The sequence below is a fragment of the Geminicoccus harenae genome (genome assembly GCF_019800005.1).
Lineage (GTDB): Bacteria > Pseudomonadota > Alphaproteobacteria > Geminicoccales > Geminicoccaceae > Geminicoccus > Geminicoccus harenae.
Genome location: NZ_JABGCL010000019.1, coordinates 56,114 through 111,116 on the forward strand (window position 1 = coordinate 56,114; position 55,003 = coordinate 111,116).

Below are 55,003 nucleotides of genomic sequence, written 5' to 3' on the forward strand. Positions count from 1 at the left end.
GATGGCCGTCCTCATCGGGCGATCTCCACGCGCTTGAGCGCCGCCATCACGAGTATCGTCAGGATCACGATGATCACGAAGGCCATGGCGGCGGTGTAGCTGGTCTCGAACTGCTGGAAGCCCTGGACATAGGCGTAGATCGAGATGGTCTCGGTCCGGGTGCCGGGGCCGCCCTTGGTGAGCGCCCAGATCACGTCGAAGATCCGGAACAGGTCGAGGCCGCGGATCAGCAGGGCGATCACGATCACCGGCCGGATCACCGGCAGGGTGATCGACCAGAGCGTGCGCCAGAAGCCGGCCCCGTCGATCCGCGCAGCCTCACCGAGCGAGGGGTCGACATTGGTCAACGAGGCGAACAGCAGCAGGAACATGAACGGCGTCCACTGCCAGACCTCGGCGATCAGGATCGCCGCGTAGACGAAGTTCGGGTCGTTCAGCCAGAGGATCGTCACGGGCTCGCCGGCCACCCAGGAGATCACCTGGTTGATCGGCCCGAACCGGTTGTCGAACAGGAGGCGCCAGGCAGCACCGGCCACGATCGGCGAGATCACCGTGGGCAGCACCAGCAGCGCCACGAAGACCGGCCGGCCGGGCAGTTCCTCCAGGAACAGCAGCGCCAGCGCCAGGCCCAGGATCAGTTCCAGCGGCAATGCCACCGCGGTGAACAGGAGGGTGTGGCCCAGCGCCTCCCAGAACCGCGTGTCGGACATCAGGCGCTGGTAGTTCAGCAGCCCCTGGAAGCTCGTGTCCTCGTCGATCAGCGAGATGTTCTGGACGCTGACCAGCAGGGTCCAGATCAGCGGGAACAGGCCGATGAACAGGATGATCGCCACGGCCGGTGCGATCATCGCGTAGCCGAACCGGCGGTCGTGGCGGTGGACGTTTTGCTGGGTCATCGAAGCTCCGCGAGCCGGCGGTCACGGCTGAAGGCGAGAAAGCCTGTGGCGATCGCCAGGAGTGCTGCCAAGCTGAGGAACACCGCGGTCCAGACGGGCGGTGCTGCGCTGGCGGCGACCTGGCCGGTCAGCGCCTGCAGCAGGGCCGCCCCGGCAAAGCAGGCGCCGTTCAGCAGCGTCAGGCCGCGCCCCATCTCCTCTGGCGCGAAGAACCGGCGCCCCTGGGCCATCACCATGTTGAAGACGCTGCCAAAGCAGCCGACCAGCACCAGGGCGATGGTGGCCACCAGCAGGCTGCCCGTGACCACCAGGGCGACCAGGGCGACCAGGGTGATGCAGGATCCCACCAGCACCGGCAGCTTGCGCCGGTCGGTCCGGCGCTCGATCGAGGCATAGAGCAGCGGGCCGATGATCATGCCGATCGACATGAGCAGCAGCACGTTGCCGCGCTCGATCGCATCCAGGCCGAACATGTCGGCCAGATAGGGCCCGCCCCACAGGCCGCGCACCGTGACCATCACGCCGTAGCCGATCAGGGCCATCGGCATGAGCGGCCAGAGCTCGCGCTTGCGGGCGACCTTGAACGTGCCGATCAATGCCCGCAGCGGATGCTCGCCCGAGGCCGGTGCCGGGCTGCCGTCGCGCGTGTCCTGGACGAACAGCCAGACGAGCAGGGCGGACAGGCCCACGATCGCGGCCACCGCCACCAGCGCCAGACGCCAGCCGATCAGACCCGCCAGCCAGGCCAAAGGTGCGGTACCCATCAGGTTGCCGAGGCTGCCAAGTGCCAGGACCAGCGAGGCCAGGCTGGCGAAGCGAGCCGGATCGTACCAGCGGGTCAGGAGCACCAGCGTGCCCATATAGACCGGCGCGCAGCCGATCCCGATCACCACCTGGGCGACGATGCCGACCTCGAGATTGGGTGCCATCGCGAGCAGCAAAGCACCCAGGGCCGCCACCAGCACCATCGGCGCCACCAGCTTGCGGATGCCGTACTTGTCGAGCGCGATGCCGACCGGGATCTGCATCACGGCGAACGCGATGAACCAGACGCTGGACAGAAAGCCCAGGTCCTGGGTGGTGAGGTCCAGGTCGCGCGACAGCTCCGGCGCGATGACGGCCAGCGAGGTGCGGAAGAACTGGCTGAGGATATAGGCCAGCGTCAGCGCCGCCAGACTGGCCAAAGGCTGCGTCATGAAAGATCCGGGAATGCAGCGAGGAACGGCAAGATGCCGCCCGGCCGGCAGGCCGGGGCGGCATCCCTATCCGTTCAGGCCTTCGGCGGGTAGGCGTTGGGCTTGGACGCCCAGTCGGCATAGGCCGCCTTCTGCTTGTCGACGCCGACCCGCTCGGTGGTCGCGTCCCATTGCGCCGCGACGTCGTCCAGGATCGCCTGCGGGTCCTCGCCCGACCAGAGCCGGGAGATGCCCTGGCGGATCGCCTCCTCGTAGCGGTCGGTCTGCAGGATCGACAGGTCGAGGATGCCGGTGTTGGCTGCCTCCTGCAGGGCCGCCAGGTACTGCGGCGCTTCCGGCCAGCGGCTCTTGTATTCCTCGCTGGTGAAGTGGCCCTCGCGGAACGGGTCGCGCAGGGCAAAGGGGAGCTGGACGCGCTGGATCGAGATGTCCCGCGAGTTCAGCCACTGGATGAACAGATAGGCCGCATCCTTGTTGGCCGAGGAGGCCGAGATCGACAGCGCGAAGCCTGACGCCAGCTCCGGATGGCCGCCCGGGCTCACGGCATAGCCGACCTTGCCGGCGACCGTGCTCTTGGGCACCCAGTTCAGCGCCGCCTCGTCCGTGCCATAGCCCGCGGCCCAGCGCCCGTAAGGTGGCCAGGACAGGGTCATCGCCGTGTCGCCCTGCAGGAAGGCGGCCAGGTTCTCGACGAAACCGAAATTCTCGATGCCGGGCGGCATCCACTTGTTCTCGGCGACCCAATCGGAGAACACCTTGACGCCGGCCGGGGAGTTCACCTGGGCCTTCATCGTCTCCGCATCGAAGAAGATGCCGCCCTCGTTGCGGAACCGCTCCTGGAACATGAACTGGCCCTGGGCGGGGTCGCGGATGAACGCGGCGCCATAGGGCTTGCCGCCGGTCACCTCGGTGATCAGCGCGCCGACCTCGTCGAACTCCTTCCAGGTCTTGGGCGGCACCGGCAGGTCGTAGCCGTGCTTCGCCTTGAACGCCTCCTGGATCTTCGGGTCGCCCAGCACGTCGGTGCGGTAGTACATGATGAAGACATCGCCGTCGTCCGGCAGGCCGTAGATCTTGCCGTCCACGGTCATCTGGTTGTCCCGGTAGACCGGGGCGATGTCCTGCAGCTCGTCGCGATAGCCGTACTTGTCGACATATTCGTCGAGCTGTTCCAGCGCACCGGCGCGCACTAGGTCGGGCATCCAGGCCGGGATCACGTTCAGCGCGTCATAGGCGCCCGTACCGGCCCGGTGCTCCTGCAGGATCTTGGTGAACATCTCCGAGGTCGGGACCTCGACGACCTTCACCTTGATCCCGGTCTCCTTCTCCCAGAGCGGCCCGCTGAAGTTCAGCGGGTCGAGCGCCTGCAGGCCGGCTTCCCAGACGATCGAGATCTCGGTGCCGGCATATTGCTTGGCGGCCTCGACCGCCTTCTTCGCCGCGGATTCGGCGGCAAGCGACGGCCGCGCCAGGGCGGCGAGCGCGCCGGCCATGGTGGTGGCTTCGAGGAAACGACGACGTTGCATCATCTTGTTCTGCCTCCCTGAAAATCACGCGGCCTGCCCGGCCGCCTCTTATGTCAAGCCGACCGCGCCTTGGCCTTCGCGAGCTTCTCCTTGAAGCGTGGGTCCTCCAGTACCTCCCGGTTGACCACGCCCTTGGGGTTCTGGCCGTTCAGGATCGCGAGCGCGCCGGCCACGTCGCCGGCGCCATTGCCGGCGAAGCACTGGTCGGTCCAGCACAGGGCGTGCGGCGAGACGATCACGTTGTCGAGCTGGAGGATCGGCTCGTCGGCCGGCACCGGCTCGACCTCGAACACGTCCAGCCCGGCCCCGGCAATGGTGCCGTCCACCAGCGCCTGGTAGAGCGCCTTCTGGTCGACCGTGGGGCCGCGCGAGGTGTTGATCAGATAGGCGCTGGGCTTCATCAGCTTGAGCGCCCGTTCATTGACGATGTGGTGGGTCGCCTCCGACAGCGGCACCGACACCGATACGAAGTCCGAGCGCTGAAACAGCTCGTCGAAGCCCACCAGCTCCACGCCCAGCTCGGCCGCAAGCTTCGGGTCGGCATAGGGGTCGTGGGCGATGAGCTTCATCTCGAAGGGCTTGAGCAGCCGGATCGCCTCGGCCCCGATATTGCCGATGCCGAGCTGGCCGAAGGTCCGCCCGACGATGCCCATGCCCATGTGCTCGGAGCGGTCGTTCCAGCGCCCCTCGCGGGTCATCTTGTCCTTGATCAGGAGCTTTTGCGACAGCGCCAGGACGAAGGTGACGATCGACACCGCGACCGGCCGGCGGATGCCGTCCGGGGTGATCACCAGGGCGATGCCGTTCTCCGTGCAGGCCGGCACGTCGACGCTGTCATAGCCCACGCCGAACCGGCAGACGGCGGCCAGCCTGCCGTCCTTCGGCACGCTGGCAGCGGTGAACTTCGGCACCAGCAGGATCAGGACGTCATAGCCCGCCAGCCCCTCGGCCGGCATCACCCCGTCCACGGGATCGACATAGCCGATCTCGATCCGCGGGTCGGAGATCAGCGGCGACAGGTCGAAGGAGGGGTAGGTGGGCGAGCCGTCCGCCTTCCGGAAGTCGGAAGAAAGCGCCACCCTGAACTTGTCGGCCATGTTCACTCAACCCTTCTCGGCGTTCTTCTTCTGGGGCTGCTCCGGCACAGGCGCCGCAACGCAGCCCTCGCGCAGTCCGTCGATACCGCTCTTGACTGCCGCCTGATAGGTCCAGACGTCGCCAGCATAGCACAGGAAGTCGAAGCCCTTGCCGTAATACTCGATTCCGGTCGCCACGTCCGGCACCAGCCGGCCGAGCCGCTTGCCGTGCCGCCGGCAGGCCTGGGCGACCGTGTCGATTGCATCCAGGAAGGTGCGGCTCTGGAACTGGCCGGGCTCGCCCAGCGAGCAGGACAGGTCGAAATGGCCGACCCACAGGCAGTCGATCCCGGGCATGGCGGCGAGCGCGTCGGCGTTGTCGACGCCTTCCTTGGTCTCGATCTGGGCGAACACCGCCGAGCGCCGGTTCTGGGCCGCCAGCTTGGCCAGCACGTCGCCGCCGCGATAGGCGTCATGGGCGATGCCGAGCGCCACGCCGCGCTTGCCTTCCGGCACGTATTTCACTGCGTCGATGATGCCCTGCGCCTCCTCGGGCGTGGACACCATCGGCAGCATGATGCCCTCGGCGCCCATGTCCATGGCGCGCGCGATGTGCTGGTACTCGCGCGACGGCACCCGGATGATCGCAGGTAGGCGGGCCGCCTCTAGGTAGCGAACCGCCGACTTCACCGTCTCGAAGCCGAAGCCGGAATGCTCGCAGTCGAACAGGACGAAGTCGCAGCCGGCATTCTTCAGGATATGGCCGATCCCGGGCGTCGCGAACTCGACGACGAAATGGCCGAACTTCGGCCCACTGTCCTCGCACATCTCGCGCATGGTGGCATGGCTCATCGCGGGGCTCCCTGGCTCGGCTTGCAGTGCTCGTTCAGTTCCAGCAGCCGAACCGTCGAGCTTTCGACCAGATCGGCGGAGCGCTCCTTGAAGGTCAGGAAATGCGGCGTCTCCAGGTGGCGGTCGAACGCCGCCTGGTCGTCATAGATCTCGTAGAGCAGCAATTCGGTAGGATCCTCGGGCGAAGTGACCACATCGAAACGGCGGCAGCCGGGCTCGTCGGTGACCGAGGCCCGGGCATTGGCGGTGACGAGCGCACGAAACTCGTCGACCGCGGCCGGTTTCAGGCGAAACTCGACCATCACCACCAACCCGTCGCTCATCGTTTCCTTCCTGCCTTGTTCCAGTAGAGGCCCGCCACCTCGGTCAGATGGTCGGCCATCGCCTGCGCCGCCTCGTCCGGCTCGTGCGCCGCCACTGCCCTGAAGATCCGCTCGTGCGCGGCGAACGCCACCTGGAACGCCTTCGGGCTGGTGAGCGTCACCCGGCGCTGCTCGGTGAGCCAGCCGACCAGGGCCTCGTGCAGTGCGGTGAAGATCGGGTTGTTCGGGATCTCGGCGAGGCGCAGGTGGAACAGCACGTCGGTGCGGGCGAACTCGACCGGATCGCCCAGCACCGCACGGTTGGCCTCCAGGGCCGCCTCCAGCGTGGCGATCTGTTCCGGCGTGGCGCGCAGCGCCGCCTGCCGGGTGACGCCCGTCTCGAACAGCCAGCGCGCCTCCTGGAAGTGCCGGACATTTTCGGGCCGGGCCAGCATCCGCCGGACCGGCAGGGTCATCTGCGAGACCACGTCCGCGGCACTGGGCGAGGCCACCCGCGCGCGCTCGCCGTTGCGCCGCTCGATCAGCCCGCGCTGCTGCAAGGACAACAGCGCCTCGCGCACGGCCGGGCGGCCCACGCCATAGCGGCCCATGAGCTCGCGCTCGGACGGCAGGCTGTCGCCCGGCCCCAGTGCCCCCGCATTGATGGTCGCCTCGATCCTGGCCGCCACTTCCTCGTGCAGCCGCCGGGTCCTGATCGGCGCATGATCCGCCCGTGATTCGACGGGCGCGATCTCGGTGGCCCGAGCGCTTGCCACTGTTCGCCTCCCTGGTGGCCCCGCCCGGGCGAGGCCATTTGCCTGCCATCCGGGCGCTGCCCCGGCATGGCGGTGTTCCGTTGGTATGAATGTGAACCTGTCATACCATTGCCGTCAACCGGTGCTGCGCGCCCCACCAGGACCGGTGGGGCACTGTCAGCCGCGTCGTGTGCAGTGGCTTGTGCCGCCCACGTTCTCGAGAATCGCCTGGTTGTCCCCGACCCGCAGGATCATGGCACCGGCCTTGTACTTGGCGCCCCGCTCGGAGAAGACGCTGTGCAACTCGCGCGTCCCGCCGGCATGTTCGACCGTCGCCGATTCCAGACCCGCGAAGGTCACCTGCAGCTCGCTGCCGTCATCGCAGGCATAGGAGAGCGTGGTCCCGCTCGGCGGAACGTGGCGGTCCGGGCCCTCGATCCGGCCCTGGCAGCCGGCCAGGAGGGCGGCCGCCAGGAGGAGGCCAGCGACCGGTGCTGTCGCGGCCTCCCGCCCGATCAAGGGACCTGCGCCCCGGTGACGGTGACGTGCACCGCATAGAGCGAGGTCGTGCCGCAGATATAGAGCCGGTTGCGCTTGAACCCGCCGAAGCAGACGTTCGCCACCACCTCGGGCACCAGGATCTTGCCGAGCAGTTGCCCGTCCGGCGCGAAGCAATGCACGCCATCGCCCGCCGAGCTCCACACCCGGCCATCCGTGTCCAGGCGGAACCCGTCGAACAGGCCGGCATCGCACTCGGCGAACACCCGGCTGTTCTTCAGCTTGTTGTCCTCGGTCACGTCGAAGGCGCGGATGTGCTTCGGCCCGTCCGGGTCGTGCGAGGCGCCGGTATCCGCGATGTAGAGGATCTTCTCGTCCGGCGAGAAGGCGATCCCGTTGGGCTTGAGGAAATCATCGGCCACCACGGTCAGGCTGCCGTCCTTCGGGTTGAAGCGGAACACGTAGCAGCCGCCATATTCCGGCTCGGCCTTCCAGCCTTCCAGGTCGGACAGGATCCCGTAGGAGGGGTCGGTGAACCAGATGGTGCCGTCCGACTTCACCACCGCGTCGTTGGGCGAGTTCAGCTTCTTGCCGTTGTAGCTGTCGGCGATCACGGTGATCCGCCCGTCCAGCTCGGTGCGCGACACCCTGCGGCCCCCATGCTCGCAGGAGATCAGCCGGCCCTCGCGGTCGCGGGTATGGCCGTTGGTGTTGTTGCAGGGCTGGCGATAGACCGAGACCGTGCCGTCCAGGCCGGTGAAGTCCGGGACGAACCGCATGATCCGGTCGTTCGGGATGTCGGAGAACAGCAGGAAGTTGCCGTCGCGGAAGAACACTGGGCCTTCCGCCCAGGCCGAACCCGTCCAGAGCTTCCTCAGCCGCGCATTGCTGTTGGTCAGATGCGCGAAGCTCCTGTCCAGCACGAGATATTCGCTCACGATGATCGGCCTCCCTGTTGTCCGCGGCCGGATCGTAGAACGTTTTCTCTGGCGTTGGAATCGCCTGCCTGGGGTCGCGTGGTGCGGGCCGGCCGCAGGATCACCCATGCCGCGGCACCTGGATGATGCGGCCGGCCCGGAACCGTCAGGCGTTGCTTTCGCTGATCGCCTTCTGCAGGGCCGCCTCCTGCTCGTTGGTGAGCGAGGTCTGCAGCACGTGGCCATGGAAGCCCTCGGCGCGCAGGCGCTCCAGCACCTTGTCGGCGGTCACCTTGCGGATCTGCAGGAACAGGGCCGAGCTGTTGGGCTTGATCGCACTGCCGACCCTCCTGATGAAGTCGTCGTCGATGCCGTAGTCGGACAGGCGGCCGGCCAGGGCACCGGTGCCCGCGCCGACCCCGGCGCCGATCACCATGCCCGCCAGCGGGTTCAGGAACAGCAGGCCCACCAGCGCGCCCCACAGGGCACCGGACGAGCCGCCGCTCAGGGCGCCGACCTTGGTGAGCGGCACCATCTGCTTGAGCTGGAGTTCGCCCTCCGGCGGCCGGACGACCACGCAGGCATCCGTCAGCTCGATCAGCTGCTCCTTCGTCATGGCGGTGAGCGCGTGCAGCACCTTGTCGGCAGTATCGGGCTCGTCGAACGCGACGCAGATCAGGTCGGACATGAGCGGATCCTCCTCCTTACGGCAATGCGGCGGCACTCGTTCCACCGCCTGCCATAAGTCGTCCCCGATACATCGGCATGACAGCGGCCGCGATGAAAAACAGCGGGGCCGCGGGGAATGTGCAGCGGCCGGACCGACCGGCCGCTACTGGCTCAGTCCGGGATCGCCAGCGTGCGGCCGTCGAAGCTGATCCGGGCATCCTCGGCCGGCGTCAGGCTGATCGGCGGCAGGTTCTCGAGCTCGATCGGCGGCACGCTGCCCTCGGCATCACGCCCGCGGGGCAGGGTGCGCACCACCTGGCTGGGCGGCAGGGCGTCACCCTCCGTCAGGTGCGCGTACATCAGATCCATGGCCTGCACGAAGTAATGGTGGAGCGGGATGAACCGCTCGTCATAGCCGGGCAGGGCGTTGAACGCGTCCAGGTGCTGGGCGTGCGTGACCTCCACATAGCTGATTCGCGACCGCCTGCCGTCCTGCAGGCGGCTCAGCGCATAATAGGGCCGGGAGCTGTGGTTGGGTGCGATCAGCGCGTCGGCCCGGCCATGGACCAGGATGGTGGGCGTGCCGCGCAGGCGGGCGCTGGCGAGGATCTGGTCGATCCCGTCCGCCAGTCGATGGCGGCGATAGCGATCGGACCCCGCCCAGAGGGCCATGGTCGGCCGCCCGACGATCAGCGAGCGCAGGCACAGATGGCCGTCCAGGTTCTGGTCCTGTCGGCCGGTCGAGCGCGACGCGGAGACCAGGTCGCGCACCGCACCGTCCGGCGCGTCGTTGTTGACCACGGCCACGCCCGCGGTGGGCGGGATGCCGTTGGCAGTGGCGAACAGCGTCGCGGCCGCGCTCTCCGGCAGCGGGACTACCCGGTCCAGGGTGGGGCTGGCTGGATCAGTGCCCACGGCGGCGAACGAGAAGCCACACAGATTCTCCAGCACCGACGCGCGCGCATAGGCGTTGGCATAAGTGACCGCCACGGCCTGGCCGACGTAGCTGGCCCAGTAGCCGGGTGCCACCGCGTTTTGCTCCGGCAGGATGCCGTAGCCATTGATGATGCGCTGCGCTTCCTCGGCCTGCTCGACGAGGCCGGTGGCGCGCAACAGGCCGCGGGCACGCAGGGAGTTGCAGCGATTCTCGCCCAGCGCCGGCGGCGTGAGGTTGAGCGGGGCCGTCTGGTTGGCCGGGGCCAGGATGGCGCAGCCCTGATAGAGGTCGACCAGGGTCAGGTAGTCGTAGAGCGGCCGGCTGTGCTGGCGCAGCTTGCTGCCGTCGCCCTGCTGGATGGCGAAGCGGCGGTCCTGGATCGGGTTGACGTTCGGCTCGCTCACCACGACCCCGTCGATCAGGCCCGGCCGCGCGAGCTCCGCTGCCCGCAAGGAGGCGGCACCGCCATTGGACACGCTGGAGGCGATCACCAGCGTGTTGTCCTGGTCGAGCAGCGGGGCATCCCCGGCAGCACGCGCCGCCGCCAGCTCCCGGTTCAGGGCGTAGAAGGCGAAGTCCAGCGACTGGAGGACATGATGTCCCCAGCGCGCCTCGGGGTTGGTCTGCGAGTGGGCGTGCTTCCAGGCGAAGTGGTCGGGATAGCGGGTGTCGAACCGCTGGCGCTGGCGCTCGCTGATCGGGGCGGTGAAGGTCGACCGGTTCCCGGCCTCGTCGGCGTCCACCCGTTGGCCACGCAGGAGCCCCACCTCGTCGCGGGCCAGATCGTGCGCACCGGTGCCGGTGCCCTTGTCGGTATAGGCCACTGCGCAATTGCGCTTCAGCCCCCACTCGCCGGCCGTGCCGATGGCGCCATAGACCCCGCGCGAGCCGGAGGAGGGTGCCGTGACGATGCAGGCCGCCCGCGGGTCGAAGCCCTGCGGGATCTGCACCATCAGCGTGACCTTGTCGCCATGGCGGTCCGCCGTGAGCGTCAGATACTCCACGCCATAGATCCGGCCGGCAGCGTCCGCCGCCGTCGGCGCCACCAGCGGACCGTACAGCCGGCCATACCCGCCGCCCGGGCTGGTATCGACCAGGGCACGGTAATTGTTGAAGATGGCGGCGGTGCGCAGCGATTCGGGATCGGCCGGATCGACCGGCACCGGCGTGGGATCGGCCAGGCGCGCAGCGCCGAGCCCGCCGGTCAGCAGATCATTGCCGCCGGACTCCAGGTAGCGCGACACCACCACCTCGCCCCAGCCTTGCCGGGGCGGCTGGCGGTCCCGCTCACCTGCGACCGCGCCCCCGCCAGCCAGCGCGATCAGTGCCGCTGCCAGCCATCCATCCATGCTCCGCACGCCGCGTCTCCCTTCGCCACCCGAGGCCGCTGGTCCGGGCGGCCGGCAGCCGCCACGATCCGATGATCCGGCAGTGCATACGACGAAGCGCAGAAGTTGCGAAGCTTCTCCGGGAAGCGGCCGGTCAGCCGGCCAGTTGCTGCACCTGTCCAGTGGCAGCACTGCGATAGGCGGCATCGACCAGGCGGAGGGTTCTCAGGTTGTCCCGCCCGGAGGTCTGCGGCTCGGCACCGCTCCTCAGGCACTCGACCCAATGCCGCTGGATCGCCTGCACGCCTTCCTGGATGTTGTGCCAGGGCCGCTCGGCCCAGGGGAGCAGGGCCGGCGACACGTCCAGCTCGCGCGTCCCATCCGGGCCATGCACGGTCAGCCGGTAGCCCTCGACCAGCCGCAGGCTGCCCCGATCGCCGTCCACCTCGACCAGGGTCTGCGGGAACGGCTCGACCGGCAGCCTGGTGGCATAGGAGCAGTCGACCACGCTGGTGGCATTCCCGTGCCCCAGCAGCATGGTGGCCACGTCCTCGCCCTTGATCCTCGGGTTCACCCGCTGGGTCCGGCAGGCGATGCTGCTGGCCTCGCCCATCACGAAGCGGGCGATGTCCAGGATGTGGATGCCCAGGTCCTCGATGATGAAGCGCTCGCCCTCGGCGAGATAGGGCTGGCCGCCATAGACGTCGAAGCCGGAGCGGAAGGCGAAGCGGCCGAAGAAGGGCTGGCCGATGGCACCCTCGTCGATCACCCGGCGCACGGCCTGGATCGGGGTCTGCCAGCGGAAGTTCTCGTGCACCATCAAGGGCACGCCGGCCTTCGCACAGGCCGCCACCATGGCCTCGGCATCGCTGAGTTCGATCGCGAACGGCTTTTGGCAGATCACCGCCCGGCCATGGGCGGCGGCCAGTTCCACCAGCGGCCGGTGCGTGGGTGCGGTGGTCGCGATGTCGACGAAGTCCAGCGCTTCGTCCGCCAGCATCTTCGCGGCAGCGGTATAGCGCCGGCCGATGCCGAACCGCTCGCCGGTCGCTTCCAGGCGGCCGGCATCCCGGTCGCAGATCGCGACGATCTCGACCCCGTCCAGGTCCTGCCAGGCATGAAGCTGGTTCTGGGCGAAGAACCCGCAGCCGATCAGTCCACCCTTGAGCATCTTACCCCCTCGGCGGTTGTTCACCGTCGATCGTCGTCTGCCAGAACGAGCCGATGCCCGCCATGACCAGGCTGCCCGGGAGGATGCCGATCACGGAGGCGCCCACGAATCCGCGCCTCGAGCCCGGCCGCGTGCCGGCATGAATTCGTCGCGGGTGCTCAGGTGATCCGGCGGATGCTCGCCATGATCTCGTCGGGCTCGAACACCCGCTTCCAGTCGTCCTTCATCAGCACGGGCTTGCCGAACTCGATCGCCTTGTTGCAGGCGTCCGAGAACACGCCCTCGACCTCCTTAAAGATCACCGAGCCCAGCACGTTCATGTGGCCGAGCAGGAAGTCGCGCGCCGCCTCGGCGGGCACGCCGCGGGCGATCGCCTCTTCCATCGCCTCGCGCATCACGACCAGCAGCGTGGCGCAGACCGTCTCGGACAGGCCCGGCTCCAGGATCGCCATCTGCTCGACGGTCACCCGGTGCGAGCGCATCACCGGCTTCCAGATGGTCTTCGCCACCGCCTCGCCGACCGCGTAATGCTCCTCGGGCCCTTGCATCAGGGCATTGACGATGTGCTGCTTGGCGGCGACCCCGCCGAAATGATCCTTCTTCGCCGCCGGGTCTGTCTCGTCGTTGAAGATCGGCGGGTGGCAGGGATGGGTCACGAAGTAGGTGATGTCGTCGCGCTTGGGCAGGTGGCCGGCATGGGGTGCCGCGGCATCCAGGATCACCACGATCGTGCCGGGTGCGAGCTTGTCGACGATGCCGCCCGCGACCTTGCCGATCAGCGTGTCGGGTACCGCCAGAATCACGACCTCGGCACCCTCCAGCGCCTCGTCCGCGCCCACGGGCGCCACGCCCAGCTCGTCCTTCAGCCGCGCCTTGCCGGCCTCGCTCACCTCGACATGGCGGACCTCGTAGGCCGAGCCCACGAGGTTCTTGCCGAGGCGCATCCCCATCTTACCGCCAGCACCGAACAGCGCGATCACCGTCATCCCGACCAACCTCCCAGCCTGCCGTCATCCGAGCGGGCGGAAGCTATGGTATAATGAGATGACCAGTCAACTGGCGTGACGTGTTGCCTGGCCGCTCGGGCAGGAGCGGTCACCGCGGCGGCCAAGCTACATCCGCCGGAAAATCGCCGGGGATGCCGACGGCGGCGCTCTTTGCAAGGCGAACCAGTCCCGGCATCGTCGAAGCTGGAGCGAGCCCGGCTCGTCCCGCGGGCAGCCTGCGGGTCAGGGTCATGCATGGGTCACCCGCTCTCCGTCACGACCCTCGGGGATACTCCCATGGCAAATGATCCGGACGCCGCCGGCGTCCGCTATGTCGAGGTCGATGTAACCTATTTCGAGAAGCGGACGCTGCGGCGCTATGCCGGCGTCTGGTCGCTCTGGGCGCTGGGCGTAGGCGCCGTGATCTCCGGTCACTATTCCGGCTGGAATCTCGGCCTGTCGATCGGCGGCTGGGGCGGCATGCTGATCGCCACCCTGCTGATCATGGTGATGTATCTGGGCCTGACCTACTCGATCGCCGAGATGAGCCCGGCCCTGCCGCACACGGGCGGCGCCTATTCCTTCGCCCGCACGGCCCTCGGCCCCTGGGGCGGCTTCCTCACCGGCCTGTCCGAGAACGTCGAGTACGTGCTCACGCCGGCCGTGATCGTGTTCTTCATCAGCTCCTACATGACCGGCATCTTCGAGACGCCCACCGCTATGCAGCCGCTATGGTGGATCGCCTTCTATGTCCTGTTCCTGGGCCTCAACATCGTGGGCGTGGAACTGTCGTTCCGGGTCACGCTGATCGTCACCCTGGCAGCATTGGCCGTCCTGGTGGTGTTCTGGATCAGCGCCTTACCCCACATCGACTTCGACCGTTGGGCGCTCAACATCGGTGCTGACGGCAGCGAACTGCCCGAAGGCGGCGGCCCGTTCCTGCCGCATGGCATCACCGGGGCACTCGCCGCCATGCCGTTCGCGGTGTGGCTGTTCCTGGCGATCGAGCAGTTACCGCTGGCCGCGGAGGAGAGCCACGACCCGAAGCGCGACATGCCCAAGGGCATCCTGGCCGGCATCTTCACCCTGATCGTGTCGGCCTTTATGATCCTGTGGCTGAACCCCTCGGTGGCAGGCGTCGGCTCGTTCCACCTGGGCACGTCCGGCGAGCCGCTCCTGGACGGGTTCCGCGCCATCTTCGGCAGCGACATCGCCAAGATCCTGGCGCTGGTCGCGGTGATTGGCCTGATCGCGAGCTTCCACACCATCATCTTCGCCGAGGGCCGGCAGATCTATTCCCTGTCGCGGGCCGGCTACTTCCCGCGCGCCCTCTCGATCACCCACGGCACCCGCAAGACGCCGTATGTCGCGATGATCACCGGCTCCATCGTGGCGCTGATCGTCATGATGTGCGTCTGGTTCGGGGTCGGCGAGGAACGCGGCAGTGCGATCATCGGCGGCACGCTGCTCAACATGGCGGTGTTCGGCGCCATGTTCTCCTATGTCATGCAGGCCCTGGCCTTCATCTACCTGCGGCGCAACCTGCCGGACATCGAGCGGCCGTTCCGCAGCCCGCTGGGCGTGCCCGGTGCTTGGCTCACCGTCGTGATCGCGCTGGTCACCGTGTTCTTCCAGCTTTCCGACCCGGTCTACCGGGTGGGCGTGCTGGGCGTGGCGGTCTGGTTCGTGATCGGCATCCTCTACTTCCACTTCTATGCCCGCAACCGGATGGTCCTCTCGCCGGAGGAGAAGTTCGCGATGAGCCACCGCACGCGCAGGTGAACCGGCCGGGCCAGCACGGCCGGGCCCGGCCCCTTGCATCACTCGCCCGGCCGCCGGACAAGGATGCCGCACTTCAGGAGGTGGAGATGGCGGATCCGATCGAGCAGGCGGCAGCGCAGGTGGCGCAGGCGCGCCGGGCCAGGCAGGTGCTCACCAGCCTGCCCGGCATCGCCCCGGACGACATCGATGCCGGCTACCGGGTCATGCGCGCGGCCAATACGCTGCTGGCGGCAGACCTGGGGCCGGTGGTGGGCTTCAAGATCGGTGCCACCAGCGCGCATATGCGTGACTATCTGGGCGTGGCCGAGCCGGTGTTCGGCGAGATCTTCGCCCGCAGCGTGCAGTTCCTGAACGGGCAGGTGCCGTTCTCGGCCTACCGGCGCCTCGGCATCGAGACCGAGATCGCGGTGGCGCTCAAGGACGAGCTGCGCGCGGACCGGACCCATGACCGGGATTCCGTGGCGGTTGCGGTCGAGACGGTGCATGCGGCGGTCGAGCTGGTCGAGGATCGCTACGACGACTTCCGCACGATCGGCCCGGCGACGCTCGCCGCCGACAATTTCTTCGGCGCCGGCCTGGCGCTGGGCCGCTCCCGGCCGCTTGGTTCCGTGGCGGCGCTCGACCGGCTGAGTGCCGTCACGCTGCTGGAGGGCCAGGAGGTCGGGCGCGGCACCAGCGACGCGCTGCTGGGCCATCCGCTCGACGCGCTGGCCTGGTTCGCCAACTGCCGGGCGAGGCTCGGTCTGCCGGTGCCGGCGGGCAGCGTGGTGACGCTGGGCTCGATCACGCCGGTGGTCTGGCTCGAGCGGCCGCAGCTCGCCAGCATCGAGATCGAGACGCTGGGCAAGGTGAATGTCCTGGTCGAGGCCGGCTGACCGGGCGGGTCGACGGCCGGTCGATCTTGCCACGCTACTCGGGCAAAGCCGCCGGAATGCTTCCCGTTGTCATGATTCGCCATTACCCCGATAGTCGTCCGCGGTTCCGAAATGGGGAGGCTGTTGCCCTTATGACCACCAAGATCAGACGCCGTGGCGTCGTGGCCGGTGCCGGGTTCGCGACCGCAGGTATGGCGGCCGCAGCGTCGCTCCTGCCCAAGCCGGCGATTGCCCAGGACGCGCCAGAGATCAAGTGGCGGCTGACCTCGAGCTTCCCCAAATCGCTCGACACGATCTATGGCGCCGCGGAAGTATTCTCCGAGGCGGTCTCGGCCGCGACCAACGGCAAGTTCCAGATCCAGGTATTCGCGGCGGGCGAGATCGTGCCCGGCTTGCAGGCGGCCGACGCGGTGACCAACGACACCGTCGAGATGTGCCACTCCTGCTCCTACTATTATTTCGGCAAGGACCCGACCTTCGCGTTTGGCACCGCCGTGCCGTTCGGCCTGAACGGCCGCCAGCAGAATGCCTGGATGTACGATGCCGGCGGCATCGACCTGATGAACGAGTTCTACGCGAACTATAACTTCATCGGCCTGCCGGGCGGCAATACTGGCTGCCAGATGGGCGGCTGGTTCAGCAAGGAAGTGAAGACGGTCGACGACCTGAACGGCCTGAAGATGCGCATCGCCGGCATCGCCGGCCAGGTGATGTCGAAGTTGGGCGTGGTGCCGCAGCAGATCGCCGGCGGCGACATCTATCCTGCGCTGGAGAAGGGCACGATCGACGCCGCCGAGTGGGTCGGCCCGTATGACGACGAGAAGCTGGGCTTCTATAAGGTCGCGAAATACTATTACTATCCCGGCTGGTGGGAAGGCGGCGCCATGCTGCACTTCTTCATCAACCAGGCGAAGTGGAACGAGCTGCCGCCCGTCTATCAGGAAGTGGTGCGCAGTGCCGCCGCCTATGTCAACGTCGTGACCCAGGCGCGCTACGACGCGCGCAACCCGCGTGCGCTGAAGGCGCTGGTGGCGAACGGCGCGCAGCTGCGCCCCTTCAGCCAGGAGATCATGCAGGCCTGCTTCAAGGCCTCGCAGGAGGTCTATGCCGAGATCAGCGAAACGAACCCGGCGTTCAAGAAGGTCCATGACCACATGATGGCCTTCAAGAGCGACGAGTATCTCTGGTTCCAGGTGGCCGAATACTCGTTCGACACCTTCTCGATCCGGGCGCGCTCGCAGAAGAGCTGAGCGCCGGTCGGTCGTAGGACGGGCCCGGGTGGATCCGCCACCCGGGCCCGTTCGTGTTTGATGGGCCGGTGTCGGGCGCTCAGGGCTGGGCCGGCTGCAGCTCCGCAGGCGGGGCCAGTTCCGCAGGTGGTGCCAGATCGGCCGGCGGGGCCAGGTCCAAAGGCGGCCCGTCCAGCCCTTCCGGCGCCCCGAAGTCGAACCCGTCGGGCGGGGCGATGTCGATCTCCGGGATGTCGAGCTGCTGGATCGATTCCGGATCCACCCCGGTGCCGGCCCCCTGGTAGTGCATCACCATGCCCGGGAACAGGATCACCAGCGCTACCATCAGGAGCTGGACGCCCACGAACGGCACCGAGCCCCAGTAGATCTGGCCGGTGGTGACCGGCTCCATCCGCCGGCCGGTGATCTTGTCGAGATAGGCGTTCTTCGGCGCCACCGAGCGCAGGAAGAACAGGGCGAAGCCGAACGGCGGGTGCATGAAGCTGGTCTGCATGTTCACGGCGAGGATCACGCCGAACCAGATCAGATCGATGCCCAGCCGGTCCGCCGCCGGTCCCAGCAGCGGCACGATGATGAAGGCCAGCTCGAAGAAGTCGAGGAAGAAGGCCAGCAGGAACACCATGATGTTCACGACGATCAGGAAGCCGACCTCGCCGCCCGGCAGCGAGACCAGCAGCTCCTCGACCCATTTGTGGCCATCCACGCCGTAGAAGGTCAGCGAGAACACCCGGGCGCCGACCAGGATGAACAGGACGAAGGCCGACAGCTTGGCAGTGGAATCGAGCGCCTGGCGGAGCAGGCCCAAGCTCAGGCGGCCCTTGAACAGGGCCAGGATCAGGGCACCCGATGCCCCCATCGCACCACCTTCGGTGGGCGTGGCGATGCCCATGAAGATCGTGCCCAGCACCAGGAACACCAGGGCCAGCGGCGGGATCAGCACGAACACGACTTGGCTGGCCAGGCGCGAGAGCAGGCTCAGCCCCAGGAACTGATTGAGCAGGGCCACGAGATAGGCGAACAGCACGCCCGCGGCGATGCCGACGATCTCCGCACCCTGCTCGACATGCGGTGCGACCAGGATGTCGGCCAGATAGCCTAGGACGGCCGAGATCACCACCAGCACCAGGAGCGAGCGGGTGCCACGGCTGCCGTCCGATTCCTTGATGGTCATCGCCTCGTCGGGCAGGGCCGGTGTTGCGCTGGGCCAGAGCAGCGAGACCACGAGCACGTAGCCGGCATAGAGCAGCGACAGCACGAGGCCCGGGATCATTGCACCGGTATACATGTCGCCCACCGACCGGCCGAGCTGGTCGGCCATGACGATCAGGACGAGGGACGGCGGGATGATCTGGGCGAGCGTGCCGGAGGCCGCGATCACGCCGGTGGCGACCCGCCGGTCATAGCCATAGCGCAGCATGATCGGCAGCGAGATCAGGCCCATGGAGATCACGGATGCGGCGACCACGCCGGTGGTGGCGGCGAGCAGGGCGCCCACGAAGATCACCGCATAGGCCAGGCCGCCACGGATCTTGCCGAACAGCTGGCCGATTGTGTCGAGCAGGTCCTCGGCCATGCCGGAGCGCTCGAGGATCAGGCCCATGAAGGTGAAGAACGGGATCGCCAGCAGCGTGTCGTTGTAGATGATCCCGTAGACCCGTTCGGGCATCGCCTGGAGGAAATTGGTCGGGAACAGGCCGAGCTCGATGCCGATCAGCGCGAACAGGAGCCCGTTGGCCGCGAGCGCGAAGGCCACCGGGTAGCCCAGCAGCAGGAAGACCACCAGGGAGCCGAACATGATCGGCGCCATGTTGTGGATCAGGAAATCCATGGTTCAGCCCGTTCAGGTCGCTGGCGGTCAGATGATCTCTTGGCCGAGGGAGCCCTCGGGCCCCTCGTCGTGACGCTCATGCGGATCGGGAATGCGCCCCCGCATCACGGCCACGCGCTTGATGATCTCCGAGATGCCCTGCAGGAACAGGAGGAAGAAGCCGACCGGCACCAGCAGCTTGGCCGGCCATTGCGGCAGGCCGCCGGCGTTGAACGACTGCTCGTTGCCGAGATAGGAGCGCAAGAAGAACGGCCAGCCGTCGAGCATCATCAGGATGGTGAACGGCAGGAGGAACAGGCCGTGGCCGATCAGCTCGATCCAGTTGCGCACGGCCTTCGGGAAGCGGCTGTTCACGATGTCGATGCGGATATGCTCGTTCGCCAGCAGGGTGTAGCCGGCGGCCAGCATGAACACGCAGCCGAACAGCTGCCACTGCATCTCTAGCCACATGTTCGAGCTGACGTCGAAGGCCTTGCGGATGATCGCGTTGACCGTGGAGATCACGACCGCGACCAGGATCAGCCACATCACCGTCCGGCCGACCGCCGTGTTCAGCCGGTCGATCGCACGGCTGATCGCGAGCAGGGTGTCCAAGCCGATGCCTCCCCCCGAACGTCTGGCCCGGCCGCTCACCCCTGATTGTACCGAGGCGATGACGGCAGCGCGGCGCGAGATTGGCGGGGCGGGCTGCCGTCATCAAGCCCGCAGGACGACCTCGCGCAACGTGACCTGCGCTGCGTGATGCTCACCTTGCAGCGGCACGCCGGGCCGGCCGCTGCGGGGCCGGTTCAGTCGAAGCGCCAGGGGGTGAGGAGCGGGCGCCCGGCATAGTGGGCGTCCAGATTGTCGACCACCAATTGGGCCATGGCGTCGCGGGTTTCCTCGGTGGCCGAGCCGATATGCGGCGTCAGCACCACGTTGGGCAGGTCGAGCAGCGGGGCCGGCACGTTGGGCTCGTCCGCGAACACGTCGAGACCGGCCCCGGCGATCCGGCCCTCCACCAGGGCCTCGACCAGCGCCGGCTCGTCGATCACCGAGCCGCGGCTGATGTTGACCAAGAAGCTGGATGGCCGCAGCGCCGCCAGCACCTCCTTCGACACCAAGCCGCGCGTGGCAGGACCACCCGGGCAGGCCACCACCAGCAGGTCGACCTCACGGGCCATCGCCACCAGGTCCGGGTGCCGCGGCCAGGACACGTCCTTCTGGTCATGCCGGCCATGCCACACGACGGTGAGCCCATGGGCCTCGGCGCGCCTGGCAATCGCCTTGCCGATTCGGCCGAGCCCGATGATGCCCGCGGTCTTGCCGGCCAGCCGGGTCGCGAGCGGCAGCGGGCCGCTCTGCCAGGAGCCTGCCCGCACGAAGCGGTCGGCGGCGACAATCCGGCGCATGGTCGCGATCGCCAGCCCCATCGCCAGGTCGGCTACGTCGTCGGTCAGCACGTCCGGGGTGTTGCTGACCGGGATGCCGCGCTGCTTGCAGTAGGCGAGGTCGATCCCGTCCACGCCCACCCCGAAGCAGGAGATCATCTCGAGCCTGGGCAGGCGGTCCATCAGCTCTGCCGAGCAGCCGAGCTCGCCCGACGTGACGACCGCGGTGATCCTTGGGGCCACCTCGGTCAGCAGCGCCTCGCGATCATCGGCCAGGTCCAGTCGGTGCGCGGTGTAGCGCTCCTCGATCTGGGCGGTCTGGCGCGGCAGGAGCCCGCGCAGCATCAGGATCTCGGGCTTCAACGGAATATCCTCGTCTGGCTGTCGCGCCGAGAACCTAGCCGCAGTGCGCGCGCGGCAGAAGCCCTGCGCGCGGCAGGTTGCCGCTGGCCTGCCGCTGCGGACAATGGCAGGGGTGGGGAGCCCTTCGTCGTGGCGTAGGATGGGAATGAGCGAGCGGGACGAGACGGTCGAGGTGCTGGCCTTCCTGGAAGGGGGTGGGCTGGGTGAGCCGGTCCAGCGGGTCGATACTCATGGCGCCCACATATTCCTCGGCCGCGAGCTGGCCTGGAAGATGAAGCGGCCGGTGCGGTTCAGCTTCATGGACTTCTCCACCCTGGAACGCCGCCAGGCGGTGATCGGGCGCGAGCTGGAGCTGAACCGGCGCACGGCACCGGGGATCTATCGGCGCGTGCTGCCGGTGATGCGCCGGGACGACGGCCGCCTCGCGCTGGGTGGGGCAGGGCAGCCGGTCGAGTGGCTGCTGGAGATGGCGCGCTTCCCGCCGGACGCGCAGCTCGACCGGATGGCCGAGGCGGGCAGGCTCACGCCGGAGATCGTGGAGCGCCTGGCGCGCCGGGTCGCGGCCTTCCACGACGAGGCAGCGGTGGTGCGCGATGGCGGTGGCCATGCGGCCCTGGCCGAGGTCGTGGCCGGCAACAGCGCGGACCTGCGGGGCCTGCCCGAGGGCACCGTGGAGCCGGCGCAGATCGACCGGCTGGACCGGCTGAGCCAGGTGGCGCTCGAGCAGCACCGCCAACTGCTCGACCGGCGCCGCGACGAGGGTCGGGTCCGCCACTGCCATGGCGACCTCCATCTCGGCAACGTGGTGCTGCTGGAGGGCGAGCCCACGCCGTTCGACTGCCTGGAGTTCGATCCGGGCCTTGCGACGATCGACGTGATCTACGACCTGGCCTTCCTGGTCATGGACCTGCTGCACCGCGGCCTTCGCCCCCACGCGCAGCGGGCACTGCAGGGCTGGCTGGAGATCAGCGAGGACGACGAGGCGATGGCCCTCCTGCCGCTCTGCCTCGCGACCCGGGCGGCGGTACGCGCCAAGGTATCGGGGCTGCAGGGCGAGGCGGACGAGGCGCGGCACTATCTCGACCTGGCGGTCGCGATGTTCGACACGACCGCACCCTTACTCGTTGCGCTGGGCGGGGTCAGCGGCACGGGCAAGACCACGGTGGCGCGCGGGCTGGCACCGGATCTGGGCCGGCCGCCCGGGGCAGTGATCCTGCGCTCCGACGTGATCCGTAAGCGCCTGTTCGGGGTGGCGCCGGAAGAGAAGCTCGGCGCCGAGGCCTACCAGCCGGAGGTCAGCCAGCGCGTGTTCCGTCGCATGGCCGAGCGGGCCGCACGGCTGCTCAGCAGCGGGCAGGCGGTGATCGCGGACGGCGTGTTCGGCGACGCGTGGCAGCGGGAACTGATGGAGGCGGCAGCGGACGGGAAAGGTGCCGCGTTCGCTGGCCTGTGGCTGGAGGCACCCGAGGCGGTACTGGCCGACCGGATCGCGCAGCGCCGCAACGACGCATCGGACGCCACCGCAGCCGTGCTCCGCGACCAGCTGCGCGCCATCGACCGGACCCAGATCACTTGGACAGGGGTCGATGCCAGTGGGGATCCGCGGGCGACGCTGGCCGCCGCCCGCGGATCGCTCAGAACCGGCGGATGAAGTTGTCGGCGTAGGACTTCGGCCGGACGATCCGCTCCTGCGGCTCGTCGACCAGGGCGTTCAGCCCATGGCGCTCGGCATAGGCGAGTGCCGCCTCCTTGGTCGGGAACTTCAGCGTGATCTGCTGCTCGGTGTCGTCCGAGCCGATCCAGCCGATCAGCCGGTCCGGCTCCTTGCGCGAGCGCGGTTCCATCTCCAGCAGCCAGTAGCGGGTCTTGGCGCGGCCGGATTGGACGGCGGTCTTGGCGGGCTGATAGATGCGGGCGTCGGGCATGGCGATCTTTGCGAAATGGCCGTGGCTGCGATTAATCCGCGGCCACCGGGGAAGGCAAGGCCGAAGCGGCCGGGCGGGCGGCCCGGAGTGCTGGCCGGCGCAGGGCCAAAGCCTGCAAGCCGATCAGGGCGGTCACGCCCAGGATCCGGCGCTCGGCCAGGCCGGCCATGGCCGCCTCGAAGCTCATGACATGGGTGAGGATGTCCTCGCCCTCATGGGCCAGGCCGAACACCGCACCCTGCTCGGGCAGCGTCGCCAAGCCCAGGAAGACATGGACCCGCTCGGTCGTGCAGCCGGGCGAAGACAAGAACTCGGCGACCTCTTCCAGGTGGTCCAGGACCAGGCCGGCCTCCTCCAGCGATTCGCGCCGTGCAGTCTCCTCGGCACCGTCCGCCCCGTCGATCATCCCAGCGATCGCTTCCAGCACCCAGGGGCCTTCCGGCGACTCGATGGCGCCGGCGCGGAACTGCTCGACCAGGAGCACGCGATCGGTCGCGGGATCATAGGGCAGCACCGCCACGGCGGCACGCTGCCGCCAGAGCTCGCGCGCGCACTCGACCTCGCCACCGGAAAAGCGCTCGTGGCGGATGCGCAGGTGCTCGGCGCGAAAAAAGCCGCGCCATACCTCCTGCCGCTCCAGCACCTCGAAGTGGCGCGGACGCCCTGGCCTCATTCAGCCTCCGCCGCGCGGCTGGCGCGCGGCACGGCGATCCGCATGAAGGCGGGCGTGGCATCGCCGAAGCCCAGGACCGGCGTCTCCCGCGACTCGCCACGGGAGCGCTCGTTCGACCCCGGCTCGCGGGCGGGTGCCGCCTTGGCGGGCCGAGCGGCCACCACCGGTTCAGGCTGCGGCGCATCCGCCACCGCCGCCGCACCGCCGGCGTCGACGCCGTTGGCCTCGACCTCGTCGGGCTCGGGCTGGCGGAGCGGGGCACGGCGTGGCTCGGCGGCCTTGCGGCGCCCGGCAGGCTTGACGCGCTCGCCGCCGTCCTCGGCCTCCTTGGCGCGCTTGGCAGGAGCAGCGGGCTTGGCACGGCTACGCTTGGGCTCTTCCGGCTCCAGCGGCGCATCGAAGCCGGCGATGCCCTCCACGTCGAGTGCCGGGATCTCGCGGCCGACCAGGCCCGTGATCGCCGCCAGGTACTTCAGTTCCTCGGAGGTGACGAAGGTGAAGGCACGGCCCTTGCGGCCGGCCCGGCCGGTGCGGCCGATCCGGTGCACATAGTCGTCCGGGTGGGTCGGCACGTCGAAATTGATGACGACCGGCATGTCGGAGATGTCGAGGCCGCGTGCCGCCACATCGGTCGCGACCAGATAGTCGACATCGCCGCGCTTGAACGCATCCAGGGTCGCCTGGCGCTGCGCCTGGTCGAGATCGCCATGGATGTCGCTGGCGTTCAGCTTGCGGCGCTTGAGAGTGCGGTTCAGCTCCGAGACCGACTTCTTGCGGTTGGAGAAGATGATCGCCTTGTCGATGTCCTGGGAGCGGATCAGCTTCACCAGCCCGTCGACCTTGTCGCGCGGCGAGGTCATCACCACCACGTCGTCGATGTTCTGCGCGGTGGTGGCCGGGCGGGCGACCTCGATCACGGCCGGCTCGTGCATGAACCGGTCGGCCAGGCTGCGCACCTCCTTGGGCATCGTCGCCGAGAACAGGAGGGTCTGCTGGCGGGCCGGCAGCAGCGAGATGATCCGCTCGACGTCCGGGATGAAGCCCATGTCGAGCATCCGGTCGGCCTCGTCGATCACCATGATGTTGATGCCGCCGAGCAGGATCCGGCCGCGCTCGAACCAGTCGAGCATGCGGCCGGGGGTAGCGATCAGGACGTCGACGCCCTTTTCCAGCTGCTTTTCCTGGTCGCCCATGCCCACGCCGCCGATCAGCAGGACGTGGGAGAGCTTCAGGTACTTGCCGTAGGTCTCGAAGTTCTTGGCCGTCTGGGCCGCCAGCTCGCGGGTGGGCGAGAGGATCAGCGAGCGGGGCATGCGCGCACGCGCCCGGCCGGATGCCAGCTTCTCGATCATCGGCAAGGTGAAGGACGCGGTCTTGCCGGTACCGGTCTGGGCGATCCCCAGGACGTCGCGCCCGGACAGCACCACCGGAATGGCGGCGGCCTGGATCGGGGTGGGGGTCGTGTAGCCGGATTCTTCGATCGAGCGGAGGATCTCTTCCCGGAGCCCCAATGCTGCGAAGGCGGGACTCGAAGGGGCGGTTTCGGTCAAGGTGGCAGGGCCGATCAGACGGTTGAATCTGCCCGAGTACTTAAGTGGTCGGCTGAAAAAGTCAATGACGGCGCCCGGTCGGAACGCCCCGATCCCGCTGGAATCCGGCTCCGGATCGCTGCAGGAATGAGCAGGCGCCTGTGCGGGAGTTGACCGATGACGAAGATCATCCTTGTGCCTGGGCTGTTGTGCAGCCCGCGACTTTGGCAGTTCCAAGTCGATGCCCTCGGCGGGGAGCACGAGGTACGCGTGTTCGACCATCGGCGCGACGACGACTATGCGGCCATGGCCGAGCGGCTGCTGGACGAGGTGCCGGGCAGCTTCGCCCTGGTCGGTCTGTCGATGGGTGGCTACCTCGCCCAGGAAGTGGTCGCGCGCGCGCCCGACCGCGTGGAGCGGCTGGCGCTCACCTGCACCCGGGCCGAGCCGGACACGGAGGAGACGCGCCGCCGGCGCATGGAGCAGGCGGCCGAGGCGGCGGCCGGGCGGTTCGAGGCGATCGCGGCGGAACTGGGCCAGGGCTGGCTCGCGGAGCGCAACCGCATGCCGGCGAACCTGGCCCTGTTGGCCGAGATGGCGCGCCATACCGGGGCCGAAGCGTTCGGCCGCCAGCAGAGGGCGATCGCCGGCCGGCGGGACATGCGCCCGCTGCTGGGGCAGATAAGCTGCCCGACCCTGGTGCTGTGCGGGTCGGAGGACCGGCTGACCGTGCCGGAAGGCCACATCGCCATGGCCCGGGCGATCCCGGACGCGGATCTCGTCATCCTGGGCGGCTGCGGCCACCTCGCCCCGCTGGAGCGGCCGGACGCGGTGACCGATGCGCTTCGGAGCTGGCTCAGGCGCTAGACGTCCAGCTCGGCCACGCTGGTCGCATTTTCCTGGATGAAGGCCAGGCGCAGCTCGGGCTTGCGGCCCATCAACTGCTCGACGAGCTGCCCGGTCGTCCGCCCGGCCACGTCCTCCAGGCCCACCCGGATCATCCGCCGCTTGGCCGGATCCATGGTGGTTTCCTTGAGCTGGCTGGGATTCATCTCGCCCAAGCCCTTGAAGCGGCCGATCTCGACGTTCTTCTTGTTCTTGAAGACGGTCGCGAGGATCCGGTCCTTGTCCTTGTCGTCGCGGGCATAGGCGATCGTGCTGCCGTGCGAGAGCCGGTAGAGGGGCGGCTGGGCCAGGTAGAGATGGCCGGTCTCGATGAGCTTGCTCATCTCTCGATAAAAGAAGGTCATGAGCAAAGCCGCGATATGCGCGCCGTCGACATCGGCATCGGTCATGATGACGACCTTGTCGTAGCGCAGGTCGTCGGAGCGGAACTGCTTGCCCGAGCCGCAGCCCAGCGCCGTGACCAGATCGACCAGCTCCTTGTTCTGGGCGAGCTTGTCGGCCGTGGCCGAGGCGACGTTCAGGATCTTGCCGCGCAGCGGCAGGATCGCCTGGGTGTCGCGGTTGCGCGCCTGCTTGGCCGAGCCGCCGGCACTGTCGCCTTCCACCAGGAAGATCTCGGTGCCGTCCCGGCCTTCCCGGGAGCAGTCGGCGAGCTTGCCCGGCAGGCGCAGCCGGCGGGTCTCGCTCTTGCGCTGGACGTCCTTCTGCTTCTTGCGGGCCAGGCGCTCGTCGGCACGCTCGCAGACATGGTCGAGCAGCCGGCTGGCGGCGGCCGGGTGCGAGGCCAGCCAGGTCTCGAACCGATCCTTGAGGCGGTTCTCGATCGGCCGGGTGATCTGGGCGGAGACCAGCCGCTCCTTGGTCTGGCCCTGGAACTGCGGCTGCGGGATGAAGGCGGACAGCATCATGACTGCACTGCCCTGCACGTCCTCGGCGATCAGGCTGGCCGCGCGCTTGCCGGCCCCGATCCGGTCGGCATGGGCCTTGATGCCCTTGAGCAGCGCCCCGCGCAGGCCCTGCTCATGCGTGCCGCCCAAGGGCGTCGGGATCGTGTTGCAGTAGAAGCCCTCGTAGCCTTCCTCGTCCAGCGGCCAGGCCACTGCCCACTCGATCCGGCCGCTGGCTTCCGGCAGGTCGGCCTCGCCGGAGAACGCGTCGTCGACCACGCGCTCGCGGCCTTCCAGCTGCGCCTCCAGGAAGTCGGCCAGGCCATTGGGGAAGTGGAAGGTCTCGCTGGCCGGCACCTTGCCGCGCTCGGCCAGCTCCGCCGTGCACGACCAGCGGATCTCCACGCCCTTGAACAGGTAGGCCTTGCTGCGCGCCATCCGGTGCAGGATCGCCGCGGAGAAGGCGGCGTCCTCGCCGAAGATCTCCGTATCCGGGGCGAAGGTGATCGTGGTGCCGCGCCGGTTGGGCGCGTTGCCGCCATTCTCCACGCCACTTTGCGCCGCGCCGCGGGAATAGACCTGCCGGTACAGCTTGCGGTCGCGGGCGACCTCCACGACCAGCTCGGACGAGAGCGCGTTGACCACGGAGACGCCGACGCCGTGCAGCCCGCCCGAGGTCTGGTACGCCTTGCTCGAGAACTTCCCGCCCGAATGGAGCGTGGTCAGGATCACTTCCAGCGCCGACTTGTCCGGGAACTTGGGGTGCGGGTCGATCGGGATGCCGCGGCCATTGTCACGGACGGTGACGCGGGTGGTGCTCTCCAGGATCAGCTCGATCCGGTCGGCATGGCCGGCCACCGCCTCGTCCATGGCGTTGTCCAGGACCTCGGCCACCAGGTGATGCAGCGCCCGCTCGTCGGTGCCGCCGATATACATGCCGGGCCGGCGGCGCACCGGCTCCAGGCCTTCCAGTACCTCGATGTCGTGCGCGGTATAGTCGCCGCGCGGATCGCTGCTCTTCGTCTCGAACAGATCGCTCATGCTCGTTTCCGACCGGCCAGAACGGGCCGATCCATCTGGGGTAGAATGGGCCGCGGCGCGGATCCCGTGCGCAAGAAGCGTACCAGCCGGGGCGACGTCAAGCCGGGCGGATCAGTTCGACCAGTATAGCCGCAGTTCGGCCGGGTGCGGCACGGCGGCGACCTCGTCGGCCTGGGCACGCTTGAGCGTCAGATAGCTGTCGACCATGCGCGTGCAGAACGCCTCGTCCGCGGTGAACAGGGCCCGGGCCCGCTCCAGCTCGTCCAGCGCCTCGTCCAGGCTGCGCGGCAGATGACGCAGTGCCGGCTCCTCGACCGGCAGGTCGTACAGGTTGCGGTCGAGCGGGTCGTCCGGCTCGAGCCGGCGCTCCACGCCGTCCCGGCCGGCGCACAGCACCGCCGCGATCGCGAGGTAGGGATCGGCCAGCGGATCGGGAAAACGCAGCTCCAGCCGCTTCTGGTCGGGCCGGGCAGCCAGCGGGATGCGAACCGCCGCGGTGCGGTTGTTGACGGCATAGGCCAGCACGGTCGGCACCTCCTCACCCGGGCGCAGCCGCCGGTACGAGTTGGTCGACGGGTTGGTGAAGGCCGCAAGCGGGCGGGCATGGTCCAGGATACCCGCCATGAAGGACAGGCAGAGCGGGCTCAGGTCGGCATATTCCGAGCCGTGGAACAAGGGCCTGGCCCCGCTGAACGCCGCCACCGAGAGCACCAGATCGACGCCGTGCTCGTCGCGCGCGGGCTTGGGCAGGAAGGTCGCGGTCTTGCCGTAGCCGGCCGCCACGCTGCGCACGACATAGCGGGCGAGCTGCAGCCGGTCGGCCGCCACTAGCGCATCGGCAGGCGGCAGGACCAGCACGTGCTGGCAGGCACCGCGGCCATGACCGTGGGTCACGCCCGGGATGCCGCAGCCGGCCAGGATGGTCGCCACCTCGCTGCGCAGGTCGGAGAAGTGATCGGCCGGCGGCGCCGCGAAGGCGGCGCGCCGGGGCAGGGGCCGATGGCCGGAATTGCCGCCGGCAAATGCGGTGCCGGCGGCGCACGGCGCCTCCATGGCGCTCAGCCGATAGCCGACCCGATACGGCTCGTCGTCGAACTGCGCGTCGTCGAACAGGGAGAAGCCCAGTTCCATGCCGATCTGCAACCGGTCGGCGCCAAGCCGGCGGCCGACCTGGTCGATCGTGCGGGCCAGCGTGCTGCGCGGGCAGGCGTCATAGGCGTGGCCGGTGCCGGCCTCCATGGCGCTGCAGAACACGACCAGGGTCGGCTGGGACGCGAACGGGTCGATGAACCAGGAGCCGGGATCGGGAAGCAGCACCGGGTCCGGCTCGGTGGGCGCGTGCCAGCCCGGGATGCCGGAGCCGTCGATCGCCAGACCCTCGCTGAACAGGGCAGGGTCCAGCGCGCTGGTCTCGATCGAGACCTGGCGGACATGGCCCAGCAGATCGGTGAAGCGCAGGTTGCAGATGCGGACGCGGTGCTCCGCGATTGCCTGCATCAGGGGCTCGACATCGGACAACGGTACTGCCTCCCGGCACCCCATGGTGCCGCCGCACGCTTGTTGCCGTCCGAGTAGCCATTCTCACGGCAAAGAAAAAGGGGCAGCCCGAACGGGCTGCCCCGGTTTGCGTTGCCGGCAGGGTCAGCCGCTCAGCAGTCGTAGTAGAGCACGAACTCGTACGGGTGCGGGCGCAGCGCCATCGCCTCGACCTCGTTGGTCCGCTTCATCGCGATATAGTTGTCGATGAAGTCCTTGGTGAACACGTCGCCTTCCATCAGGAACTCGTGGTCGGCGGCCAGCGCATCCAGGGCGGCACCGAGCGAGCCTGGCACGGTCGGGATGTGCGCCAGTTCTTCCGGCGGCAGGTCGTAGATGTTCTTGTCGGTGGCCTCGCCCGGGTCGATCTTGTTCCGGATACCGTCCAGGCCGGCCATCAGCATGGCCGAGAAGGCGATATAGGGGTTGCAGGACGGGTCGGGGCAGCGGAACTCGACCCGCTTGGCCTTGGGGCTGTTCGAGTACATCGGGATGCGGCAGGCGGCCGAGCGGTTGCGCGCCGACCAGGCCAGGTTCACCGGCGCCTCGTAGCCCGGGACCAGGCGACGGTAGGAATTGGTGGTGGGTGCGGCAAAGGCCAGGATCGCCGGGGCGTGCTTGAGCAGGCCGCCGATATACCACCGGCACAGGTCGGACAGGCCGTGCTCCTTGTCGCCTGCGAACAAGGGCTTGCCCTCGCTCCAGATCGACTGGTGGCAGTGCATGCCGGAGCCGTTGTCGCCGTAAAGGGGCTTCGGCATGAAGGTCGCGGACTTGCCGGCCTTCACCGCCTCGTTCTTCACGACGTACTTGTACTTCATCTGGTGGTCGGCCATCGCCAGCAGCGTATCGAACTTCATGTCGATCTCGCACTGGCCGGCCGTCGCGACCTCGTGATGCTGGCATTCGACCGTCAGGCCGATGTCGATCATGGTGAGCGCCATGCGCGCGCGCAGATCCTGCAGCGTGTCGGTCGGCGCGCAGGGGAAGTAGCCTTCCTTCGGCCGGATCTTGTAGCCGAGGTTCGGGCCCTCGGCGCGGCGCATGTTCCACCAGCCCTCGACGCTGTCGACGAGGTAGGAGCCGGAATTGATGTCCTGGCCGAACTGGACGTTGTCGAACACGAAGAACTCGGCCTCGGGGCCGAAGAACGCCGTGTCGCCGATGCCGGTCGACTGCAGGTAGGCCTCGGCCTTCTTGGCGATCCCGCGCGGGTCGCGGCTGTAGAACTCGCCGGTGACCGGGTCGACCACGTCGGCGATCATCACCAGCGTCTTGTGCTCGTAGAACGGGTCGATGAAGGCGGTGGTCGGATCGGGCATCAGCAGCATGTCGGACGATTCGATCGTCCGGAAGCCGCGGACCGAGGAGCCGTCGAAGCCCAGCCCTTCCTCGATCTGGTCCTGCTCGAAGATCGCGGCGGGATAGCTGATATGCTGCCAGGTGCCGGGGACATCCGTCAGGCGGACGTCGATCATCTGGACGCCGTGGTCCTTGATGGCCTTCATGACGTCCGCGGACGTCTTGCAACCAAGCGTCATCCTACATGCCTTCCATTGCGGGCGGCTGCGCGCTGGCCGCCCTGATTTCCGTCGTCCGGCGCTCCGCCCGGACGTTCCTGCGTCGTTCCCGGCGGTACGGGAGCCCTTCTAGGCAGCACCCGCATCTTTGAGAAGGTGGGGATGCCGACAGGGCATCCCCGGCCAGTCGGTGGCTTCAGGCGGCCGCGGCCACCTCCGCCTCGGTCGGGACGGAGGCGATGGTCTTCAGGATCTGCGAGGCGATCTGGTAGGGGTCGCCCTGGGAGTTCGGGCGGCGATCCTCCAGATAGCCCCGGTAGCCGTTGCGCACGAAGCTGTGCGGCACCCGGATCGAGGCGCCACGGTCGGCCACGCCGTAGCTGAACTTGTTCCAGGGCGCCGTCTCATGCTTGCCGGTCAGGCGCATGTGGTTGTCGGGGCCGTAGACCGCGATGTGGTCGTCGAGATTGGCCTCGAACGCCGCCATGAGCTGCTCGAAATATTCCTTGCCGCCGACCTCGCGCATGTAGGCGGTCGAGAAGTTGCAGTGCATGCCCGACCCGTTCCAGTCGGTGTCGCCCAGCGGCTTGCAGTGGAACTCGATGTCGATGCCGTACTTCTCGGTCATCCGCAGGAGCAGGTAGCGGGCGATCCACATCTCGTCGGCGGCACGCCTGGAGCCCTTGCCGAAGATCTGGAACTCCCACTGGCCCTTGGCCACCTCGGCGTTGATGCCCTCGTGGTTGATGCCGGCGGCCAGGCACACGTCGAGATGCTCCTCGACGATGGTGCGCGCGATGTCGCCGACATTCTTGTAGCCGACGCCCGTGTAGTAGGGGCCCTGCGGTGCGGGGTAGCCCTGCTCCGGGAAGCCCAGCGGGCGGCCGTTCTTGTAGAAGAAGTATTCCTGCTCGAAGCCGAACCAGGCGCCGTCGTCGTCGAGGATGGTCGCCCGCTTGTTCGACGGGTGCGGCGTCTCGCCGTCCGGCATCATCACCTCGCAGAGCACCAGTACGCCGTTGGTGCGCTGCGGGTCGGGGAACACGCGGACCGGCTTGAGCACGCAGTCGGAGCTGTGTCCCTCGGCCTGCAGGGTGGAGCTGCCGTCGAAGCCCCAGAGCGGGAGCTGCTCCAGGGTCGGGAAGCTCTCGAACTCCTTGATCTGCGTCTTGCCCCGCAGGTTCGGCACGGGCGTGTAGCCGTCGAGCCAGATATATTCCAGCTTGTACTTGGTCATTATGGCCCTCTCAAAGCGAATGAGCGACGTGACGTTCTGGTGCCTGCGGCGGCTGCCTGCCTGCCTGGGCGCCAACGGTTGAGCAGTTCACAAGCAGGATGCGTGCCAATCTTCGCGCACCGGCACGCAACCTCGTCGTGTCTGCGCTGTTGCACAGGCGCCGGACGCTCCGTTGGCCGGAAACGTGTTCTGGATGCCGCTGCCCCGGGCAGGACAGGCTGTGGCAACGCACGCGCTCGGCACGTAAGCGGTGAACGACTTGCCGCCAGGCAATGCGTTCAAGAACAGCAAGCCCATGCTGGTGATCAACTATTGTGCAACTAGTGTCGCTAAATCAGGCAGATTGGATAATGAGGGTGCAAAACCGGTCGCGAGCCATTATGTACGACCTACCGACCCTCGTAGCCGGAATGGAGTGACCCTCATGGCTGGAAGCGCCGATCGGCCGTCCGCCATCATCTATGCCTTCCCCAGGCGCGGCAGGTACGCGCTCGAGGGGCAGCCTGTCGACCTCGCGCCGAAAACCGAGGGCAAGAGCGAGCGGGTAGCGGTCGCTGCGTTCGACAGCTGGTACCATGAAGCTGCGGTTCAGGAAGCGGCCAAGGCGCGCAAGCACTGAACGGTGGCGTAGCGGGACGGTTTCGGCCGTTACCCGCAGGGAAACGGCGTTGCTGTGCCAGCATTCCGTGAACAGCGAAAACTGCCGGCCCCGTCCCATCGAGTGCTGATCGGACGGTTGCCGGCAGGTCCGGTGCTGCCTGCCCGATGAGCAGGCAGGCTCCAGGAGGATCTGGTCAGAGCGCGTCGTTGCCGCGCTCGCCGGTGCGGATCCGCACCGCTTCCTCGACCGAGTAGACGAAGATCTTGCCATCGCCGATCCGGTCGGTCTTGGCAGCCTGCTGGATGGCCTCGACCGCCCACTCGGCGAGCTGGTCGTCGACCACGACCTCGATCTTCACCTTGGGCAGGAAATCGACGACGTACTCCGCCCCGCGATACAGTTCCGTGTGCCCCTTCTGACGCCCGAAGCCCTTCACTTCCGTCACGGTCATGCCCTTCAGGCCGATCTCCTGGAGGGCTTCCTTGACCTCGTCCAGCTTGAACGGCTTGATGACGGCTTCGATCTTCTTCATTGCGCGACTTTCTCCACGACGAACGCTGGCGAGCGAACTTCCCACACCAACATTGCTCGGGGAAGGGTCATGCACGACACGTGCCAACGGGACGCTGCAGCAGGTGATGCGCTGCTCCCTCCGCCCGATGCCTAGAATGTGGGCAGCACTGGCGAGAAAAGAGGCACATCACCTCTCTGGCCGACATTCGCCGCCGGATGCGCACGGCGCTTGACGAATCGGCCGGCGCGAGGCATTCAGCGCCGCGGATGGCGGGCGTAGCTCAGTCGGTAGAGCGCTAGGTTGTGGTCCTGGATGTCGCCGGTTCGAGTCCGGTCGCTCGCCCCACCCCCTTACAGATCGCGGTTTCGAGGTCCACGCCGGCTGTGGCGCGAGCATAGCCTGGAATAGGTCCAATTCGACCTATTGCCGGGATCGAGTTGTCACGACCGGCAGGCAGTGCGAGATGGCGAGAACGGGCAGTGCATCTGCCTGTACCGCTATGTGCTTCGCCTGGGGAACACCCGATGGGTCGCTCGCTCGTGTACTCGGTCACCGCGACGGCGAAGATCCTTTCCCTGCCAGCTCAAGCGGTCGAGCCGGCCGATGTGATCGGCACCTATGCCGACATCGCCGAGGCGATGTACGGGGATGCGCTGGCGAGTGCGGAGGAACTGCAGGCCGCCGTGGACGCGTTCTTGGCCAAGCCATCCGCAGAGACCCAGGCTGCCGCCAAGGAGGCCTGGAAGGCCGCCCGGGCACCCTACCAGCAGACCGAGGCGCTGCGCTTCGGCAACCCGCTGGTGGACGAGTGGGAAGGCAAGGTGAACGCCTGGCCGCTGGACGAGGGCCTGATCGACTATGTCGACCCCTCCTATGGCGAAAGTTCCGATGAGAACCCGCTCTACCTGCTGAACGTGGTGGCGTCGCCGGCCCTGCGGGTGGGCCGCGAGCGGGTCGACGCGCGCGAGATCACGCCGGCCCTGCTGGCGGACCAGCTCCAGGAGGCGCTCGACGTCGAGAAGAACGTCGCGACCGGCTATCATGCGGTCGAGTTCTTGCTCTGGGGCCAGGACCTGAACGGCACCAGCCCGGGTGCCGGCATGCGGCCCTGGACCGACTACAGCCTGACCCACTGCACCGGCGGCAATTGCGACCGGCGCCGCGCCTATCTGGAGGCCGCGACCGACCTGCTCGTCAGCGACCTCCAGGAGATGGCGGCGAGCTGGCAGGAGGGCGGGGCAGCGCGGGCCGACCTGATGAGCGTCGGGCCGGAAGTCGGGATCGGCCGGATCCTGACCGGCATCGGCTCCCTGTCCTATGGCGAGCTGGCGGGCGAGCGGATGAAGCTCGGCCTGCTGCTGAACGATCCCGAGGAGGAGCATGACTGCTTCTCGGACAACACCCACAACTCGCATTTCTACGACCAGGTCGGCATGGTGGCGCTGTGGAACAGCAGCTATCAGCGCCTGGACGGTAGTGTCGTGTCCGGCCCGTCGGTGAACGCGCTCGCCGAGGAGAAGGCGCCGGAGGCCGTCAAGCTCGTCCAGGACCGGATGGCCGAGACCACCGCGAAGCTCGAGGTGATCCGCGAGAGTGCCGAGAGCGGCAGAATGGCCTACGATCAGATGCTGGCGACCGGGAATGCCGAGGGCAACGCCATGCTCCAGGAAGCCATCGACGCGCTGGTGGCGCAGACAAGGGCGGTCGAGGAGGTGGTGGCGGGCCTGGGCGTCAGCGTCACGGTCGAAGGCTCGGACAGCCTGGACAATCCGGGTGCCGTGGCACCCTGAGCTGGCCGTCTCCCAGCCGGTTCGGCTCTGAGCGGCAAGGGGCGGGCATGCGGATCGGACGACGCGCGCTGCTGCTGGGCGCCGCAACGGCCGGGGCGACGCTGGCGCGGCCAAGTACGCCCCGCCTGGCGATCACCGGGGAGGAAAGTGTCGTCCGGCGCCTGGTGGCGGCCGAGCGGCGGATCCGGGTCCCGTCGGGCGACGGGCCGGAGGTCGCGGCCTGGACGTTCGCCGACGAGCCATTGCCGGTGATCCGGCTGCGCCAGGGCGAGCGGCTGCAGGCACGGCTGGAGAACCGGCTGCCGGAGCCCATCTCGATCCACTGGCACGGCATCCGCGTGCCCAACGCCATGGACGGCGTGCCCTATCTCACCCAGGAGCCGGTGATGTCGGGGCAGGGCTTCGACTACGACTTCGTCCCGCCCGACACCGGGACGTTCTTCTTCCACACCCATTGCAACACGATCGAGCAGCTCAGCCGCGGGCTCGCAGGCGTCCTGATCGTGGAGGGCGACGAGGTGGTGCCGCACGATGCCGAGCTGGTCCTGGTGCTGCGCGACTGGCGGATCGACGCAGCAGGCGCCTTCACCCCGTTCACCAGCGATGCGGCCGCGGCGAAGGCCGGCACGTTCGGCCGGCTGCGCACCGTCAACGACCGGGTGGCGCCGGTCCTGGACGTGCCGGCCGGCGGCGACGTGCGTCTGCGCATCCTCAATGTCGATGCCACCCGGATCGCCGAGCTGGGCGTGGAGGGTGCCGAGGCGGCGGTGATCGCGACCGACGGCAACGGCCTGCCGCCGCTGCCGCTGACCAGCTGGCGGCTGGGCCCGGCCATGCGCCTGGACCTGACGCTGCGCGCCCCGGGACCCGGCCAGGAGGCGGTGCTCTACGACTATTTCGCGCCCGAGCCGGTGCCGCTCGCCCGGCTGCGCGGCACCGGCCCGGCACGTCCAGACCGGCCGTTCGCCCCGGCGGCGCTGCGCCCGTCGGACTTCGCCGAGCCCGACCTCGCCCGCGCGGACAAGCTGCGGCTGACCTTCCAGACCAGCGCGATCGCCAGCGAGATCGTGCTGAAGGACGGCCAGGTGCTGCGGCTGGCCGACAACCTCTGCCTGAGTGCCGCCACGCACTGGGCGATCGACCGCAGGAGCTGGCCGGAGCAGGGCCACCAGGCACTGCCGCCGCCGCTGTTCGAGCTGGTGCAGGGGCGGAGCTACGTGATCGAGCTGGTGAACGCCACGCAGTACCAGCATCCGATCCATCTGCACGGGCTGACCTTCCAGGTGCTCGACCCCAGGCAGGGTGCCGTCGGCCAGCGCGCCGACACGGTGCTGCTGGGCCCGCGCGACCGGACCCGGATCGCGTTCGTCGCCGACACTCCCGGGGACTGGATGCTCCACTGCCACATCATCGAGCACCAGGAGACCGGCATGATGGGCTGGTTCCGGATCACATGAGGTGGCTGGCCGCCCCGCTGCTCCTGGCCGCGGCCCTGCTCACCCCGGACCCGGCCGGCAGCCGCGACCTGGACGCTGCCGTCGGCAAGGCGCTGTTCCGGCGGATCTGGACCGTGGCTGGCGCGTCCAATCGGCAGAGCGACGGGCTGGGCCCCCTGTTCAACGCGCGCGCCTGCACGAGCTGCCATGAAGGGGCTGGCGGCGGGCGGATGGCGGACGGTGCCGGCCTGGTGCTGCGCTTCGACGACGATCCGGCCTATGGCCGGCAGCTCCAGACCGCAGCGGCACCCGGCCACGAGCCGGAAGGGCGGCTGGAGGTCCGCTGGCAGCCCGCGCCGCGACGTCTGGCCGATGGCAGCACGGTCGCGCTGCGGCGGCCGGTGCCGCAGCTGGTCACCCTGGATGCCGCCGTGGAGTCCGGCCGCGGCTCGCTGCGCTTGGCACCGGGCTTGGCCGGGCTGGGCCTGGTCGAGCAGGCGCTGGCGGAGGCCGGCGAGCCCGGCGGGTTCGGGCTGAAGGCCGCCCACGCCTCGCTGGCCCAGCCGGTGACCGAGGCGCTGCTGCTGGACCTGGGCCTGTCCACGACCGACCATCCCGAGCCCTGGGGCGATTGCACCGAGGCAGCGCCCACCTGCCGCCAAGGCCCGCATGGCAGCGGGGATGGGGAGGGCGGCGTGGAACTCGCACCGGGGATCGTCCAGGCCCTGCTGGCCTATCTCCGCTTCCTGCCGCCGCCAGCGCCGTCCGGCCCGCTCGATCCGGACGGCCTGCACCTGTTTGCCTCGCTGGGCTGTAACGGCTGCCACCGCCCCGAGCTGGGAGGGCTGCAACCCTATTCCGACTTCCAGGCGCACGACCTGGGCGCGGGCTTGGCCAGCGACGAGCGCGACGCGGGCCTGGGCCGCCGCTGGCGCACGGCCCCGCTCTGGGGGCTGGGAAGACGCCTCATGGAGGGCCGCCCGCTCCTGCATGACGGCCGGGCCCGCGATGCGGAAGAGGCGATCCTGTGGCACGACGGTGCCGCCAGGACCGCTTCCGCCGGCTATGCCGCCCTGCCGGAGGCGGAGCGGGCGAGGCTGCTGGCATTTCTCGAGAGGCTCTGAGGCGATGCGCATCCCGATCTTCGCTCTCGCCCTGCTGCTCGGCTGGCCGGCCCTTGCCGGAGCACAACTAGCCGAGCCCGGCAACGCGGCTGTGCGCGCCTGGCAGGAAGCGGCCGCTTCGTTCGACCAGGCCGGCTCGGCCACCTGTCCCGAACCGGCCGGCCCGGAAGCGGTCGAGCGGGCAAGGGAGGCGTTCCGTGACCTCGTGCTGCGCTGGCAGGCGGCCAGGACTTGGCTGGTCGGCCCGGGCGTGCCGGCGGACCTGGCGAGCCGGGTCTGGTTCTGGCCGGACCCGCATGGTTCGGCAGGCAGGCAGATCGCGCGGTCGCTCAGCAGCGGCAAGCCGGAGGGCATCGCCGCCTCGGGCTTCGGCATGGCGGAAGAGGTGCTGTTTGGTGGTACGGGCGAGCCGGAGCAGGGAGGCTGCCGGCTGTTGCGCGCGGTGGGCGATGCCCAAGCCGAGCTGGCAGATGCGGTCGCTGCCGAGTTCACCGCCACGCGCCTCTCCGACAACGACCGGCGCCGCCTCCTGCTGATCTCGATGCGCGACAGCCTGGACCGGATCTCGCAGGAGAAGATCGCGCGCCCGCTCGGGCTGGACATCGACACGGCGCGCGGCCAGCGGGCGGAGGCATGGCGCAGCGGCCTGTCGCTGCCAGCGATCCAGGCCAGTCTCGCCGCGGTGGAAGCGGTCTATCTCGCCCCGGACGGCGTGGCGGCGAGGCTCGCCGCACAGGACGACGGCCCGGCCCTGGACACGATGATCCGCGCGCAGTTCGGGCGGGTCCAGGCAGCGCTGGCGGCGATCGATCTGCCGCTCGACCAGGCAGTGTCCGACCCGGCCGCCCGCCCCAAGGTCGAAGCACTCCTGACGGAAGTCCAGCAGCTCCGCCTCCTGGTGGTGGAGCGGCTGGCGCCTGCCATCGGGATCAGCCTCGGCTTCAACGCACTGGACGGAGACTGACCATGGAGCTGGCCCGCCGCGCCACGCTCGCCATCCTGGCGGGCCTGCCGTTCGCCGACCCGGTCCTGGCGATGGCCGCGGCCACCGAGCATGGCGGTGCCGCGCCCCGCTGGCTGGGCTGCCGCACCGAGCCGGTGAGTGGCGACCAGGCGGCAGCGTTGGGCAACGGCGGCACCAGCCCGTTCGCCCTGCACCTGCCGGCGCGCGGCCACAGCTTCGCGGTCCACCCGACCCGCGAGCTGGCGGTGGTGTTCGCCCGCCGCCCGGGCGTGTTCGCCGTGGCGTTCCACAGCCGGACCGGCGAGCGGCTGGCGGCGTTCGAGGCCGAGGCCAACCGGCACTTCGCCGGGCACGGCACGTTCGACCCGAGTGGCCGGCTGCTGATCACGGCCGAGAACAAGTTCGACACCGGCGACGGCACGCTCGGGGTCTATGCGGTGGACGAGGGCTTCCGCAAGCTGGCCGAGCTGCCGGGCCACGGTATCGGGCCGCACGACGTGGCGGTACTGCCGGATGGCAAGACCCTGGCGGTGGCGGTGGGCGGCATCCTCACCCATCCGCAGAGCAAGCGCCTCAAGCTCAACCTAGACACGATGGCGCCCTCGCTCGTGCTGATGGATCTGGGTTCCGGCCGGCTGGTCGAGCGCTTCCCGCTGGAAGGGCAGCTGCACCAGCTCTCGCTGCGCCACCTCTCGCTGAGCCCGACAGGCGAGATCGCCTGCGCCTGCCAGTTCCAAGGCGATGCGGATGCAGCGGTGCCGCTGGTGGCGATCCTGGACCGGCAGGGCTTCCGACTGGTGGACGAGCTGCGGGGACGGGCCGCCGGGCTTCGCCAGTACACCGGCAGCATCACCTATGACACGAGCGGCGCCTGGCTGGCCGTGTCCTGCCCGAAGGCGCACCGCATCCTGGTCCTGGATCGCGATGGCGCCATCCACCATGAGGTAGCGCTGGAAGACGGCTGCGGCGTGGCCGCGGCCGGCACCCCCGGCCGCTTCGTCGCGAGCGGCGGCACCGGTCGGCTGGTCGAGATCAACGCGGCTTCCGGCGAGACGGAGGAACTGGCCCAGGCGGCGCTCGCCTGGGACAATCACCTGGTGCCGCTGCACCTGCGCGGCTGACCGCCGCCCGTGCGCTCGCCGCCCGGTTCAGGCAGGATCGGTGCGGGGCGGGCAGGGGAAGGTGCATGGCGGTCGCGATCAGCGTGCGGATCGACTTTCCGCAGGGCGAGCGGATCGGACCAGGCAAGGTCCGGCTGCTGGAGGCCATCGCCGAGACCGGTTCGATCAGCGCTGCCGGGCGGAGCCTGGGCATGTCCTACAAGCGCGCCTGGTCGCTGGTCGACGAGCTGAACCGCATGTTCACCGAGCCTCTGGTCACCTCGCGCCATGGCGGCGCCCAGGGCGGCGGCGCCGATCTGACCGAACTCGGCCAGGCAGTGGTCACTGCCTATCGCAAGGTGGAGCGGGAAACGGCAGAGAGTGCGGCGGCGGCCATGGGCGAGCTGGCGGGCAGACTCGCACAGCGCTGAGCCGGGAAGTCGCGGCCAAGTCGAGCCGACCTGACTTCCGGTCACCATGCAGTGTATTGGGAAGGAACGCAGGACCGTCTGTGGTCCTGCTGGCAGATGTTCCCCGTTTGGTGGGCGCACACAGACTCGAACTGTGGACCCGCTGATTAAGAGTCAGCTGCTCTACCAACTGAGCTATGCGCCCACCGGCGGGGTGGCTGCGGAATAGGGGATGGCGCGGAAGGCGTCAACACCCTCCTGCATGGGGCTTCGTGTTTATTCGGCGCGGGCACGGCTGGCCGTTGCGCCGGCCGCGGCGCCCGGCTATCCAGAGGACAGGCGCGGGTGTAGCTCAGTGGTAGAGCAGTAGCTTCCCAAGCTACGTGTCGAGGGTTCGATTCCCTTCACCCGCTCCAGCCTCCCCCCCCGATCTCCGACATGGATTCCCGACGATCCGGCCGCGTGGCCGGGCGGCTCGTATTGCTTCGTTCGATGCTTGATGTTCATGTTTTGTTCTCGTATTCTCGGCGCATGACGAACAGTTCCGACATGGGTGGCGCGGACCTGAGAGTGGTGGGCCGTGATCATCTGGTTCACGTGATCGCACGGGCCCTGCATGGGTTCGTGCGCACGCCGCTCCACTCGTCCACCATGGCGGGCTACGACGCCGCCGAACGGGTTGCCGACCAACTCGAAGCGTTCGGCTGGCAGGTGTTCCGCCCGCATGTGGAGCCGCATGCGCCGCAGGCTGACCGGCGCCGGGGTCGCTGAGCCCGAGCGCGGAACTGGGTAGCGCACCGCGCGTTTCGATTCCCTCGCAACTGTGCAGGAGAATGGCGATGAACCGCGCCTTTCCGTCGATGACCGCCCTGTTGGGCCTCCTGGCCATCGCGGGCTACCAGAACCGCGACAAGCTCGCGGAGATGTTCGGCGGCGGTTCCGGCGGGCAACCGGCCGGCGGCGGCCAGAACCCGGCCGGTGCGGCGCAGCAGGGCGGGCTCGCCGGCATGTTGAGCGGGCTCGGCGGGCTGCTCGGTGGTGGTTCCGGCGGCACTTCCGGCAGCAGCCCCGGCAGCGGCGACCAGCTGGTGAGCGGCGGGCTGAAGGAACTGATCGATCGGTTCAAGGAAACCGGCCACGGCGAGGACGCCGATTCCTGGGTGGCGAGCGGGCCGAACCGGCCGGTGAGCCCCGAGCATCTTGAGCATGCGATCGGTCCGGACGTGCTGGCGACGCTCAGCCAGCAGACCGGCCTGTCCCGCGAGGAACTGCTGGCGCGCCTGACGCGCGAGCTGCCGGATGCCGTGGACCGCTACACGCCGGATGGCCGCCTGCCGGGCTGAGCCGACCCTTCAGCCCTCGGCCGGCATGGCCGCCGCCTCGGCCAAGCCCGTCGCTTCCTCGTCGGCCAACGCATCCGACTGGGTCGGGTCGAGGCCGAAGCGGGCCGCCACGTCCGGGGCATAGCGCAGGAGGTCCGGGCGCAGGCGGAGCAGTGCGAGGTCCTTCGCCTTGGCCTCCAGCATCACGTCGAACTCCAGCCCGGCCACGGCGCGCATGAAGGTCGAGAACTCGAACGGGTTGCAGTAGTCGGCGTGGCCGGTCCAGACCGGCGGGACCGGCACGATCTCGGTCCTGCGGGTGCCCGGCACCTTGCGCTTGAGCTGGCGCAGCTCCGTGCGCGGCGAGGAGAAATGGATCTTCGGCCGCACGCCCTCCGGCCAGGTCGCGAGGATCGCCGCCACGGTCGGCCGCAGCTCCAGCCCCTCCGGGTTCAGGCACCAGAAGTGCTGGTAGTCGAAGATCAGGCGTACCCCGGTCCGCGCGTGGATGCGCAGCACGTCGGCGGCGCTGAAGCGCAGATCGTCATGCTCCAGCACCAGGCGGCGTCGCACCGGCTCGGGCAGGCTGGGCCAGGTCCTGGCCCAGCGATCGGCGCTGGCGACCCGGTCGCCATAGGTGCCGCCCACATGGACCACCAGCACCGCCTCCGGCCCCAGTTCCATCAGGTCCAGCATCTCCGCCTGGGAGGTCAGGTCCCACGCGCTCTTCCTGACCAGGTCGGGGTCCGGGCTGTTCAGCACGATGAACTGGGAGGGATGGAAGGACAGGCGGATGTCGAGCCGCCTGGCCTTGGCGCCGATCGCCCGCAGCTCGGCCGCACTCTCCCGGACCATGCCGTGAAAGCGCGGCAGGTCCGGATGGGTGGCATAGGGGGCCAGATCCGAGGACATGCGGTACATGCGGATCCGGTGCCGCTCCAGATGGTCCAGGATCGCGTCGACATAGCCGAGCGAGACCTTCAGGTGCGGGTCGCTGGCATGGCGGCGCGTGTCGTTGCTCTTGAGGTCGGGCCGCGCCATCACCTTGACCGGAAAGCCCAGCCGGGCGGGGGCGGGCGGGGCGGTGTTGTGCTGCTGGACGGGCAAGGGCTCAAGCCTTCGGCGGTGGCGACCGCCGATCAACCAGCCAGAGGGGCAGACGATCCCACCGAGGCACGCGGCCATTGTCTTCCGGGCGCTGGTGCCGCACTCCGGTGACAGGCCCCACGACGCACGGCAGGAGGCAGGCCCTTGGCGGAACTCTACATCACCTGGCTGAACGGCCCGGACATCGCGGCGCTGGAGCTAACCGACGAGGAGATCCTGGGCGCAGTCGAGGGCGGGCTGCGCGCCCAGGGCCGGGGCGAGACGGTGATCGAGCCGCGCATGCACCTGGTGCCCGACCCGGCGTTCCACGGCCATTTCAACGTGCTGCGCGGCTACGTGGCGCCGCTGGGCCTGGCAGGGGTCAAGGTGGTGGGCGACTATGTCGAGAACTACCGCCAGGGCCTCCCCTCCGAGTTCGGCATCCTCAACCTGTTCGACCCGCGCACCGGCCGGCCGCTGGCGATCCTGGACGCCACCGGCCTCACCGAGATGCGCACCGGTGCAGTCACCGCACTGGGCGGCAAGTACCTGGCGCCGCCCGCCCCGAAGGTGCTGGGCCATATCGGCGCGCGCGGCACGTCCTACTGGAACGTCCGCCTGCTCGACCGGCTGTTCGACTTCGCCGAGATCCGGGTGCATTCGCGCCGCCCGGAAAGCCGCGCCGGCTTCGCCGAGCGCCTGTCCCGGGACCTGGGCAAGCCGGTCCGCGCGGTGGCCGACTGGCGAAGCTGCGTGGAGGGGGCCGATATCGTGGTCGAGGCCTCACGCCTGCCGGCCCCTGAACCGTTGCTGAAGACCGAGTGGATCAAGCCCGGTGCGCTGGTGATCCCCTACGGCACCATGAGTGCGGTGGAGCTGTCGCTCACCGACATCATGGCCAAGATCGTGGTGGACGACTGGGGCCAGGCGCGGGCCGGCAAGCTCGGCGCGCTGCGTGCCCATGTCGACAGCGGCCGGCTGTCGGAAGCGAACCTTCATGCCGAGCTCGGCCAGATCGTGGCCGGGGAGAAGCCCGGCCGGGAGCGCCCGGACGAGACCATCCTGTTCTGGCATCGCGGCCTCTCGCTCAGCGACATAGCCCTCGGCCACCTGATGCTCGACAAGGCCGAGCGGCTGGGTCTCGGCCAGAAGCTGCGCTACGCGTGAGCACCGTCTCGCTGGGGGCTGGGCCCGTTCGCGTCCGGGACATCGTGGGGCTGGCGCAGGGGCAGGCACACGCCGTTCCAGCACCGGACCTGCTGGATCGTCTGGACACGGCACGCCGGGCACTGGACCGCGCGGCTGCGGGCGGGGCCCGGATCTATGGCCTGAACACCGGGCTGGGTGCCAGGGTCGGCCGTGACCTGGCGGAGCATCCGGACGGGCTGGATGCGGCGGCCTTCCAGACGCTGCTCGTCCGCGGCAGGGCGGTCGGCATGGGCGATCCTCTGCCGGCCCAGGTGGTGCGTGCGGCCATGGCCGCCCGTCTGGCCATGCTGAGCCAGGGAGGATCCGGCATCTCGCCCGCCGTGTTCACCGCACTCGCAGCACTGCTGGACCGGGCGGTGCATCCGCGCGTGCCGCGCCATGGCTCGCAGGGCGAGGGCGACCTTTGCCTGTTTGCCCATGTCGCCCTGGTCCTGATCGGCGAAGGAGAAGCCGAGTATCGGGGGAATGTGCTGCCGGGTGGCCGGGCGCTGCGGGAAGCCGGGCTCGAGCCGGTGCTGCTCGGCCCGAAGGACGGCCTGTCGCTGGTCAATGCCGGGGCCTTCTCGGCCGGTGCCGGCGCCCTCCTGGCCCACGAGGCGGCGCGGCTGCTCTCGTGGCAGGAGCACGCCACGGCACTCAGCTTCGCTGCGACCTGCGCCAACCGGCGGGTGCTGGAGCCCGCGGTACAGGCCGCCCGGCCGGCACCGGGCCAGGTGGCTGCGGCCGAGCGCCTGCGCCGGCTCCTGGCCGGCAGTGCGTGGCCGGCCGCTGGCCTGCAGGACCCCTTGTCCTTGCGCTGCGCAGCACCGGTGCTGGGTGCCACCGCTGCTGCGATCGATCGGGCAGCGCAGGAGGTCGAGATCGAGCTCAACAGCGCGGCGGACAATCCTCTGGTCCTGGTCGACACAGGCGAGGTGCTATCGACCGGCAATTTCGCCTGCCCCGCCGTGGCACTGACCTTCGAGAATCTCGGCCTCGCCATGGCCCAGGCCGCACAGGCGAGCCTGGCGCGCTTCCTCCAGCTCACCAACGGCCAGCGGCCCGGCCTGCCGTTCGGCCTGTCCCCGGTCGGCGGCATGGCGGCCGGGCTGGTGCCGTTGCAGAAGTCCGCCATGGCGCTGCTGGCCGAGATCCGCCGCCACGCAGCACCGGTCATGCTCGACTACTGGCCGGTGGCGGCGGGCGTGGAGGATCATGCCACCCAGGCCCCGCTCGTGGTCGAGAAGGGGGAAGCCATCCTCGCCTCATGGCGGCGGCTGGTCGCGATCGAGCTGCTGGCGGCTGCCCAGGCGATCGATCTCGACGGCAAGGACCGGCTGGGCCCGCCTTTGGCCGCTCTCCACGCCCGGTTGCGCCGGGTCGTCGCGAGCCTCCAGGACGATCGCCCGACAGGACCCGATGCGGAACGGCTGGCCGGCTGGATGGAGGCCGTGGACGCTTCGCCGTGAGGCATGGCGGCCGCACGATGGGTGCGCTGGCCGCCTGCCTCCTGCTGCTCGGCTGCACTGCCCGCACGCCCGACCCGCAGGCATCCGCGCAGGCGGTGCGCGCGGCACTGGAACAGTGGCGCGCCGACTTCAACGCCGGGCGGGCAGGGGCCGTCTGCGACCTGTTCGCGCCCGACCTGCGCTATGTCTATGGTGGCGAGCCGGAGCGCGGCCATGCCGAGCTGTGCGCGGGCCTGCAGCGGGCACTGCGCGATCCCGAGCGCCGGCTGGCCTATGACCTGGCCATCCAGGAGATCATCGTCGCGGGCGATCTCGCGGTCGTGCGGCTCGAATGGACGCTCAGCACCACCTCTGCCGCCACTGGCGCACTGATCGCCACCTCGACCGAGCGCGGCATGGACCTGTTCCGCCGCCAGGATGACGGGCGCTGGCGGATCGTCCGGTTCCTGGCCTTCGACGGCTGAAGCTCAGCGCGCCAGCCAGCCGCCATCGACCGGCAGGATGGCACCATGGACGTAGTCGGCAGCCGGCGAGGCCAGGAACACGGCGGCGCCGCCGATGTCGTCCGGCTGACCCCAGCGGCCGGCCGGGATGCGCGCCAGGATCTGCTCGCTGCGCTCCTGGTCGTTGCGCAGCGCCTCGGTGTTGTTGGTCACGAAATAGCCGGGGGCGATCGCGTTCACGTTGATGCCCTTGGCCGCCCATTCGCAGGCGAGCAGCCGGGTGATGCCGGCAAGGCCGCTCTTGCTGGCGGTGTAGGAGGGGATCCGGATCCCGCCCTGGAAGGACAGGAGCGAGGCGATCATGATGATCTTGCCGCCCTTGCCGTCGGCCAGCATGGTTCGGGCCGCCGCCTGGCTCAGGAAGAACGCGCTCTTCAGGTTGACGTCCATCACCGCGTCCCAGTCGGCCTCGGTGAAGTCGATCGCGTCCTGGCGGCGGATGATCCCCGCATTGTTCACCAGGATGTCGATCCGGCCGAAATTGGCGACCGCGGCCTCGACGATGTCCGGGATCGGCTCCAGCGTCGCGAGGTCGGCCGTGACGCCGAGGAAGGTACCGCCGCCCGCCTCCACGGCCGCGCGGGTCTCGTCCATCGGGCTGCGCCCCACGCCGACCACCCGAGCACCGGCCTTGGCGAGTGCCAGGGCGATGCCCTGGCCGAGGCCGGTATTGGCGCCGGTGACGATCGCGGTCTTGCCGGACAGGTCGAATGGGCTCATCGCAGGTCCGCCATCTGGACATGGTCCATGTCGGTATAGTCCTGGTTCTCGCCGGCCATCGCCCAGACGAAGGCATAGGCCTGCGTGCCGACCCCGGTATGGATCGACCAGCCGGGCGAGATCAGCGCCTGGCCATCCGCCACCACCAGGTGACGCGTCTGGTCCGGCTCGCCCATGAAGTGGAACACCCGGGCGTCCGCCGGCAGGTCATAGTAGCAATAGGCCTCCATGCGCCGGTCATGGACATGGCAGGGCATGGTGTTCCAGAGCGAGCCCGGCTCCAGCACGGTGGTGCCCATCACGAGCTGGCAGGTCTGGACCACGTCGGGGTGGATGAGCTGGTAGATCGTGCGCCGGTTGGCCTTGGCCGCCTCGCCGAGCTGCATGGTGCGCGCCCTGGCCAGCGGCAGGTGGACCGTCTCGAACCGGGCATGGGCCGGCGCGCTCACCAGGTAGAACTTCGCAGGCGACGCGGGATCGCTTGAGCGGAAGGTGACCTCGGCCGTGCCCATCGCCACATAGACGGCCTCGCGCTTGGCCAGCGCGTGCTCGGTGCCGTCGGTCACGACCGTACCCGGCCCACCCAGATTGATCACGCCCAGCTCGCGCCGGCTCAGGAAATGCTCGGTCCGAAAGCTCGGCTCCGGCGCCAGGAGCAGGGCCTGGCTCGTCGGCATCGCTCCGCCGACCACGACGCGGTCGACATGGCTCAGCGTCAGCAGCACCTGGTCGGCGGCGAACAGCCGTTCGATCAGGAAGTGGCGGCGCAGCGTGTCCGTGTCCATGCCGCGCACGGCCTCGGGATGGACGGCTTGACGGGTCTCGGTGATCACGGGCCTGCCTCTTCGGAGATATCGGTGAACCAGTCGGGGCGCAGCGCCCGGATCGCTTCCAGATCGGCCACCAGGGCGCCGACATGGGCCCGCATCTGCTGGACGGCTTCGTGCGGGTCCTGGCGGGCGATGGCGTCCATGATCGCGCGGTGCTGCTCGATGACCTTGGGCAGCCGGCCGACCTGGGGCAGGGTGGCCCGGCGATAGCGGTCGAGCTGGAGCTTGGCACGGCGGACCAGGCGCCAGATGCCGGGATAGCCGGAAGCCGCGGCGATCGCCGCGTGGAACGCCTCGTCGGCGATGTGGAACTCCTCGATCGCCTCCCGCTCGGCCGCCCGGACCTGCCGGTCGATCGCCGCTGCCATCCCGGCCAGATCCACGCCACCATCGCGCTCGGCCGCAAGCCGCGCCGTGGCCTCCTCCAGCGCCTGGCGCACCAGCACGGCCTCGGGCAGCCGATTGGCGGGGATACGGGCCACGAAGGTGCCGACCTGCGGCACCATGGCGATCAGGCCCTCGCTGGCCAGTTGCAGCAGCGCCTCGCGGACCGGCGTGCGGCTGACCCCGAACAGGGCCGCGATCTCGCGCTCATGGATGGGTTCGCCCGGTGCCCGCACCAGTTGGATGATCTGGTCGCGCAGATGGGCATGGATGGCCACCGCGGCACTGGGACGTCGGGTCCGGCCGGGCCTCGTCTGCCCACCGGCCAGCGCCTGGCCGACCGGCCGCAAGGGAATGGGCGCGACCCGCGTCTCCGGCTCGTCCGCCTCCGGCATGTTCGGTCCCAACGGCAACCTCCATCGCTTCTGATATATTACCCGCCCGGACCCGCGACAAGGCTGGCGCTTTGCCCATGGGTCCGAGCTTGCGGCATCGGCCTTCGCGGGGGAACTGTCGGCAGGGTCGCCATGCGCTCGGTGGCTGCGATACCCTGGGGCCACGATCAGGCCCGCTTTGGCCAGCGCGGCGCAGGGCCGCCTCGCAGTTCCCGCGGAAAACCCGTAAGGGGCGCCTGCGATGATCCGTGTGGCCGCCTGGGGCGTGGCCGGGAGAGGTTGAGATGTCCGAAGTCGAGCGCGTGTTCCCCGACACTGCGCCCATTTTCGTGGTCGGTGCGCCCAGGTCCGGCACGACCCTGTTCCAGCGCATCCTCGACGCCCATCCGCGGATCGGCGTGGCCGACGAGATCATCTTCTTCGACATCATCCTGAGTCTCGAGGCGGAGGTCCCGGACCTGAAGGCGCCGGGCGCCATCGACCGGATGTTCGAGCGCCTCCCCAGCATGGATCACTTCCACAACTGGAACGGGCTGGACGAGACCCTGGCGGTGGTGCGCCAGGAGATGCTGGACCATCCCGACCCCAGCTATCCGCTGTTCTTCCTCAAGCTGATGCAGGTCTATGCCCGGCTGCGCGGCAAGGTCCGGATCGGCGACAAGACGCCCTGGAACGTGCGCCACCTGGACGAGATCCTGGCCATGTTCCCGGATGCCCGCATCATCCACCTGGTCCGCGACCCGCGCGCGAACGTGGCGTCGCGGGTGGAGCTGCCGCGCACCTCCAAGGACGTGATCACCGCCGCGGTGAAGTGGCGGATCGACGTGGAGGCGGCGCACCGGTTCGCCACGGGCGGCAAGGCCCATGCCGGCAACTATCTGGAGCTGCGCTACGAGGACCTGGTGCGCGATCCGGAGCCCTGGGTGCGCAAGGTCTGCACGGTGGTGGGCGAGGAATTCGACCCGGCCATGCTGGAGTTCCATCGCTCGCGCGACGTGATGTTCAAGGACCAGCCCTACAAGGAAGGCGTGTTCCGCCCGGTCAACACCGCCTCGATCGACGCCTACAAGAAGCGGCTGAAGCCGGCGCAGATCCGCCTGATCGAGCTGATCGCGGCCGGGCCGATGCGGCGGCTGGGCTACGAGAAGCTGCCCGCCGCCGAGGGCGGCTATGCGTCGGTCCCGGCCCAGCTCCTGCGCGAGATCGTGGCATGGCGCGCCTTCAAGGCCGAGGAGCGCCGCCGGATCGCCGCGGAGAGCGGGATCCGCTTCCGCAGCGGCAATGCCAGCCTGTTCGGCCAGATCAAGCGCCAGATGCTGGGCCGCGGCCCCCGGGCCTGACCTGGTTCAGGATGCTGCCGGCTGGCGCTTCTTGCGCTTGAGCATGGCCTCCAGATAGGCGGGCGGCGCCAGGCGGATCGCCACCGTCAGGCCCAGGAACAGGAGGCCGCCCGTCACCAGCGCCAGCAGCCAGGGCAGGCCCAGCCGCGCCATGCCCAGCATGGCGGCGATGCTGAGCGCGGTCACCAGCACCGTCTTGAGCAGTGCGCTCAGGATCGGCGGCCATACGCCACTCCACGCGACCGCGACCATCAGGCCCAGGCAGAGTGCTGTCTCGGTCACCGCGGTGCCGATCGCCGCACCCAGGTAGGAGAAGCGCGGGATCAGGGTGAAATAGCTGACCAGCGCCACGCAGAGCCCGATGCAGTCGGTCAGGAAGGCCTGGCGCTGCAGGTCCATGGCGGTCAGCATGTGCCGGTAGACCTGCGCCACCGCATTGGCGGCGATTGCGACCGCGACGACCGTGAGCGCTGGTGCCGCCCCCGCGAAGCCCGGCCCGGCCACCACGGTCAGCACCTCGGCCGGGAACGCCGCGAACGCCGCGATCACGCCGCCGCCGAAGATCAGCATGGCGGTGAGCGCATGGCCGGCAGTGGTGCGCGCGGCCGCCACGTCCTTCTCGGCCAGGGCGGTCACCAGCATCGGCATCAGCATGCCGTTGAACAGCACCGCCAGGGTGATCAGGATCTCGAACATCTTGCTGGGCACGCCGTAGAGGCCGACCGCGGCGTCGGTGGCGAGCAGCGACAGAAGCAGGATGTCGCCGCGCAGGATGGTGCTGAGGATCACCCTGGAGCCGGCGATCGGCAGGCCGGTGGCCAGGAGCTCGCGCCAGATCGGCAGGTCGACGCCCAGGCGGAAGCGCTGCAGCCGCTGGGCCAGCGGCCAGGCGACCAGCAGCTGCACGATGCCGCCGCCCAGCATGGCGCCCACCATCGGCACCACCCCGGCATCGGCCTGCACCGCCAGCCATATCAGCCCCAGCATGACCAGCCCGCCGATCGTCTCCGAGATCGCCTGCTGGCCCTGGCGCAGATGGCGCTGGAACACAGACTGCAGCATCATCGCGGCCTGGAACACGACATAATAGGGCGCCGCCACCAGGATGCCCTGCACGATCGTGGAATCGTAGGGCATCACCAGGCTGACCAGCGCACCTGCCGCCATTACGGCTGCCGAGAGCAGCATGCGCAGGAGCATGGCCGCACCCATCAGCCGGGCATGGTCGCGGCCGGGCCGCCCCAGCTCGCGCAGCACCACGATCTGCAGGCCCAGGTCCGAGGCGATGCTGACGAAGGAGACGAAGGTCAGGATCGTGCGGTACGCGCCATAGCCCTCCGGGCCCAGCGCCCGGGTGATCAGCGCGATGCTGACCAGGCCGATCACCACCGCGATCACCTTGCCGACCACGATCGAGGCCATGTTGAAGGTCAGCGCGCGGACCGTGCTGCGGTGGTCCGCCGGGGCTTTCGGTGCGGCCTGCGCCACGTCGTTGCCCGGCACCGAGGGATCAGCCACCGGCCAGCGACCTCAGGCCGGTGAGCCAGCGCCGCAGCGAACGAAACTCGCGCTTGCCGTCGACCAGGAAGCCCTGGCCGAACGGGGTGAGGGTATGGAGGCCGTGCGGGCAGGGGCCGGACGGATCCGGCTGCAGCACCGGGCCCGGCCGCTCCAGGTACAGATCGGGTGTCAGCGTCAGCACCTCGTTGAGCACGATGGCCCCACCATAGGTCGCCCGGCAGTCCTGGGCCGGGCGCCACAGCCTGCCCCCGGCGCGGAACAACGGCCCGGCCGGCCGTGCGGAGCCCAGGTCCACCTTGATCGGGTTCATGGGGTGGGGGGTCCAGGGCCCCAGCAGCGCCGGCGCGTGGTAGAGCACGAGGTTGGTCTCGTCCTGGGCGGCGCCGTCGCCGGCGAACAGCCAGAAGCCCTGGCTGTCCCGGAACAGGGTCGGGTCGGCCGCGGCCAGCCCCTCGATCAGCACCGGCCCCGGCACGAACCGCTCGGGAAACGGGTCGCCCCGGTAAAGCCGGACCAGGCCCGCCGCCTTCGCCTCCGGCAACAGCCAGGTCTGGCCGTCATGCTCGACGAGCTGCGGGTAGGACAGATGGAACGGCTCGCGCAGCACAATGCGCTCACTGCCGTCCCGGTCGATCGCCACCAGATAGCCCAGGCGCTCGCGGAAGTCATAAGCCTCGGCCAGGACCAGCTCCGTCTGGCCGACTATTCCCGCCTGGCCGAACGGATCGGCATGATAGCCTAAAGGCCGTGCCGGCAGCCAGGTGATGCGCCGGGCATCCGGCCCTGCCACGAGCTGCTCGGGCGTCTGGTCCAGCACGCCCACCCGCCACTGCTCCTCCCAGGCCTCGCGCAGGACCCTGCCGGCGAGGTTGCGCAGTTGCGCGGCCCTGGTCAGCCGGCCGGCCGCAGCCGGCCCTAGCGTCTTTGCCGGCTCCGCGGGCGAGGGCGGGATGATCCCGCCTGCCAGCAGCAGCACCATCCGGATCGGCATGGTCGCGGCCGCGGCGAACAGCCGGCCCTGGGTCTTGGGCAGGCTGTGGCTGACCGTCTTGATCCGGCAGCGCTCGAGCACGGCCTGGCCGGCCATCAGCGCGACACCCGCATCGCGCCGCCCGGCCTGCAGTGCCGCGACCCCGGCCTGTGCCACCTCGTGCAGCCCGTCCCAGCAAAAGCGCCAGGTGCCGAACCGGCTGGGCGGCCCTTCGTCCCGTGCATCCGGCCGCAGGTCGACCACCGCTGCCAGCGGTTCCCCTTCAGGGGCGCCATCCGCCGCCAGCACGACCAGTTCCACCCGCTGCGCGGCACAGGCCCGGGCCAGCGCCTGCTGCAAGGGCACCACATCCCGGGCCGGGATCAGGCCGATCCGCGACCTGTGACCCGTGGCGATGTTTACGTTGCTGGACGCCAAGGCTACCTCGTCGCCCGGGCCGGGATCGGCCGGCCCCACGGAATGCTGGATGGACGGCGCCGTGGGCGGAGGGCTGTCGAAATTGGGCAGAGTGCTGCATCCGAAATTGCCGTCTGCCGACGGACGCGATGGGGCGGCCGCCGTGGCGGGCCGATGACCCTGCGCGTCGCGTTCGTCAGCCAACCGCGAGATAGCCTGAAGGGCGCCGGCCCGCAATCAGGGTCGGTGGCGATCGTGCTGGACAGGCTGGTGGAGGCGCTGGGCGCGGCAGTCGAGCCGCTGGCGATCGCACCCCGCCTGCCCGGGCAGGCGGGGTGCGAGACGAGCCTGCGCGGGCTCGCGATCCACCGCGTCCCCACCGACCACCGCCAAGTGGAAAAGGCGCTGGAACTGCTCGACCCGCGCCCCCTGCCGCGCCTGATGCGCAAGGCCTACTACCGCACCTATTTCCGCGGTGCGGCGGCCCGGCTGGCAGCGCTGGCCCCGGGGATCGTCCACGTGATGACCTCGACCCAGGCCGGGCCGCTGCTGCGCCAGGCCCTGCCGGGCGTGCCCCTGGTGCTCCACCTGCATGACGACATGCTGACCAGGCTGCCGCCTGCCGAGACTGCCGCGCGGCTCGCACCCTTCGCCGCGATCGTCACCTGCTCGGACTGGCTGGCCCAGGCACTGCGCGCCCATGTGCCGGACGCCGCCGGGCGGATCTGGCCGATCGGCAACGGTATCGACCCGCCCGCCCTGGCACCGGCCGACCGCACGGCCCGCCCGATCCAGCGGCTGTTGATGGTCGGCCGGATCTCCCCGGAAAAGGGGCCGCACGTCCTGCTCGAGGCCTTCGCGGAGCTGGCGCCGGCTTTTCCCGACCTCACCCTGGACCTGGTGGGGCCGGTGGGCCTCCTGCCCTTGTGCCACGCCCGGCTGATGGCCAGGGGCGAGCCGGCCATGGCGGATGCCGTGCGCCGGTTCTATGGCAGCGGCATCCAGGCTCTGGCGGCGCAATTCATCAGCCCTGGCAAGAGGTTGCAGGCACGTCTTCTCTCCCTGGTTCCGCCCGTGTTCCACCCACGGATCCGCTTCGTCGGCCCCTTGCCCCATGACCGCCTGGCCGCCGCCTATGCCGCGGCCGACCTGCTGGCGCAGCCATCGGTATGCCGCGAAGGGTTCGGCCTGCCGGTGGCCGAAGCGATGGCGCAGGGCCTGCCGGTGGTGGCGGCCGGCCATGGCGGGCTGCTGGACCTGGTGCAGCCGGGCCGCACCGGCCGGCTGGTGGCGCCGGGCGATGCCCGGGCGCTGGCAGCAGCCATCCGCGAACTGATCGACGATCCGGCTAGGACCCGGGCCTTCGGCCAGGCCGGCCGGGAACTGGCGCTGCAGCGCTTCACCTGGCGGCACGCCGCTCAGCGCCTGCTGGACGTCTACCGGCGGGTCGGGCTGCCTTGACATGTCGCCGCAGGCGGGCGGTGGCAATTTCACGAAGCGCGACAGGTTCTTGCTGGACAGCTCTCACGCAGTGGTTGCATGAATGGCCCCCGCTGCGCATCTCGGTGCGCACCACGCCTCGTCATTCCCGTTGAACGATGCTGGCGGAAGCAGGATGATCCGCTCCACGGCTCCGGCCGATTCCGTGGCAGCGGCCGCCGCGAAATTTCGCCGAGGATGGAGCATCTTGCGTGCACTGTGCTCATTTGGTTCGGCAACTAGTGACCGTCCGGATTGAGCGAGCCCCGAGCAACCGGCCGACGGGTCCGGCAGGGCGCGGTCGGCGAATGCATTTCACGACAGGTGTGGTAGAATGACGATCCCAAGCACCGGCCAGCCCCTGGTGAGCATCGGCGTCCCCGTGTTCAATGGCGAGAACTATGTGGAGCAGGCGCTGGGCTCGGTGCTCGCCCAGACCATGGGCGACTTCGAGATCGTCGTCTCCGATAACGCGTCCACCGACCGGACCAGCATGATCTGCCAGGATCTGGCGGCCACGGACCGGCGCATCCGCTACTACCGCAACGAGCGCAACCTGGGTGCTGGTGCCAACTACAACCTGGCGTTCGCGAAGAGCCGCGGCACCTACTTCAAGTGGCTGGCCCACGACGACCGGATCAAGCCCGGCTATCTCGCCGCGACGGTGGCGACGCTCGACCAGGCGCCCGACGCGGTGCTGTGCAACACGGTGGTCGACTATATCAACGGCCAGGGCGAGCACATCGCCTTCTACGACAGCGGGCTCAGCGGCGCCGACCATCCGCGCCCCTCGCACCGCTTCGCCACCATGATCCTGATGTCGCATTCCTGCGTCGACTTCTTCGGCCTGTGCCGCCGCGCCACGCTGGTCGATTCGATGCTGCATGGCCCATTCCACGGCGCGGACCGGGCATTCCTCGCCCAGATGGCGCTGCGCGGCCGGCTCTTGCAGGTGAAGGAGCCGCTGGTGGAGATGCGCGAGCACGACCAGCGCTACACCCGCGCCAAGCAGGACGCCAAGGGTCGCGCCGCCTGGCACGACGCGGCCAAGGCCAAGGCCCGCAGCCTGCCGACCTGGCGCCTCTACCGCGAATATGTCGATCTGGTCGCCAAAGAGCGCCTGGCCCCCGCGGAGCGCACCGCCTGCCGCCTAGCCCTGCTGCGCTGGTGGATCGTCAACTGGAACTCGATCCGCGCCAGCGTGGACATCGGCGCGCTCGCCTGGCCCCGCCTGCCCCACCACGCCGAGATGGTGAAGATCCGCCTGTTCGGCAAAGCACCCGGCCACTTCTGATCCAGGCGCCATGTGCGGGCGGCAGCATTGGCATTGCCGCCCGCCTTGCCATCGGACGCATCGCTCTACCTGTCTGATCCCACGATGTGGTGGTACAGTTGACCGCCATGGGAGAGGGATGCGCTATGGGCCAAGTCTTCCCTGGAAGCGCCCCCATGACTGAGGCGGCCCCGGGGGCGACCCAGCTACCTCAAGAGAGCATAAAAGCGACGGCTAGGTCGGATCGACATTCAGCGTAGCCAGATCATGGCGGCGGCGAGGTGGGCGAAGCCGGAGAAGTGAATGGTGCGCCGGTCGTAGCGGGTGGCAAAGCGC

At 69.2% G+C, this 55,003-nt stretch carries 51 protein-coding genes and 3 tRNA genes (1 of these 54 only partly in view); 22 read left to right on the forward strand and 32 right to left on the reverse strand.

Annotation, left to right across the window (positions count from 1 at the left end):
* The 14 genes from HLA95_RS17695 to HLA95_RS17760 all read right to left on the reverse strand — a co-directional run.
* Positions 1-15 carry the 5' portion of a carbohydrate ABC transporter permease gene (locus HLA95_RS17695; protein WP_191059507.1) on the reverse strand. Its footprint begins 792 nt before the window's first position, so 15 of the gene's 807 nt are visible here — the first part of the coding sequence; it begins with the start codon at positions 13-15; its stop codon lies beyond the left edge, outside the window.
* Positions 12-896 carry a carbohydrate ABC transporter permease gene (locus tag HLA95_RS17700; RefSeq protein WP_191059508.1) on the reverse strand — a complete coding sequence of 295 codons (885 nt, stop codon included), beginning with the start codon at positions 894-896 and terminating at the stop codon, positions 12-14. Before HLA95_RS17700 ends, HLA95_RS17695 begins: the two co-directional genes overlap by 4 nt.
* Positions 893-2,092 (reverse strand): MFS transporter, encoded by a 1,200-nt coding sequence (locus HLA95_RS17705; RefSeq protein ID WP_191059509.1) that lies wholly within the window; start codon positions 2,090-2,092, stop codon positions 893-895. The genes HLA95_RS17700 and HLA95_RS17705 overlap by 4 nt, the downstream gene beginning before the upstream one ends.
* 74 nt (positions 2,093-2,166) lie before the next feature.
* Positions 2,167-3,621: an ABC transporter substrate-binding protein gene (locus HLA95_RS17710; protein WP_191059510.1), complete on the reverse strand. Its 1,455-nt coding sequence runs from the start codon at positions 3,619-3,621 to the stop codon at positions 2,167-2,169.
* A gap of 50 nt (positions 3,622-3,671) precedes the next feature.
* A complete protein-coding gene (locus HLA95_RS17715) occupies positions 3,672-4,715 on the reverse strand; it encodes an NAD(P)-dependent oxidoreductase (RefSeq protein WP_191059511.1) in 1,044 nt (347 codons plus the stop codon).
* A gap of 6 nt (positions 4,716-4,721) precedes the next feature.
* Positions 4,722-5,546 (reverse strand): HpcH/HpaI aldolase family protein, encoded by an 825-nt coding sequence (locus tag HLA95_RS17720; RefSeq protein WP_191059512.1) that lies wholly within the window; start codon positions 5,544-5,546, stop codon positions 4,722-4,724.
* The gene (locus tag HLA95_RS17725; protein ID WP_191059513.1) at positions 5,543-5,869 is read right to left on the reverse strand and encodes a putative quinol monooxygenase; all 327 of its coding nucleotides are present in this window, start codon (positions 5,867-5,869) and stop codon (positions 5,543-5,545) included. The genes HLA95_RS17720 and HLA95_RS17725 overlap by 4 nt, the downstream gene beginning before the upstream one ends.
* Positions 5,866-6,624, reverse strand: coding sequence for a transcriptional regulator NanR (gene nanR / locus HLA95_RS17730; protein ID WP_222184032.1), 759 nt, complete (start codon positions 6,622-6,624; stop codon positions 5,866-5,868). Before nanR ends, HLA95_RS17725 begins: the two co-directional genes overlap by 4 nt.
* A 156-nt stretch (positions 6,625-6,780) precedes the next feature.
* A complete protein-coding gene (locus HLA95_RS17735; RefSeq protein ID WP_191059417.1) occupies positions 6,781-7,122 on the reverse strand; it encodes an MliC family protein in 342 nt (113 codons plus the stop codon).
* Positions 7,119-8,045 (reverse strand): SMP-30/gluconolactonase/LRE family protein, encoded by a 927-nt coding sequence (locus HLA95_RS17740; RefSeq protein WP_370467502.1) that lies wholly within the window; start codon positions 8,043-8,045, stop codon positions 7,119-7,121. Before HLA95_RS17740 ends, HLA95_RS17735 begins: the two co-directional genes overlap by 4 nt.
* A gap of 139 nt (positions 8,046-8,184) precedes the next feature.
* Positions 8,185-8,706: a DUF1269 domain-containing protein gene (locus tag HLA95_RS17745; protein ID WP_191059419.1), complete on the reverse strand. Its 522-nt coding sequence runs from the start codon at positions 8,704-8,706 to the stop codon at positions 8,185-8,187.
* 152 nt (positions 8,707-8,858) lie between these two features.
* Positions 8,859-10,973: a 3-hydroxybutyrate oligomer hydrolase family protein gene (locus HLA95_RS17750; protein ID WP_191059424.1), complete on the reverse strand. Its 2,115-nt coding sequence runs from the start codon at positions 10,971-10,973 to the stop codon at positions 8,859-8,861.
* A gap of 133 nt (positions 10,974-11,106) precedes the next feature.
* The gene (locus tag HLA95_RS17755) at positions 11,107-12,123 is read right to left on the reverse strand and encodes a Gfo/Idh/MocA family protein (RefSeq protein ID WP_191059420.1); all 1,017 of its coding nucleotides are present in this window, start codon (positions 12,121-12,123) and stop codon (positions 11,107-11,109) included.
* Between the two features lie 158 nt (positions 12,124-12,281).
* Positions 12,282-13,109 carry a phosphogluconate dehydrogenase C-terminal domain-containing protein gene (locus HLA95_RS17760; RefSeq protein ID WP_191059421.1) on the reverse strand — a complete coding sequence of 276 codons (828 nt, stop codon included), beginning with the start codon at positions 13,107-13,109 and terminating at the stop codon, positions 12,282-12,284.
* A gap of 297 nt (positions 13,110-13,406) precedes the next feature.
* Between HLA95_RS17760 and HLA95_RS17765 the strand changes: the two genes are divergently transcribed.
* From HLA95_RS17765 to HLA95_RS17775, 3 genes are all read left to right on the forward strand, one after another.
* Positions 13,407-14,891, forward strand: a complete 1,485-nt coding sequence (locus tag HLA95_RS17765; protein ID WP_191059422.1) for an amino acid permease — start codon at positions 13,407-13,409, stop codon at positions 14,889-14,891.
* Between the two features lie 86 nt (positions 14,892-14,977).
* A complete protein-coding gene (locus tag HLA95_RS17770) occupies positions 14,978-15,766 on the forward strand; it encodes a 2-keto-4-pentenoate hydratase (protein WP_222184036.1) in 789 nt (262 codons plus the stop codon).
* A 191-nt stretch (positions 15,767-15,957) separates the two neighbouring features.
* Positions 15,958-17,016, forward strand: coding sequence for a TRAP transporter substrate-binding protein (locus HLA95_RS17775; protein WP_322100145.1), 1,059 nt, complete (start codon positions 15,958-15,960; stop codon positions 17,014-17,016).
* Positions 17,017-17,095: 79 nt separating this feature from the next.
* Here the strand turns inward: HLA95_RS17775 and HLA95_RS17780 are convergent, their stop codons facing one another.
* The 3 genes from HLA95_RS17780 to HLA95_RS17790 form a co-directional block, all read right to left on the reverse strand.
* The gene (locus HLA95_RS17780; protein WP_191061238.1) at positions 17,096-18,844 is read right to left on the reverse strand and encodes a TRAP transporter large permease; all 1,749 of its coding nucleotides are present in this window, start codon (positions 18,842-18,844) and stop codon (positions 17,096-17,098) included.
* 27 nt (positions 18,845-18,871) lie between these two features.
* Positions 18,872-19,438: a TRAP transporter small permease subunit gene (locus tag HLA95_RS17785; RefSeq protein ID WP_222184038.1), complete on the reverse strand. Its 567-nt coding sequence runs from the start codon at positions 19,436-19,438 to the stop codon at positions 18,872-18,874.
* A gap of 194 nt (positions 19,439-19,632) precedes the next feature.
* Entirely contained in the window at positions 19,633-20,577 is a 945-nt protein-coding gene (locus HLA95_RS17790; protein ID WP_222184040.1) for a 2-hydroxyacid dehydrogenase, read from the reverse strand.
* A gap of 145 nt (positions 20,578-20,722) precedes the next feature.
* Between HLA95_RS17790 and HLA95_RS17795 the strand changes: the two genes are divergently transcribed.
* Positions 20,723-22,228 carry a bifunctional aminoglycoside phosphotransferase/ATP-binding protein gene (locus tag HLA95_RS17795; protein WP_255592045.1) on the forward strand — a complete coding sequence of 502 codons (1,506 nt, stop codon included), beginning with the start codon at positions 20,723-20,725 and terminating at the stop codon, positions 22,226-22,228.
* Here the strand turns inward: HLA95_RS17795 and HLA95_RS17800 are convergent.
* The 3 genes from HLA95_RS17800 to HLA95_RS17810 are packed head-to-tail and all read right to left on the reverse strand — an operon-like array spanning position 22,212 to position 24,725.
* Entirely contained in the window at positions 22,212-22,502 is a 291-nt protein-coding gene (locus HLA95_RS17800) for an ETC complex I subunit (protein WP_191062145.1), read from the reverse strand. The genes HLA95_RS17795 and HLA95_RS17800 overlap by 17 nt on opposite strands.
* Before the next feature lie 31 nt (positions 22,503-22,533).
* Entirely contained in the window at positions 22,534-23,175 is a 642-nt protein-coding gene (locus HLA95_RS17805) for an NUDIX domain-containing protein (RefSeq protein WP_191062144.1), read from the reverse strand.
* Positions 23,172-24,725, reverse strand: coding sequence for a DEAD/DEAH box helicase (locus HLA95_RS17810; RefSeq protein WP_255592046.1), 1,554 nt, complete (start codon positions 24,723-24,725; stop codon positions 23,172-23,174). The genes HLA95_RS17805 and HLA95_RS17810 overlap by 4 nt, the downstream gene beginning before the upstream one ends.
* Positions 24,726-24,881: 156 nt before the next feature.
* Here HLA95_RS17810 and HLA95_RS17815 point away from each other — a divergent pair, with 156 nt between their 5' ends.
* Complete coding sequence (locus tag HLA95_RS17815; protein ID WP_222184045.1) at positions 24,882-25,571, forward strand: alpha/beta fold hydrolase; 690 nt, start codon at positions 24,882-24,884, stop codon at positions 25,569-25,571.
* Here the strand turns inward: HLA95_RS17815 and parE are convergent.
* The 4 genes from parE to HLA95_RS17835 all read right to left on the reverse strand — a co-directional run bounded on the left by parE (position 25,568) and on the right by HLA95_RS17835 (position 31,831).
* Positions 25,568-27,538 carry a DNA topoisomerase IV subunit B gene (gene parE, locus HLA95_RS17820; protein WP_191061545.1) on the reverse strand — a complete coding sequence of 657 codons (1,971 nt, stop codon included), beginning with the start codon at positions 27,536-27,538 and terminating at the stop codon, positions 25,568-25,570. The two genes, HLA95_RS17815 and parE, sit on opposite strands and share 4 nt — an antisense overlap.
* A gap of 111 nt (positions 27,539-27,649) precedes the next feature.
* A complete protein-coding gene (locus tag HLA95_RS17825) occupies positions 27,650-29,056 on the reverse strand; it encodes a glutamine synthetase family protein (RefSeq protein ID WP_222184046.1) in 1,407 nt (468 codons plus the stop codon).
* A gap of 131 nt (positions 29,057-29,187) precedes the next feature.
* On the reverse strand, positions 29,188-30,615 hold the full coding sequence (glnA, locus tag HLA95_RS17830; protein WP_191060069.1) for a type I glutamate--ammonia ligase: 1,428 nt from the start codon (positions 30,613-30,615) through the stop codon (positions 29,188-29,190).
* A 175-nt stretch (positions 30,616-30,790) separates the two neighbouring features.
* Entirely contained in the window at positions 30,791-31,831 is a 1,041-nt protein-coding gene (locus HLA95_RS17835) for a glutamine synthetase beta-grasp domain-containing protein (protein ID WP_191060070.1), read from the reverse strand.
* Between the two features lie 424 nt (positions 31,832-32,255).
* Between HLA95_RS17835 and HLA95_RS17840 the strand changes: the two genes are divergently transcribed.
* Positions 32,256-32,450, forward strand: coding sequence for a DUF2735 domain-containing protein (locus HLA95_RS17840; RefSeq protein ID WP_191060071.1), 195 nt, complete (start codon positions 32,256-32,258; stop codon positions 32,448-32,450).
* 175 nt (positions 32,451-32,625) lie between these two features.
* Here the strand turns inward: HLA95_RS17840 and HLA95_RS17845 are convergent, their stop codons facing one another.
* Positions 32,626-32,964, reverse strand: coding sequence for a P-II family nitrogen regulator (locus HLA95_RS17845; RefSeq protein WP_191060072.1), 339 nt, complete (start codon positions 32,962-32,964; stop codon positions 32,626-32,628).
* A gap of 251 nt (positions 32,965-33,215) precedes the next feature.
* Between HLA95_RS17845 and HLA95_RS17850 the strand changes: the two genes are divergently transcribed.
* The 7 genes from HLA95_RS17850 (at position 33,216) to HLA95_RS17880 (ending at position 39,791) form a co-directional block, all read left to right on the forward strand.
* Positions 33,216-33,291 (forward strand) — tRNA-His (locus HLA95_RS17850).
* 179 nt (positions 33,292-33,470) lie between these two features.
* On the forward strand, positions 33,471-34,736 hold the full coding sequence (locus HLA95_RS17855; protein ID WP_191060073.1) for an imelysin family protein: 1,266 nt from the start codon (positions 33,471-33,473) through the stop codon (positions 34,734-34,736).
* A gap of 47 nt (positions 34,737-34,783) precedes the next feature.
* A complete protein-coding gene (locus HLA95_RS17860; protein ID WP_222184047.1) occupies positions 34,784-36,193 on the forward strand; it encodes a multicopper oxidase family protein in 1,410 nt (469 codons plus the stop codon).
* Positions 36,190-37,296 (forward strand): di-heme oxidoredictase family protein, encoded by a 1,107-nt coding sequence (locus HLA95_RS17865; RefSeq protein ID WP_222184048.1) that lies wholly within the window; start codon positions 36,190-36,192, stop codon positions 37,294-37,296. Before HLA95_RS17860 ends, HLA95_RS17865 begins: the two co-directional genes overlap by 4 nt.
* A 4-nt stretch (positions 37,297-37,300) precedes the next feature.
* Positions 37,301-38,260, forward strand: a complete 960-nt coding sequence (locus HLA95_RS17870; RefSeq protein WP_191062474.1) for an imelysin family protein — start codon at positions 37,301-37,303, stop codon at positions 38,258-38,260.
* A gap of 2 nt (positions 38,261-38,262) precedes the next feature.
* The gene (locus tag HLA95_RS17875; RefSeq protein ID WP_222184049.1) at positions 38,263-39,381 is read left to right on the forward strand and encodes a DUF1513 domain-containing protein; all 1,119 of its coding nucleotides are present in this window, start codon (positions 38,263-38,265) and stop codon (positions 39,379-39,381) included.
* A 65-nt stretch (positions 39,382-39,446) separates the two neighbouring features.
* The gene (locus tag HLA95_RS17880) at positions 39,447-39,791 is read left to right on the forward strand and encodes a winged helix-turn-helix domain-containing protein (RefSeq protein ID WP_191061882.1); all 345 of its coding nucleotides are present in this window, start codon (positions 39,447-39,449) and stop codon (positions 39,789-39,791) included.
* A gap of 108 nt (positions 39,792-39,899) precedes the next feature.
* Here HLA95_RS17880 and HLA95_RS17885 read toward each other — a convergent pair.
* Positions 39,900-39,975 (reverse strand) — tRNA-Lys (locus HLA95_RS17885).
* Between the two features lie 136 nt (positions 39,976-40,111).
* Between HLA95_RS17885 and HLA95_RS17890 the strand changes: the two genes are divergently transcribed.
* From HLA95_RS17890 to HLA95_RS17900, 3 genes are all read left to right on the forward strand, one after another.
* Positions 40,112-40,186: transfer RNA gene (locus tag HLA95_RS17890), tRNA-Gly, on the forward strand.
* Positions 40,187-40,208: 22 nt separating this feature from the next.
* Positions 40,209-40,541, forward strand: coding sequence for a hypothetical protein (locus HLA95_RS17895; RefSeq protein ID WP_222184050.1), 333 nt, complete (start codon positions 40,209-40,211; stop codon positions 40,539-40,541).
* Positions 40,542-40,609: 68 nt separating this feature from the next.
* Positions 40,610-41,113, forward strand: coding sequence for a YidB family protein (locus HLA95_RS17900; protein ID WP_222184051.1), 504 nt, complete (start codon positions 40,610-40,612; stop codon positions 41,111-41,113).
* 9 nt (positions 41,114-41,122) lie between these two features.
* On the opposite strand, the gene uvsE is transcribed toward HLA95_RS17900, so the two are convergent.
* Positions 41,123-42,199, reverse strand: coding sequence for a UV DNA damage repair endonuclease UvsE (uvsE, locus tag HLA95_RS17905; RefSeq protein ID WP_223861689.1), 1,077 nt, complete (start codon positions 42,197-42,199; stop codon positions 41,123-41,125).
* Between the two features lie 144 nt (positions 42,200-42,343).
* On the opposite strand from uvsE, the gene HLA95_RS17910 reads away from it, so the two are divergent.
* The 3 genes from HLA95_RS17910 to HLA95_RS17920 are packed head-to-tail and all read left to right on the forward strand — an operon-like array spanning position 42,344 to position 45,299.
* On the forward strand, positions 42,344-43,345 hold the full coding sequence (locus HLA95_RS17910) for an ornithine cyclodeaminase family protein (RefSeq protein ID WP_191061493.1): 1,002 nt from the start codon (positions 42,344-42,346) through the stop codon (positions 43,343-43,345).
* Positions 43,342-44,835: an HAL/PAL/TAL family ammonia-lyase gene (locus HLA95_RS17915; RefSeq protein WP_222184052.1), complete on the forward strand. Its 1,494-nt coding sequence runs from the start codon at positions 43,342-43,344 to the stop codon at positions 44,833-44,835. Before HLA95_RS17910 ends, HLA95_RS17915 begins: the two co-directional genes overlap by 4 nt.
* Positions 44,832-45,299 (forward strand): YybH family protein, encoded by a 468-nt coding sequence (locus HLA95_RS17920; RefSeq protein WP_222184053.1) that lies wholly within the window; start codon positions 44,832-44,834, stop codon positions 45,297-45,299. The genes HLA95_RS17915 and HLA95_RS17920 overlap by 4 nt, the downstream gene beginning before the upstream one ends.
* A 3-nt stretch (positions 45,300-45,302) precedes the next feature.
* Here HLA95_RS17920 and kduD read toward each other — a convergent pair whose 3' ends face one another.
* From kduD to HLA95_RS17935, 3 genes are read right to left on the reverse strand one after another with little or no spacing between them, the layout of a single operon-like run.
* Complete coding sequence (gene kduD, locus HLA95_RS17925; protein WP_191059608.1) at positions 45,303-46,058, reverse strand: 2-dehydro-3-deoxy-D-gluconate 5-dehydrogenase KduD; 756 nt, start codon at positions 46,056-46,058, stop codon at positions 45,303-45,305.
* The gene (kduI, locus tag HLA95_RS17930; protein WP_191059609.1) at positions 46,055-46,891 is read right to left on the reverse strand and encodes a 5-dehydro-4-deoxy-D-glucuronate isomerase; all 837 of its coding nucleotides are present in this window, start codon (positions 46,889-46,891) and stop codon (positions 46,055-46,057) included. The genes kduD and kduI overlap by 4 nt, the downstream gene beginning before the upstream one ends.
* Complete coding sequence (locus HLA95_RS17935) at positions 46,888-47,679, reverse strand: GntR family transcriptional regulator (RefSeq protein ID WP_222184055.1); 792 nt, start codon at positions 47,677-47,679, stop codon at positions 46,888-46,890. Before HLA95_RS17935 ends, kduI begins: the two co-directional genes overlap by 4 nt.
* A gap of 272 nt (positions 47,680-47,951) precedes the next feature.
* Here HLA95_RS17935 and HLA95_RS17940 point away from each other — a divergent pair, with 272 nt between their 5' ends.
* On the forward strand, positions 47,952-49,007 hold the full coding sequence (locus HLA95_RS17940; RefSeq protein WP_191059611.1) for a sulfotransferase family protein: 1,056 nt from the start codon (positions 47,952-47,954) through the stop codon (positions 49,005-49,007).
* Positions 49,008-49,013: 6 nt separating this feature from the next.
* On the opposite strand, the gene HLA95_RS17945 is transcribed toward HLA95_RS17940, so the two are convergent.
* Both HLA95_RS17945 and HLA95_RS17950 read right to left on the reverse strand, forming a co-directional pair.
* A complete protein-coding gene (locus HLA95_RS17945) occupies positions 49,014-50,525 on the reverse strand; it encodes a flippase (protein ID WP_191059612.1) in 1,512 nt (503 codons plus the stop codon).
* Positions 50,518-51,936 carry a glucosamine inositolphosphorylceramide transferase family protein gene (locus tag HLA95_RS17950; RefSeq protein WP_191059613.1) on the reverse strand — a complete coding sequence of 473 codons (1,419 nt, stop codon included), beginning with the start codon at positions 51,934-51,936 and terminating at the stop codon, positions 50,518-50,520. The genes HLA95_RS17945 and HLA95_RS17950 overlap by 8 nt, the downstream gene beginning before the upstream one ends.
* 153 nt (positions 51,937-52,089) lie before the next feature.
* Between HLA95_RS17950 and HLA95_RS17955 the strand changes: the two genes are divergently transcribed.
* Both HLA95_RS17955 and HLA95_RS17960 read left to right on the forward strand, forming a co-directional pair.
* Positions 52,090-53,376: a glycosyltransferase gene (locus tag HLA95_RS17955; RefSeq protein WP_222184057.1), complete on the forward strand. Its 1,287-nt coding sequence runs from the start codon at positions 52,090-52,092 to the stop codon at positions 53,374-53,376.
* Positions 53,377-53,728: 352 nt separating this feature from the next.
* The gene (locus HLA95_RS17960; protein WP_191062152.1) at positions 53,729-54,688 is read left to right on the forward strand and encodes a glycosyltransferase family 2 protein; all 960 of its coding nucleotides are present in this window, start codon (positions 53,729-53,731) and stop codon (positions 54,686-54,688) included.
* Positions 54,689-55,003 lie beyond the last annotated feature (315 nt).

Coding starts and splice junctions, on each gene's coding strand:
- HLA95_RS17700 (WP_191059508.1), bottom strand. CDS start 896: ATGACCCAGCAAAACGTCCACCGCCACGACCGCCGGTTCGGCTACGCG.
- HLA95_RS17705 (WP_191059509.1), bottom strand. CDS start 2,092: ATGACGCAGCCTTTGGCCAGTCTGGCGGCGCTGACGCTGGCCTATATC.
- HLA95_RS17710 (WP_191059510.1), bottom strand. CDS start 3,621: ATGATGCAACGTCGTCGTTTCCTCGAAGCCACCACCATGGCCGGCGCG.
- HLA95_RS17715 (WP_191059511.1), bottom strand. CDS start 4,715: ATGGCCGACAAGTTCAGGGTGGCGCTTTCTTCCGACTTCCGGAAGGCG.
- HLA95_RS17720 (WP_191059512.1), bottom strand. CDS start 5,546: ATGAGCCATGCCACCATGCGCGAGATGTGCGAGGACAGTGGGCCGAAG.
- HLA95_RS17725 (WP_191059513.1), bottom strand. CDS start 5,869: ATGAGCGACGGGTTGGTGGTGATGGTCGAGTTTCGCCTGAAACCGGCC.
- HLA95_RS17745 (WP_191059419.1), bottom strand. CDS start 8,706: ATGTCCGACCTGATCTGCGTCGCGTTCGACGAGCCCGATACTGCCGAC.
- HLA95_RS17750 (WP_191059424.1), bottom strand. CDS start 10,973: ATGGATGGATGGCTGGCAGCGGCACTGATCGCGCTGGCTGGCGGGGGC.
- HLA95_RS17755 (WP_191059420.1), bottom strand. CDS start 12,123: ATGCTCAAGGGTGGACTGATCGGCTGCGGGTTCTTCGCCCAGAACCAG.
- HLA95_RS17760 (WP_191059421.1), bottom strand. CDS start 13,109: ATGACGGTGATCGCGCTGTTCGGTGCTGGCGGTAAGATGGGGATGCGC.
- HLA95_RS17765 (WP_191059422.1), top strand. CDS start 13,407: ATGGCAAATGATCCGGACGCCGCCGGCGTCCGCTATGTCGAGGTCGAT.
- HLA95_RS17770 (WP_222184036.1), top strand. CDS start 14,978: ATGGCGGATCCGATCGAGCAGGCGGCAGCGCAGGTGGCGCAGGCGCGC.
- HLA95_RS17775 (WP_322100145.1), top strand. CDS start 15,958: ATGGCGGCCGCAGCGTCGCTCCTGCCCAAGCCGGCGATTGCCCAGGAC.
- HLA95_RS17780 (WP_191061238.1), bottom strand. CDS start 18,844: ATGGATTTCCTGATCCACAACATGGCGCCGATCATGTTCGGCTCCCTG.
- HLA95_RS17795 (WP_255592045.1), top strand. CDS start 20,723: ATGAGCGAGCGGGACGAGACGGTCGAGGTGCTGGCCTTCCTGGAAGGG.
- HLA95_RS17800 (WP_191062145.1), bottom strand. CDS start 22,502: ATGCCCGACGCCCGCATCTATCAGCCCGCCAAGACCGCCGTCCAATCC.
- HLA95_RS17805 (WP_191062144.1), bottom strand. CDS start 23,175: ATGAGGCCAGGGCGTCCGCGCCACTTCGAGGTGCTGGAGCGGCAGGAG.
- HLA95_RS17815 (WP_222184045.1), top strand. CDS start 24,882: ATGACGAAGATCATCCTTGTGCCTGGGCTGTTGTGCAGCCCGCGACTT.
- parE (WP_191061545.1), bottom strand. CDS start 27,538: ATGAGCGATCTGTTCGAGACGAAGAGCAGCGATCCGCGCGGCGACTAT.
- glnA (WP_191060069.1), bottom strand. CDS start 30,615: ATGACGCTTGGTTGCAAGACGTCCGCGGACGTCATGAAGGCCATCAAG.
- HLA95_RS17835 (WP_191060070.1), bottom strand. CDS start 31,831: ATGACCAAGTACAAGCTGGAATATATCTGGCTCGACGGCTACACGCCC.
- HLA95_RS17840 (WP_191060071.1), top strand. CDS start 32,256: ATGGCTGGAAGCGCCGATCGGCCGTCCGCCATCATCTATGCCTTCCCC.
- HLA95_RS17845 (WP_191060072.1), bottom strand. CDS start 32,964: ATGAAGAAGATCGAAGCCGTCATCAAGCCGTTCAAGCTGGACGAGGTC.
- HLA95_RS17855 (WP_191060073.1), top strand. CDS start 33,471: ATGGGTCGCTCGCTCGTGTACTCGGTCACCGCGACGGCGAAGATCCTT.
- HLA95_RS17860 (WP_222184047.1), top strand. CDS start 34,784: ATGCGGATCGGACGACGCGCGCTGCTGCTGGGCGCCGCAACGGCCGGG.
- HLA95_RS17865 (WP_222184048.1), top strand. CDS start 36,190: ATGAGGTGGCTGGCCGCCCCGCTGCTCCTGGCCGCGGCCCTGCTCACC.
- HLA95_RS17870 (WP_191062474.1), top strand. CDS start 37,301: ATGCGCATCCCGATCTTCGCTCTCGCCCTGCTGCTCGGCTGGCCGGCC.
- HLA95_RS17875 (WP_222184049.1), top strand. CDS start 38,263: ATGGAGCTGGCCCGCCGCGCCACGCTCGCCATCCTGGCGGGCCTGCCG.
- HLA95_RS17880 (WP_191061882.1), top strand. CDS start 39,447: ATGGCGGTCGCGATCAGCGTGCGGATCGACTTTCCGCAGGGCGAGCGG.
- HLA95_RS17895 (WP_222184050.1), top strand. CDS start 40,209: ATGGATTCCCGACGATCCGGCCGCGTGGCCGGGCGGCTCGTATTGCTT.
- HLA95_RS17900 (WP_222184051.1), top strand. CDS start 40,610: ATGAACCGCGCCTTTCCGTCGATGACCGCCCTGTTGGGCCTCCTGGCC.
- kduD (WP_191059608.1), bottom strand. CDS start 46,058: ATGAGCCCATTCGACCTGTCCGGCAAGACCGCGATCGTCACCGGCGCC.
- HLA95_RS17940 (WP_191059611.1), top strand. CDS start 47,952: ATGTCCGAAGTCGAGCGCGTGTTCCCCGACACTGCGCCCATTTTCGTG.
- HLA95_RS17955 (WP_222184057.1), top strand. CDS start 52,090: ATGACCCTGCGCGTCGCGTTCGTCAGCCAACCGCGAGATAGCCTGAAG.
- HLA95_RS17960 (WP_191062152.1), top strand. CDS start 53,729: ATGACGATCCCAAGCACCGGCCAGCCCCTGGTGAGCATCGGCGTCCCC.